We start from the raw sequence: 57,671 nt of genomic DNA, 5'->3' as shown, positions 1-57,671 counted from the left end.
TTTGTAGGCCATTAATCCCAGATCACGAACCTCAACTTGTTTATTAATTCGACTATTCATCACATTCAGGATGGAAAACTTTCCATCACCAGATTAACAATCGTCTCGCTCTGTTTCGTTCGATATGCCCCGATTTGGTAGGCTATCCCGCCTGATTACTATCATTTTCTCCAGCCATCAGGTATCTAAAGCCTGCCTGATTCGTCTAATCAATCCTCAGTAAACTACAGCACAATGGCTCAACACAACGAAACCGGCAGGCAGGGCGAAGCAGAAGCGGCTCGCTATTTACGCGAAAAAGGCTACGAAATCACCGCCCACAATTACCGCTATCAACATGCAGAAATCGATCTGATTGCTCAGAAAGGTAAACTACTGGTCTTCGTGGAAGTAAAAACCCGAACTAATGTAAGCTTCGGAAACCCCGAAGAATTTGTTTCATATACCAAAGCCCGGCTCGTCATGAAAGCTGCCGAGCACTACATTTTCAACACCAACTGGCCTTTCGACGTTCGGTTCGACATTATTGCCGTTACGCTTTCGGGTAATCAATGGCAGGTGAAGCATATTGAAGATGCGTTCAGTTGAAATCTTCAGGAAACTGCGAGGACACAACGAACGCCAGGCAAAAGTTTATGTACGCTGGTGTTCATCAGGTTCTCAAGGTTTCATTTTACCGAATGAAAAATAAGCGCCTAACGAGCTTTCAGTAAATCATTTAGGCATAATTTTCGTTAAATACTAAGAACCTAAACAATGCATCAACACATCTTTATGAATGTATTTCCCATCGGGCGAGCGGCACTTCTTTGGCTGGTTGCTGGCGCGTTTTTGGTGACCTCCTGTAAAAAAAATACAGAGGTGACACCATCGATCATTACATCATCGGCAGCCATTGGCAATGGTGAGGTAAACAGTTGGGTACTGGCAAACATGCAGCATTATTACTTCTGGAATGACAAAATCCCGGCTACGACCGATACCTCGTTAACGCCCGATAAATATTTTCTAACCCTTCTATACGACCGAAACAATACGGCTAATACCGACAGGGATCGGTTCTCCTGGATTCAGCAAAGTGCTGACGATTTGAAAGCCTCGCTGAATGGACAGTCGAAAACGACCGGGATGGAATATAGTCTGTATTATCGGGATGCATCGAACACAGGTGTCATTGCTGTGGTGCTTTACGTACAACCGGGTTCGCCCGCTGCGAAGGCAGGCATCAAACGGGGCGATGTAATTTCAAAAGTGAACGGAGAGTCGCTGACAGGGACCAACTACCAAACGCTGCTTTCCAGTAATGCCGATTCATATGTATTTGGGTTTGCTACGTTTGTAAATGGTAACCTGACCGATAGTGACCAGACCAAACAGATCAATGCCGTTGTGTTTCAGTCAGATCCTTTTCTGCTCGATACTACCTATACCATAGGCAATAAGACGATTGGCTATGTTGTTTACAATCAGTTCGTTAAGGGCATCAACAAAGCTGATGGCACCTCCGACAATACATACGATCTTAAAATGGAGTCGATCTTTGGCAAATTCAAGCAAAAGGGCGTTAACGAACTGGTTCTTGATCTGCGATATAACCGGGGCGGTTATGTTAGTTCATCCACTAATCTGGCGAGCCTGATCGGTAAAAATATCGATGCATCGAAAGTATACTACACCCAGAAATGGAACAGCATCGTTACCGACGAGAACGACAAGACATACGGTAAGGGTTGGAACAATCAAAACTTTTTAACCAAGTCAACTGCTATTGGCGCGAACCTGAGCCGAGTATTCATTCTGACCACCGGAAGTACGGCCTCAGCCAGCGAGTTGGTAATCAATGGGCTGAAACCGTTTATGACAGTCAATACAATTGGGACCACAACGGTGGGTAAAAACGTAGGGTCGATTACCATTTCCGATAAATCAGGCCAGATCAAATGGGGGATTCAGCCCATTACCTTTAAATCGGCCAATGCGCAGGGTTTTACGGATTATGCCGGAGGGTTCACACCAACCGTACGAGTAACGGAGCCCGACCCTCGCAAAAATAACTGGAAAGCGTTGGGCGATCTGACAGAACCCTTGCTGGGCGAAGCTATTTTCCAGATAACGGGTACGCGTATGGCTCGCCGGGCCGCATCGACCGACAGCGAAGTTGCCCCTATTGGCTCGTCCATCGACAGTAAAGCTGGCGGAGGGAATATGTTTGTTACGGACATCCTAAGTCAGCAATAGTACAATTGCAGGATGTTTTTTAGTTATAGTCAGATAGGCTTCTATCGACATAATTTCTTATGAAAAAAGCTGCTGTTGAAAACGGTTAAAATTGGATTATTTTACAGCAAAAGCGGCTTCCAGGGCTGCTTTTGCTGTTTTATCCTGTAACTTTATCATCAGCCAATTCGCTACAATACCATGTACGAGAAGAATATAGGGACCAAACAGAAAGCATTACGAATCAATCTTGATCGTCGCATCTATGGATCGTTTGCCGAAATTGGCGCAGGCCAGGAAACGGCAGCTATGTTTTTTAAGGCCGGTGGATCATCGGGAACCATTGCCAAAACCATGTCGGCTTATGACATGACATTTAGTGACTCCATTTATGGCGTAGAAGAAAGTGGCCGGTATGTAGTGGAGTCGCGACTGGTTAAAATGCTCAACAAAGAGTATAGCTTACTTGAAAAGCGACTGGCCGAAAAACGGGGCCCCGACACTACGTTCTTTGCCTTTGCCAATACCGTTGTTGCGCTTAATTATCAGAAAACGAATGAGGCACACGGCTGGATTGGCTGTCGGTTTCAGCTAAACCCTCAGTCAGGGTATAACGACGTGATCATCCACGTCCGAATGCTCGACAATGAAAATATCTTGCAACAGCAGGCGCTGGGTGTTATTGGCGTAAACCTGATTTATGGGTGCTACTACTACGCCAAATCGCCCGAAACGCTTGTTCTGTCGCTGATGGACGATCTGGCTCCCGAACGAATTCAGATTGACATGATCCGATTTAGCGGCCCCGACTTTATGGAGGTTGATAATCGGTTAATGAGTTTGCATCTGGTCAAAAATGGCTTTACCGATGCCGCTTTGTTCGGGCCGGATGGACAGGTATTGCAGCCTTCGGAAGCGCTTTATAAAAAACACATCCTCGTAATGCGGGGACGCCTGCGCCCTCTGACGAACGTGCAGTTAGACATGATCGAAAATGGGTTAAAGCAGTTTAAGGATGAGCCCGATGTAGACGAAAACCGTGTTGTTTCTTTAGCCGAGCTGACATTGCACAACCTAAAGGCAAACGAACAGGGCATCGACGAGAAAGACTTCCTGGATCGCGTTGACATCCTATGTTCTATGGGTCAGGCGGTTATGATTTCCAATTACCTGGAATATTATAAACTGGTAGCGTATCTGGCCCGCCTGACCCGATTAAAAATTGGTCTGGTTATTGGGATTCCCAACCTGGAGTACATTTTCGAGGAAAGCCACTACGAATTTCTGCCGGGTGGTATTCTGGAGTCTTTTGCCACATTGTTCAGTCGGAAAGTGAAGCTTTTCGTTTATCCAACGCTTAAGGAAGGAGCCATTTACACCTGCAACGAGTTTAAGCTCCCTCCTACGCTGGAACCTTTATTCCAGTATCTGGTCCGCAATGATAAGATCGAGGATATAACCGATTATAAAGAACAGCACCTGCACATCTCCACCGACCATGTGCTGGAAATGATTCAGCAAGGTGAAGATGGTTGGGAGGCTATGGTACCGGAGCGGGTAGCCGAACAAATCAAAGCCAACTGTTTATTCGGCTATCCCTGCGAAATTGAATACGTACCTATCGGCCAGCAGGTTCGCCAACAGCAGGTTGAAGAGCAGGCAGCTTCAAGCTGATTGCCGCTGATACAGTTGGTAGATTTTATCCCGACTTCGTTTCAGGCGCATTTTAACGGCACTGGGCGTCAACTGATAAATTCGGGCAATTTCATCAATGCTCATATCCTGTTCATATTTTAGCTGCAGCAAGGCTTGTTCTGTAGCCGATAGGGTTGCCATTGCCTGCTTTACAAATACAACGGCTTCTTCATGAGACACCGACTCCTGTTCGTCGGCAATGTCATGCCTTAAACTCTCTTCCGCAGAAGAAGCGACAAACCGTTTGCCGACACGTATCTGATCGGCGCAGTGGTTGAAGGCAATGGAATAGAGCCATGTGGAGAAGGTGGATCGTTCCTGAAAGGCATTGAGCTTGGTAAATGCTTTCAGGAAAATATCATGGGTAAAATCTTCGGCCTGCTCAGTACTTTTGGTCATAGACAAGCAACGTCTATATACTTTGTTTACATAACGGCCATAAAGCGTTTCGAAGCACTTCTGAGGGTGGCTACCTAGGTATTGCCGAATCATTTCCTCGTCTGTCAATAACGTATTCATCTAAAAAGAATCTGTGCGCTACATGTGAATTACCTTTCATTGCATTTATGGGTTTTTGTAAATAGTGAGACTATGACGACAAGCGCTTAAGTTGGATACTAAAAATATATTAAGTGGTAAGCCCGTCTGAGCGAAATCAGCTAAACAAGACTAAAAATACCTAGCTAAAGATTTTATAATCAGACACATACTATAAAATACAGTTTTTCCCCGCTCAGCCTCAACTGGGCTCATATAGCCCATTCAGAACGCCCTGTATTTATCCTAAAATCCTGGCTGATCGTACACCGAAATGAACGATTCCTTCAGAGGAGGGCAGCGATCATATTGGTGAAGGGATACTGATCTGGGCTATTCATCAGCTAAAACCATCGATCTTCCGTCGGCAGAACCGTATACCCAAAACCGTGTATAGTATCAGAAAGAGCGTTTCTGTAACAAACTGAATGGACAAATGGTCACTATCGTTATATAAAATAGCCTGTACCCAATGGATGAGGAATCCGCAGTATAGTATAAAGCCCACTAAGAAACTGGCTAGTATACATAGCGCGATCACCAGTCTGTATATTTTTCCAGGTAACATTCCTACAAGCACTTAAGCGATTAATGCGTACCCAAATTGGACCCTTACCCTACAAAATGCCACCCAGAATACATAATGAGTTGTATTCACACGATAACAGGCAGGTTAAATCCGTTAGTATACATAGTCCACTAACCTACTCTGAAGTATTTGTTCTTCATCAACACCCTCACCAAACCCTACCTATAATCATGCACGACAACAGCCGATGTAAGCCTTGATTGAGTCGAGAAAGAGCTTTCATTTATCACTTTCTCCTACATGTTACTTTTTGGGCTTCATCAGTCTTACATGTTCATCGGCTGGGTGGTGGCCTGTTTTTTGATAGGCTTGTTCCAGGCTAAAGAATAGGCAACTAACAATCAGACGTATATCTGTTTGGCGTTGGATTTGCTTGTGCCTTTTCAGGACAAGGGTATAAATGTGCTATGAAAATGAATCAGTCAATTCCTAAAGAAGTAACTCAAATCCTTCATTATCAACAAAAACGACTGGCAGAATTGTATGCACTCGAAAAATGGAGCGAAGCTGATTTTGAGGAGATTATGCGTTGCTCCAGTGAATGGAACCCAGATATGCAAGGCTGGATACTTCCTCAATCAAGCGTTGAAAAACTGGCTTTTGACGCCCGTACGCCCGATAGGCAAGCCCGTAGTCTGCAATTTATCGCAAGACAAATGGGGCAGAACGCGTTGAATTGATTACAAACCACGCTATTAACTTATTAACCAGTTCACAAAACCGTTTAATAAATTATAATCGATATAATATACCGATTCAAAAAAACAAAAACAAAAATTAATATTATTTTGAAATTTATTTCCTAAAATGTAACTACTACTTGTCTATTATCCTATGAAAAACTCTTTATCCGATGAAGAAATGATTCGGGTCCACCTACTCAATCAACCCGACCACTGTTTTGAAACTTTATATAATCGTTATGTTGGCAAAGTGTATCAGCAATGTCTTCAAATGACCAGACATTCTGAGCAAGCCGAAGATTTTACCCATGATATTTTCCTGAAAGCATTTACCAAGCTCAATGCCTTTCAGGAACGATCCACCTTCTCCACTTGGCTCTATTCCATTGCCTTCAACCACTGCGCCGATCAGATACGCCTATCGAAGCGGATGAATGTTACGTCTATTACTGAAGATCATGAACAATCCATGATCGATACAAAAGACAATCATATACAGGAAGAAAAACTCCAATTGGTCAGGCAGGCCCTGGAAACCCTTTCGACGGACGAGCAGTCGATCCTACGGATGAAGTACGAAGAAGGCAGGACCATTGACGACATTGCCCACACCTACAACATAAAACCTAGTGCGGTTAAAATGCGGCTAAAGCGTAGCCGGGAACGCATTTACCGCTTCTGCCAGCAACCGCATCTCTGTTAACCGCCTATTGGCATTCGTAAACTACCAAGCCACACCTTTCCACGATAGACACTAAACCAGCGAAAGATCCAGATACCAAAACTCATTATCCCAGGCCCGGTCAGCAGTAGCGGAAGGTAGGTACGTTCGCCGGACAACTTCGCCTTTTTGAAACGAAATAGGCTCTGAAAAAATAGGGCCGTCGTACACAAACGAATGGTATTCACCGTTTTCTCCGCAGGGGTCAACCTGTTTTGGCAAGTCGTTCAGCAAGTCCATGTCCAACTCCCTACCCAGAAACTCGGCAGGCAGGCAGGTTTCATTGATACAGACCAGAACGGCCCGGAATCCCAGCTCAACAAACTCGCGAACAAGATCAGTTGATTTCCGTTTCCAGAGTGGAAATGCGCCTGTCAGATTTGCCTTTGCCAGTTGGCCTTCCCGGTAGTTGCGCAAATCTTCCAGAAAAATATCGCCGAAGATGGCATGCGTAACCCCCTGCCGATGCAACGGTTGCAAAACGTCATACATCCGGGTGTTGTATTCGTCCATCGAAACGGTTTCTGGCAACTGTAACGTATGCAAGGGCAACCCCAGACGCTCGGCCTGCAACTCCAGGAGCCCGACCCGAACCCCATGCATACTTACCCGACCATATCGTTCATTGACCGATGTAAGCAGTCCTTCTATGGCCCACTCTCCAGAGCGGAGGCTATGATACAGCGCCAGTGCCGAATCTTTACCTCCGCTCCAATTCATGATTGCCCGCTGTCGACTCATCGGAAGTAGAAGCCCGAAGGTGCAATTTCAGCCTTTACGGAATCGACCAGTGCGCCCGATGATTCATAGCGTATCACGTAACCCGCCTGCGTATACAGAAGAGGATTTTGAGTACCGTAAATTCGCTTCGTTTGGGGATCTACCCCTAGTGTACTGAACGACCGGGGAATCAGAACATTTCCTGTAGCATTCGTAGCATTAATCGAAATCTGATAGGTTTTGCCACTCAACGTATAGTAAAAGGCCTGTTTGTCGGTGCTAATCACGACCGAACCCGGTGTGGCCGAAAAGGTTAGCCGCTGCTCCACAAATCGAGTGGCAGGATTTACCCGTACCAGATCTTTACCCGCCTTAATCCACAGCTTGTTGTTGGCGTCAAGCGCGATAGGTTCGGGTGTCGATCCAAAATCAATGCGCTCCTTGACGGCATCAGTAGCCAAATCAATGACCATCAGCGTATTGCTTCCGCTATATGCATTACTTCCAACAAACACTTCTGTTCCAGCAACCACCATATTTTCCACACCTTTGACCGCCGGAATTTTCTTCGTGACAGTGCGGGTGTTCAAATCGACCACGGCGATATACCCCGGATCTTTATAGAATGTCCCCGCACTGAAATCGCCCGATACATCCCAGCAACTTATATAGGCTTTATTGGGACCAACCTGAATAACCTGACGAGGATTTTCAATGTCTGGTGATTTTAACGTAGTCAGCGATTTGAAGGTCGCATAGTCGACAATCTCAACCTTATCCTGCCCTGCCGTATTGTTGTCGACCAGAATCAACCCTTTCCCATTGACTTCGGTGTATCCCTGTACCCCTCCACTCAGTACCAGTGATGGATTGGCTGTCTGAAAAATATTGGTCGCAACAGTCTGACTCGTACGTGATAAGAACGAAACACTCCCGTTATTACTGGAAAAGTTACCTGCGTTGAGAATAAAGACCCCTGATTCATAGGGAGTTGGTTCGGGATCTGATGTCTTACAGTTCCAGACACTCAGGGCTACCAGCCCAACTACCATTGATTTGGTCCATTGCTTTTTCATTGTATATGAGAAGGAAAATTAATAATCAGATTGATGGCTCCATTTCGGCCGGGCAGCGCATTCCGCTTTACGCCCAGCACCAGTGTATCGAACACATTATTCACCTGGCCCTGTATCCGAACAGGCATAAACCGCCAGTTGACCGTATGCTCCAACAGTACATTGGTTAACAGTGTCCCTTTGAAGAACTGGCTATTGTCGAAGGTGGTATACCGACGTGAATTAGCCTGCATTTGCACACTTAGCCGCGTTTGACCCCGCTGTATATAGGCATTCAGTGTACCCGAATGCATGGGCACATATACGAGTTGCTTACCAAGTATATCCTGCGAATACGTATCATATGCCCGCTCCTGCGACGAACGTGTAAAGGCATAACTTATCCGTATGCCCGCTTTCCAGGCTGTTTGCCTATAGGTCAAGCCCGTAGTCACTTCAAGTCCCCGCGCCACAACCAGTTGCAGATTTTCGACGTGGTAATTTACCGCCGGATTCCAGTAGGTCCAGTTGTTTACCCGATTCCGATACGCCGTCAGCTCCGCCATCAGGTTCAGATGCTCCGACAAAGCGCCTGCTGTGGCCAGGCCTGCTTCCAGATTAAGGCCGTCTTCGGGCAGAAGGTCTGGATTACCTAAACCAACCCAGTATCGTTCATTCAAGGTTGGTACGCGGAAACTCCGGCTTATGGCTCCTTTACCCGTAAGCGTAAAGCGCTTGTGCTGTAAAAGCTGATATTCAGCCCCCAATGATGGCGTAAGCGGTGGATTGAACCGTGTCACAAACGCCTGCCGAACATTGGCCGATAGCAGCCATCGCGTCGTCTGGAAACGAAACAGGGCATACAGATCGGCCCGATCTTCCTCGATCAACAGACCCCCATAGCCATCCGTGCGGGTCCAGTAATGCGACCATTCGCCCCCGGCCCGAAGGGTTAACTGGTAATTTTGCGTCGATTTGAAAGCAAACTCCCGTTCAACCCGGCTAATGAATCGGTCGGTTTGCGTGTGGCTAGGATTGTTTATATTGCCTTTCGCATAATCCAGTACATCGCGAATCCAGCCAAGTCGAATAGTGGTTCGATCCGCTTCGTATGTAGCCAGCCATCGGGCCGATTGTGTCTGGGTTCGCTCGCGGGCAAGGGTATCCTGTGGCGACTGAATCAGATCGTTGTCGGTGAGCCAGACATGAACCGACACCTGTCGACCATTCCTGTGCAGGAAATACAAATCCTGACTAAGTCCGCGCTGTGCGGTTGTCGATGGCTCCAGAAAATAGTTCTGTCGTTCGGTATACGGATAGGTGTTGTTGAGCTGTGAGCGATAAATTAACGACTTACCTGACAGTTTCCAGTTGGCACCTAAAGGCGATGCGTACTGCGCTCCAAGCTGCGTCTGATTGTTCCGAAAGCTGGCAATCTGCTGGCCAGCGGTCAGCCGAATCCCTGGTTGCCAACTGGGACTATTTCCCAGCAAAATACTTCCCCCTACCGCATCGGAACCGACCGCACTGGAGGCAGAACCGTACTGGACGGCCAATCGATCAAAACCGGCAACGGGCAGCGTCGAAAAATCAGTTAGCCCCAGATTAGGCTGATTAATATTGATACCATTCCAGAGTACGGCCGTATGATTGGCCGATGTGCCCCGAAACGATACCGTTGCCAGTTGTCCGGGACCGTAGTTTTTAAATGCCAATGGCGTATTCAGTGCCAACACATCCGTGAGCGACGCAAACCGAAATTGAAGCAAGGTTGTGGAATCGATACGCTGAATTTTCTGTCCGGCCAGGAACCGTTCAGGCGCAATAGCCCGCACAGTCACCGCTGAAAGCGATACTGTATTCGTCAATCGATTCGTCGTGTCTGAATCGGCTTGCGCAGCGGCTGGCTGTCTGGCTATACAGCCGACAAACACCCCCAATACCCAGCAGCGAAGGGCCTGTGTTTTCAAAATACCTAAATCAAGTGTGCACAATCAGCACGCGGCCAGGGTGTTTCCTCCGAACACCAGAACAGCGGATGGTCATCGGCAGGTCTCCTGGCTCGTCTCATCGATTCGAACCTTCCCACGCTGATTATCAGCGCAGTGGCCACGTAGTATGAATCGACTTGTATGAGAGACTTACAGTTGCGGGGACAGCGCTGGTATTTCACCAGCTTCCCTTTTAAGCCTTGAAAGTCGCCACGAAACGACATCAGGCACCGAAAACTCAGGGCAAAGGTACAGGAATTTAAACACAGAGGCACGGAGTACACAAAGAAATCTCACTCTGTGTACTCCGTGCCTCTGTAGCTAATGGTGATCAAAACCCGTCGGCCTTGATTTCTTTCTCGGTAATCGCTCCGTACTTTTTCACCTTATCGCGGATAGCATCGGCTTTACCAATCAATACAAACTGAAGGTTATTTTTCGGGAAATATTGATCGATAATCTGGCGGGTTTTGGCTACGGTCAGTCCGTCGACGTTCTTCTGAAAATTGTTGATGAACGACTCATCGAAGCCCAGGCTGAACATATCGGTCAATAGATTGGCTAGTTCAGATGCCGATTCGTACCGGGGTGGAAAGTCGGCTTTGACGTAGTTTTTGGCCGACGAAAGTGTTTTTTCATCAATACCCGTCTTATGTAGGCTGTCCAGAACCATCAACGCCATGTCGATAGCCTGCGTAGTGGTACTAACTTTGGTAAAGGTCGAAATAGCAAAAGTACCGCTGTTCCGAAAAGTTGCGAATCGGCTACCCGCGCCGTAGGTAAGACCCGAATTCACCCGTAGCGCGTCATTCAGCCAGGAAGTAAACCGTCCGCCCAGAATGGTGTTGACCACCGTAACCGGAATAAAATCGGGGTTGTTTTGCGTAATGCCTTTTCCGCCGATCAAAAACGTAGTTTCGCGGGCATCGTCTTTATTCACCAGCAGCACCCGGCTTTTATCAGAGGCAATTGTCGGTTCGCTCAGCTTAGGCGACGTAGCCGCAGCCGTTTTCCAGCTACCAAACAATTCCGTGATGCGCTTTTTCATGGCAGGCGTGTCGAAATCGCCTACTACCGCAATGGCAGCCCGGTCGGTGGTGTAGTTTTTCAGGTAAAATTGCCGGGCATCGGTCGCCGAAATAGCCGAAACCGATGTGGGTGTTCCGGTAATCGGGTTCGCATACGGGTGACCTTCGTACACAAAACGATTGAAATACGAATTGACGACGCCACGCGGACTTTCTTTCTGTTGCGTTAATTGCAGCAGTTGGCGCTGTTTATACTTGTCAAACTCCGCCTGATCGAACGTCGGTTTGGTAATCACATCCTGAAGAATATCGAACAGTAAATCCTGGTCTTTTACCGCAAACGATGCCGACAGTTTGGCCACCTCTTTACCCGCATACGTATCGATGGTAGCGCCTACATACTCAGCTTTTTCTTCCAGTTGGGCTTTTGTGTATTTTGAACTGCCAAACAGGAGTGCTTCGGCCGTCATGTTCGACAGACCATACCGATTACCATCCTGCACAGCGCCTGCCTCGAACACGGCTGATACATTGATCAACGGGACTTCATGTTGTTCCATCAGGTACACAGTCAGTCCATTTTTTAGCTTGAATTTCTGATAAGGGGGCACCTTGAACGTCTGTGCCCACGACGTACCTGCCATCAGAAGGGCAAGCAATACAAAAGATAGTTGTCTCATTGGTGGTTAGTTATTTTTCGACGGATTCGTTTTGGGTTCAGGCAGTAAATAGCCTACCGTTCGATTCCGGGCGGTGAGATAGGTCTTGGCAACGCGCTGCACATCTTCTTTGGTTACTTTTTCGTATAGCGAAGGCGCTTCGTACAGTTTTTTGTAGTCACCAAAATACAATTCATACGTTCCCAGCGAATTGGCCTTTCCGTTGATGCTTTCCATGGTATGATAAAACTCCATCAGCTTCTGATTCTTAAGCTTCTGAAGTTCGATATCGGTAATCCCTTCGCTGATAACTTTATCGATCTGATGCAGTACCGACCGTTCCAGTTGTTCGGCCGAAATCCCATTGGCAGCAATGGCATAGATGGAAAACAGGCTGGGGTCGAACGATTGGTCCATGTTGGAAAATACCCGCGAAGCAATGGTTGAATCGAGCACCAGCGACTTCACCAGACGCGACGAATTGCCCGAACTCAGCACACCACTCAGCAGGTCCAGCGCATAGTAATCGGGATGGCGGGTAGCCGGTGTATGATAGGCCAGCAGAATATTAGGCGTAGCAATGTCTTTGTAGGTTGTGGCCCGGCGTTCACCATTCTGGGGTGGCTCAACGGTCCGAAGGCTATCCGGCAGTTTTTGGGCCGGAATGGGTTCAATGTATTGCTCAGCCAGTTTTTTCACCTGAGCCGCCGTTACATCGCCCACTACGACTGCCACCGCATTATTGGGCGAATAGTACGTTTTAAAATACTTTTCGAGGTCGGCCTGTGTCCACTTTTTAATATCCGATTCAAAGCCAATGACCGGAAACATATACGGGTGCTCGACAAACGCTACCGACTGTACCAATTCATTAATAACCCGGTAATTACTGTTTTCCAGCCCCGTACTCCGCTCCGACAGGACAACGCCCCGCTCACTCTCCACCATTTTGGGATCGATGGCCAGATCACGAATTCGATCCGATTCCAGATCAAAAATGGTTTCGAGGGCGCCACTTTGAAACCAGTCGGTATACACGGTGGTATTTTCGGTGGTATAGGCATTATTAGAGCCCCCGTTGGCTTCCATAACCCGGTCGAACTGCTTGGGGCCGTACTTTTTAGCTCCGTTGAACATCATGTGTTCAAAAAAGTGGGATAGGCCGGTAATACCATGCACTTCATTGCGGGAGCCGACTCGCCAGAAGGTGTAGAAATTGGCATTGGGAATCGAATGATCTTCCAGGACCATAAATTTCATCCCATTTTTGAGCGTGAACGTTTGAACGTCCTCCGGTTTGGGCTTATTCTGGGCCAGCACGACACTCGTCGATAAGATCAGGCCAGCCAATAGCCCGGTTCGTTTGTTCATGAGAAAATTAGCTTGAAAAACGTTAAAAATAACAGCGAAACCGAGGATTGCCAAACAGGCCGGGATGGGCGGTATTCTACCATTTACCTTTCCTATTTCATTCCGGCTGCCACCAAGAAAGTCACCTCATCAATAAATACAAACTCTTACTTGTATATTTAATTTTCTTACATATATTCGTACCTATAATCAAGGCCATTCCCAGCAGTTATATGGAACCCGTCAGTAGTGAATTTCTACGAGGAACATTGAAGACTATCGTACTAAAACTCCTTTCCGAACAGGACAAAATGTACGGTTATCAGATCACACAGGCCGTAAAAGAACGGACCAAAGGCGAACTCACCCTAACCTTTGGGGCGCTCTACCCCGTTTTGCATAAACTGGAGCAGGAGGGTCTGCTGATAACCGAATCGGTAGAAGTAGAAGGACGGCTTCGAAAATATTACTCGCTGACCGACAGTGGTAATGAGGTTGCCCTTCAGAAAATATCTGAGTTTGAACGTTTCGTCGACTATATGCAGCAACTATTTCAAACCCCTCCATCAATAGCCTATGGCCATTGATTTAGCCTGTTACGTTTATGGAAAAGCTTACACCCCAGCAAATTGACCGCCTGTATACCTATCTGCTCCAAAGTGGCCTTACCGGCGAACTGTTTACTGAACTACTCGACCATCTGGTCTGCGAAGTTGAGCACTATATGTGGATTGGCCTTCCGTTCGAAGCGGCTATGCATAAAACACTGATGGAAGCCAATGCCGACTCGGTTCAAAAACTCCGCAAAATCTACCAGCGCGAGTTGACGCTGGCCGATGACCAACTTGCTGAAGCCAGCCTGGATGATATTCTGTTCCAGTTTCGCAACAAGTCTTATGGTGCTTACGCCATGCGGCAGTCCTACAACCGAACGTTGGTCTATGCTCTATTTGGTGCTTTAGGTCTGGGGCTGATGATGATTGCGTTTCTGCACCTGATCAGTCAGAAAACCTGGTCGTACTGGAGCCCGTGGGGAATGATCTGGATCGCTGGGGTAGCCGCCGTCTCGGTAGCCGTCGTCCTGTATTTTCTGAAGCAGGAACGCTGGCAAACCGTACCTGACGGCGAAGAAGAGTTGTAATTTACCCGCTGAAGCTCCAAGTTTGTAATTCCGGGATTCAACTGCTCTGGCAGCTCAATTGAACCCCGGAACTACAAACTTGAAATGATATGAATCAACCTCTTTGGTCGCTTAAAAGCCAGCGTGCGCTTGTAACGGGTGGTACTAAGGGCATCGGCGAAGCGATTGTCCGGCAGTTTTTAGATTTAGGCGCTTCGGTTTTCATCGTAGCCCGCAATTCTGACTTACTTCAGCAGCAATTAACCCGCTATCGCCAGGAAGGTCATACAGTAGATGGAATGGCTGTTGATGTAAGCCAGCCGGGTACTGCTTCACAGGTCATTGAAAAAGCGGAGTCTGTTTGGGGTGGACTGGATATTCTGGTCAACAACGCTGGCACCAACATCCGCAAGCCTACTGCCGAATACAGCCCGTCTGAGTACAATCATATTCTGAATACCAACCTCCGCTCTGCCTACGAGCTTACTCAGGCGGCTTATCCACTCCTGAAAGCGTCGGGTAGTGGGAAAGTTATTTTTATTTCGTCGGTATCCGGCCTGGCGCATACCAGTAGTGGTTCCCTTTACGGAATGACCAAAGCCGCCCTTTTGCAATTGACCCGTAATCTGGCGGTGGAATGGGCACCTGATGGCATTCGGGTCAACGCTGTAGCGCCCTGGTACATCAAAACCCCATTAGCCACGCCGGTGCTGACCAACCCCGAAAAGCTTAGCGGTATTCTGAAACGAACGCCCATGAATCGGATTGGTGAGCCGGAAGAGGTAGCGTCGGTAGTGTCGTTTTTGAGCATGCCTGCCTCCGGCTACGTAACAGGGCAGACCATATCGGTCGATGGTGGATTGATGGCGTGGGCGTATTAATTACACTCCCGCTATCATCGCTTTCATTTTTGACATAGCGGTGTTTGCCACCGTTTGGGCTTCCTGCGCATAGTAGGTCTTGTTGAAGACTTCCAGCGATAATACAATAGGCTTATCGGTACGTTTGATTAGCCGGAGCGTTTCTTTAATCGGCGCTACACCATCGCCCGGGAATACGCGGTCGGCATCGGTAATCTTTTCGCGCGTAAAATCGGCTGTATAGTCGTTTACGTGGAATACTTCGATAGCGGATTTCCCAACTAACGGAAGCATCGCATTTCCTGAACCACCTTTGTAGAGGTGATAAATATCGAGCAGTACTCGAGCTGATGGATGGCCGCTTTCGATGGCAACAAACATGACTTCGCCCAGGCGACTCAGGTTTGGCGAAAAGCCCCACAGTTCGAGTTGCGGAATAACCTTTGTTTTATCACTCAATTCGAGGATAGCCCGATACCGCTCAGCGGCTTTGTACAGGTCAATTTTGGGACTATTGGGTGTTTGCGCACCGATAGCCGGAGTCGCCACACGCATGCAACCAACCTCGGCCAGCATCTCCATTTCGCGCTTCATCTGGTCCAGCCCTTTAGCGCGATCGGCATCGTTATCGACAATCCAGGGGGCAAAGCCAATCGCATTCTCGGCCTTTATGCCGTTATCGCTCAATACTTTACGGGCATCGGCCGTACTAGCCCCACTTTTCAGATAGGTCTGTAAGGTTTCAATCCAGATTTCGACCGAACGAAAGCCCGCTTTAGACGCCACTTCCAGCTCTTTCACAAACCCGAGCTTATGCCCTCGGATGGTGCTCATGTTCAGGCATAGCGTAAACGGCGATTGTGCCGTTGGCGTAGCCAGTACTTCGGATGATTTTGGCGTAAGGGTGGCTCCAACGGTAGCGGTCAGAGCAGCTAAGGTTTGGCGACGGGAAACAGATTGGGTCATGAACAGTAGAGCATTCAGGCGTTTAGCACTGCCTACTAAATGCGAAAACGGCCTAAACCTACTGCTAAGTGAATTGAGTAATGAGGTTATTACACAGAGCTACACGGAGTAAAGAGCGAAAACCTACTCAAGCTATTTTTCATTCATTCACGCTTTCGCTCTTCACTCCGCGTAACTTCAAACAATCTTAATCCCATCGAACTTACGACCCAGAATAGCCACATCGTCGGCACCGAGGTAGTCTTGGAGGAGCGTTGCGTAGATTTGACGAAAATCGACCGAATAGCGCAGGTCGCCTTCGTCCAGCCTGGTCAGGTTAGGAGCTTCGTTCAGAACCCGCTTGGAAGGCAGTCCGCCCCCGATCAGAAATACATTGTTGGCCGTACCGTGGTCGGTGCCGTTGCTGGCATTCTGCCTTACCCGGCGCCCAAACTCCGAGAACGTCATGAGCAATACATCGTTCTGCCGACCAGTCGATTTCAAATCATTTATGAAAGCGGCCACGGCCTCAGCATATTGGCCCAGTAGCCGCTCCTGCTGCCCCGGTTGGTTGATATGTGTATCGAAGCCACTGATCGACACATAGTATACACTCGTTGCCACATCTGACTGAATCAGTTGCGATACAATCTTGAGTCGATTTCCCAACTCGCTGGCCGGATACGATGCCGTAGTGGTATGCACTTTAGCTTTGTCGTACACATATTCTGCCGACGATACCGTTTCGGCCAGGGTTTTGTAGAGATAAGCGACCGATTCGGGCTCCTGACTGGTGGCCTTATGCTCTTTATCCAACCCAGTCACCAGGCCACTACGGGTCTGGTTATAGAGTTTCTTCGGGTCCAGAACCGCTAGTCCGTTCAACTCAGCTCCTTTTAGGGCCAGGCTTAGCGTATCATCTACCTCGATGGTGCGGAACGGCTGCTGCGCTTTTCCAGCACAAGCCGCATCCAGATAGCGACCTACCCAGCCCGTTCGCAGGTATTTATCAGAATCGCTGGCCGTTTGCCAGATGTCCATCGATCGAAAATGGGAGCGGTCCGGGTTTGGGTAGCCGACATTGTTGATCACCGTTACCAAACCTTCGTCATAGAGGGCTTTCAACGGCGTCATGGACGGGTGTAGCCCGATTTCGTCGTTCAGGGTCAGGACTTTTTCGGGACGGATGGCAATAGTTGGCCGCTCACGATAGTAAATATCATTCCGATAGGGTACCACTGTATTCAGGCCATCATTGCCGCCCGAAAGCTGTACCACCACCAGAATTTTACCGTTCGACGCGAGTCGCTGACCCAGCATCTGCGCTTCATAGGCTTTCAGAAAATGCGGGATCAACATCGTTCCCGCCGTCGTAAAAGCCGATTGTTTAAGGAAGTTTCGACGGTTCATAAGTTCAATGATTGAATGATAGAGTGATTGAATGATTGAATAAAATGTCATGCGTGAGCTTATTCAATCATTCAATCACTCTATCATTCAAAATTAAGTTAGCTGATACTCTGGCAGGCTCATGAGCGCTGCGGTGAGGGTATGAATGCGGTCGGTACGCGACTGGCTGGGTTTGATTTGGTGTTCGACTACGGTGCGTTGTTCGGGACGAAGCGGAAAGGGCAACAAAGTACTCGCAATGGCATCGGTTAGGTCGGCGTCGGGGGTTTTGGCAAAGGCCGCTTCAAAAGCGGTCCAGTCGATTTTCGTTTGAAAACGATTTCCTCCTTTTCGGGCCAACTGTTGCGCATTTATATCACCTTCATCTTTGGGCTGTATCGTCACCTCGGCTGATTTCAGCACGAAGCTGGGCAACTGCATCCGAAACAGCAGGCTCGATGAATCAATCCAGTTTTTGCCACCGGGCCAGCCCGCTACGTTGGGCGGGTAAAACAAAATTTGCCCCAGCGTCCGCTGCACAAACACCTGCGACTGCGGTTGCTCAAACTGTACGCCCAGCGTGTGCCGTAGGCCCGCCAGTAACTCTACAGGCGACTTGATATGGGCACCAACATTCTTTTGATCGTAAAACCAGTCGGCGTTGAAGATCGTCTCCATCAGTCCGGCAATGTCGTAACCACTTTTATAGAATTGCTCGGTCAGTTCATCGACTCGCTTGGCATCTTCCGTTTCGTTGACGAAGAATCGATACAGTTTAGTCGTAATGAAACGGGCCGTCTGTTTATTCTCCAGCAGCATCGCAATGACATCTTCCCCTTTGAAATTACCCGATTTTCCGAAAATGGTTTTGTCTCCCTCGTCGTGTACCTGCTGACGGAAAATAAACTGACCATCGGGGGTGAATTGCCAGCCCGTAAACGCCCGGGCGGCTTCTTTGATGTCGTGTTCCGAATAGTTCCCGCGTCCCAGCGTAAACAATTCCATCACCTCACGAGCGAAGTTTTCGTTGGGCGCATTCTTCCGGTTTTGCTGGTTATTCAGAAACTGAAGCATGGCTGGAGATTTCGAAACCGCCATCAGCAAATCGCCAAACCGACCGAGCGCATTCTGACGGAGCACGTTGGCGTACTGTTGCATAAACAGCGGATTGCGACCCTGGGTCCGGCAGGCAAAATGACCGTGCCAGAACAGCGCCATTTTCTCACGCAGAGCGGCTTTACCCGTTGCCATATGATCGAGCCATTGCAGATTCAGGTCACGCACTTTCTCGGCATTTTCCCGAATCCGTTCCTTGAGCATATCCCGGTCGAGTTGCCCATTCTGAAACATGCCTTTCAGTTGCTTTTTAGTCTCATTCTGGTCCGGTTCCACAACCTGAAGGTCCGATACAGTCTCGCTGTCCTTAAACAACTGACGAACCGCCTTGCGCAACGATTTATGCGACGCTTCCGCCAACTCGGCTGGCGTAGCGCCAAACCCCGCCCGGCTATATAGGTATCGTAGCCGGGCCATATCCTGGCCGCTTTTTGTGAATAATTCCATCTGTATGCGAAACAGTTGAGCCTATAGGATTACTCAGAAAACCAAAGGTTTAACATCAAGTTATTAAAATGATGTTAATCTTAATCTTTTGATAGAGACTCCAGTTTCCAATCGTTCACAAACAAGTCAGCCACACCTTATCGATGTGGCTGATTTGTTAGAAAGTCAAACTATCAGTTCTTCATCAATGAATCCCTTCGCCTAAGTAAATCCTTATTCCGAGCCTCAAACGATTCATACATTTGCTCAATCTCCTTATCCGTTTTATAAAGAATGAAATTGACAGACGTAAACGGGTATGTTTTAATATCAGGTCTAGCCCCCGGTATCGTTGAAGGAAAATTCATTAAATTAACAGCCATGCATTCACTGATGCGCAACGAATAAACAAACAAAGTTCGCCCCTTCAATAATGGTCGCCAGGGTGAAGAAGGGCTTGAATAAGAAGCGGCAGGGAACGCACGAAATGTTTTTCCAGCCTCTTTTTCAATCATTGTTCGAAGACTATCGAATGAGTAAACATTCTCCCCAACAGTAAACCGATATTCTAAAATAGGTTGCTCATAACTCTCTTTGGGATCTTCATTGGGGCTACTATCGAATTTCCGTTGCATACCTGCATGATGCAAATATAAGTGTATAGGAGGCCCGAAATTTTTTTGAAAAAGCATAGTATCTTTTTGAAAGCTACCCGCTCCTACAAACTTCATGTGATAGGCTTTGGCAATCTGGCCTACTGTCGCTGGATAAGGTATTGTCAAGTCTCCAAATCGGAACTCACCCGCAATACAAAAAGGGAGAGGACTAACAGGAGGCTGGATTTTGATACCACCATTGAGGATCACTAATAAGCCTAATAGGATTCTTGAAAGGTTCATGTGGATTTAGCCGTTCGGCCAATTAGACAAACTGTCATAGCTTTCGGTCACTAGATAATTTCTATCAACACGCCTTTGGCTTTATAGATTAACACAAATTAATCTGACAGCTCGAAAGCCATCCGCAACATTAGTCACTTATTTCTCGTATCTATACATGTATTTCATCCGTGGTCTGCCGATGACCTTTTGCTCATGATTCATTCTATACGGTCTTTCCCATACAGGCTACTTTCAGTCTTTTTTCTGGCAGGTATTCAGTCTATTGCATCGGCTCAGTCTATCCCGTATTCGTCAGCGCAACGGCAGCAGATCACCCAGCTTCGGCAACAGATTCAGCAGGCCCACGATGCCAGTTATAACCGGGCCGTATCGCTGGCCAAGCAACTGGGAAGACCCCTTCGGGAAGTACGCTCCAATGGGCGGATCGTTGAACTGGTCGGCGTCGATGATTTTGGAAATTTACTCTATCAGGGTACGACCATCGTAGGCAATACACAGGCTGCCAACAGCACCAAAACGTCGTCACTGTATTCGGGAGGGAGCCTGGGACTGAACCTGTCGGGAAGCAGTGCTTCGGTACAAAACAAGTTGGGAATCTGGGATGGAGGTGCGGTACTGGGCAGCCACGTTGAATTGAAAGGCCGTATTACGCAAAATGATAAGGCCAGTACAACGGTAGACGACGAAGAACATCCGACCCACGTAGCTACGACAATGATCGGTGCCGGGGTAAATCCACTGGCGCGGGGTATGGCATACGGGGCTAAATTACAGGCCTGGGACTATTCGAGTGATGTATCGGAAATGACAACTGCTTCGGCAAACCTGCTGGTTTCCAATCACTCCTACGGCTCACTGGCCGGGTATCAATACAACCCCGATCTGACAGGTTCAACCCAATGGCAGTGGTATGGCGATACGAGTGTCAGTCAGGTTTTCGATTATAAATTCGGCCTGTATGATTCCCGCGCCCGAAGCTGGGATCAGATTGCCAATGCTGCGCCTTATTACCTGATTGTAAAATCGGCAGGAAACGACCACGGAGCCGATGGGTATCCGGGCGGTGGCCAATCCTACTACCTGGTCAATCACGGAAACAAACTCAGCACCGTAACCCGCGATCGGCAAATCGGTTATGACCAGATTTCGACCAATGGTGTAGCGAAAAACATCCTGACAGTGGGAGCGGTAAATGACCTCACATACGGCTATAATCAGGCAACGGACGTAAAACTCGCAAATTTTAGTAGCTGGGGGCCTACCGACGATGGCCGAATCAAGCCCGATATTGTCGGAATTGGTGTTAACCTGTTATCGGCCAATTCCAGCAGTGATAGCGCCTATGTAACCTTAAGTGGGACCTCGATGGCAACGCCGAACGTGTCGGGGTCTGTACTGCTGCTTCAGGAATATTACAACCAGCTCAACGCGGGTAAATTCATGCGGTCGTCTACGCTTCGGGGGCTGGTGCTGCATACGGCCAGCGAAGCGGGGACATCGCCTGGCCCCGATTACCAGTACGGCTGGGGACTTTTGAACATGGAGAAAGCGGCTCAGGTCATAGGCAACACCAATCAGAACCACTTACTTAGTGAACGCACGCTCAATCAGGGCCAGCGCGATACCATCCAGGTAACGGCATCGGGCCGGGGCCAGTTGGTTGCTACCATCTGCTGGAACGACCCGGCCGCTACAACGACGGCCTCGTTGAACAATCGAACCCCCAAACTGGTCAATGACCTCGATATTCGGGTCAGTGATGGGTCCACAACCTGGCAACCCTGGGTGTTGGACCCCGAAAACCCGGCCAATGCTGCTACGCGTGGCGATAACATTCGCGACAATATCGAGCAGGTAGTATTGACCAATGCCATACCCGGAAAAACGTACACGCTGGTTATTTCGCACAAAGGGACATTAAACGGAAGCAAGCAGGATTACGCCCTGCTGGTTAGTGGCATTGGGGGTAAGGTGTATTGTGAATCGAAACCGTCCTCAACCGCCGACACCAAAATCAGCCGGGTCCAGTTCGGAACTATTAATCAGGCCGGAGCCGATGGCTGTACATCATATACCGATTTTTCGCAGGTCAGTACTAGTGTTCAGGCCAATCAGCCCATACCCCTGATTATATCGCTGGGTACGTGCGGAAGCATCAAAAACGTCGTGGTGAAAGCCTTTGCCGACTGGAATCAGAATGGCAGCTTCGATGATGCGGGCGAAACCATCGCGACGTCGGGTGTTTTACCCAATTCAGAGCCGTTTTCTTCTACAGTAATCATTCCAGGCAGCGTTCAGAACGGCCAGACGATTCGGTTGCGGATTGTGGCAACCGAAACCGATAACCCTGCCAGTGTGGTGGCTTGTGGCACGTATGGCAATGGCGAAACGCAGGACTATACGCTAAACATCATCCAAACCCTTAACGACGTTGGTGCCACCGCGCTGGTGTCGCCCGATGGCAATTTCTGTGGTCTGACTACTTCCGATCTGGCAATCACCGTCCGTTTGCACAATTACGGTTCTGTCGATCAAACCAACGTACCCGTTACGGTAAAAATTACAGACGCCAATAATACCGACGTAACTACGCTGACCGGAACGCTCACCAAACTATCCGCTTTTCGGGATGGTATTTTGACCCTCACCAAACCCGCCAGTGCCTCACTGCTGGCCGGACAAGCGTACCGATTTACCATCAGCACGAGTTTGAGCACCGATCAGAATACGACCAACAATAGCATCGTTGAAACCCGAACCACGGGCAATGCGCCTACCAATGGGATTTTTTCGGCCACCCGATGTGGCTCCGATACACTCATTTCGCTTCGAAACTCAGGCGAGGGAACCGCTTTCTGGTACGATACGCCCATAGGTGGCAATCTACTGGCAGCCGGCAATCAGACCTTTTCCCAGAAAGCCCCGTCGGGCGGGCAATTTTATGCGGCTCTAAACGATTTTTCGGCAACCATCGGCCCTGCCAATAAATCGGTATTTGGGGGAGGGACGTATTACGGAGCCTATACACCCGCCCCACTTATTTCGACCGCCGTACCTCTACTTATCGAAAGTGCCCGGCTCTACATTGGCGATGCGGGCCAGATTACGTTTACCGTCAGTAAGTACGACAATACGACCATTTCCAGTGTCACCCTGGACGTAACTCCCACCCGCGACCAAAGTCTGACCGCAACAACCAGCAATGGAAACCTACTCGACGATCCCAACGATCCAGGAGCCATTTACCCCCTAAACCTACGCATTCCGGCAGCAGGCGATTACAAGATCACGATTTCGTATTCGGGTGGAGCCTCTATCTTTCGGAGCAATAGCGCGGTTACGGGTCTTCCTTACCAACTCAAAGCACAGAATGGTCAGCCCATCGTTACGCTTAAAGGGGCTTTATTCAATAGCGGTACCTCAACGGATACCCTGACTACCTCCTGGTATTATTTTTATAACCTGAAAGTCCGTTCGCTCGACTGCCCCAACCCGCAACGGACGCCCGTCGGCATTTCGACAGGTACGTATCCAACGGCCTCCATCAGTCCATCGGGTTCGGCCAGCATTTGCCAGGGTTCCAGCCTGACTCTCCAGACAACGAATGCTACCGGACTAACCTACCAGTGGTATCGCAATGGCCAACTCATTTCTGGCGCCACGGGCAATACGCTTCAGGCAGCTACGGCCGGAAATTATACGGTACGGGTAGCCAACACCTGTTTGCCCATAAGTTCGTCGGTCACCACTGTTGCGGTCAATACCCCCCAAGCCCCAATTGTAACGGCAAACGGCATCACGCTTACCTCCAATGCGGTTTCCACTATACAATGGCTGCTGGATGGCGTTCCGATCAGTGGGGCTACCTCCGCCAGTTATACGGCAGTAAAGTCAGGACGCTATTCGGTGCAGGGCAATGTGAACGGCTGCGGTGTAGCTACCTCCAGCGAAGTGGTGATCACTATTCTGGCTACCGAGCCGACCAGCGCTGAAGAAAATCTGAGTGTGTATCCGAACCCGGCCAGTAAAGAACTGACTATTTCCTGGACAGTCGCTACGCTGCCTCAACTTCCCAGTTTTCAACTCACCGATTTGCAGGGGCGCACTGTACGAAGGGCTACGTTACAAAAAGAGGGAAAAAGTTATTCAGCGGTAGTCGATGTAAGCGACCTTCCCGACGGTACGTTTTTTGTGGTTGTTGAAGACGACCGAACGCAAAGCGTTCAGGTAAAACGGATTCGCAAACACTAATTGCAACGGCATCTGGAACGGCTCTACAGGCACACGTCAATTGCGTATTATAAGGCAAAGCGTATCAATCTCAGGGGTTTGGGCCTGCTGCGGTGTCTACTTATGGCGTTTTTTACAGGCGCAGCCTGTAGCGCTGTCTGGGCACAGACTTCTCAGCCGCACGACGTACCGAATTGGCAAACCGATTTACTTAAACGATACGAAAAGAACCGCGAACAAACACGTCAATTTGCACGTCGCTATCACTGGCCTATCCGCAAAAATTATTCCAATCAACGCGTTCTTACCCTTCAGGAAATTGATCCGCTGGGGCAACCCGTTTATTATTCGCTGCATAATGTAGAAGCGGCTCAAGGCACCCGGACGCAGGCTTTACAGGGTGGTGGTTCATTAGGAATTGCCTTGTCGGGCAGTTCGGCACTACTGGCGGGCCGGCTGGGATTATGGGATGGTGGTCGAGTGCTTAACACCCATCAGGAATTTGCAGGTACTACTTATGGAAGTGCCAAAATCAATCAGAAAGACAACGTAACCTCGGTAAACGATCACACGACCCATCTGGCGGGTACGCTGGTAGCCCAGGGCGTCAATGCCAACGCCAAAGGAATGGCCTTCGGTGCACAATTATCCGTATGGGATTACACCGACGATATTAGCGAACTGACTATTGCCGCTCCTAATCTGCTCATCTCTAATCATGCCTATGGTCCCGTAGCAGGCTGGGTATACAACGACTCAAGACCGGGCATAAACCCTGATCTGAAGTGGGAATGGTGGGGCACGCCATCCATCAGCGCGACTGAAGATTATCTGTTCGGCTTCTATTCGACCAAGACCCAGGACCTGGATAAACTGGCTTACAATAATCCATTTTTCCTGATGGTTCGTTCGGCCGATAACAAGCGAGCCGAAACCGGCCCTCCTGATGGTACAGCCTATTTTCTAAAAAATACGGATGTGCAGAGTACAGCCGCCCGGAGCCGAAATGATACCTATGATGTGATTCCGGCCGACGCAACCGCTAAAAATGTCCTGACAATTGGTGCTGCCAATGTTACGTATTCTGGCCCAAGTGAGCCTGTACTTGTCGGATCAGCCTCGTATAGTGGCTGGGGCCCTACCGACGATGGCCGGATCAAACCCGACTTACTGGGCATTGGGACGGGTGTATTCTCATCATTAGGTAGCAGCTCGAACGCTTATGGAACCTACAGTGGCACATCGATGGCTTCTGCCAATGTATCAGGTTCGTTGTTCTTGCTTCAGGAATTGTATACACGCCAGCGGGCTGCCGGAGCTGTATCGGGCGGGCAATTTCTGCGGGCCTCCACGCTGAAAGGGCTGGTACTCCATACAGCCAGTCGACCCAGCCCCGAAGCCGGACCCGATTACCGCCAGGGTTGGGGACTACTAAATACAGAAGCGGCCGCCCGTGTCTTATTAAACAACGACCGGGCCCATCTTTTTATGGAGCAAAGTTTGATGCCCAACAGTACCTTCACCAAGTCGATTGTAGCCCAGGGCAACGAGCCGCTCATAGTCACTCTATCCTGGACGGATCCTGAAGGTACCGCAACCAGTATTACGCCGGCTCTGGTCAACAGCCGAACCCCAAAGCTTGTGAATGACCTCGACCTGCGTGTGAGCGACGGCCAACAGGTAGCCATGCCGTTTGTTCTGAATCCGGCACAACCTGCTCAGGCGGCTACGCGTGGCGATAACATCCGCGACAATGTAGAGCAGGTATACATTGCGAACCCAGTACCCGGAAAAACGTATACCATCACCGTTTCGCACAAGGGTAAAATGACCTACTCAAGCCAGCCGTACTCGGTTATTGTCAGTGGTCTTTACCGAATAAACTGCCAACTATCGGCCCGGATTGTCCCGACGCAGGATACAACTCTTTGTCCGGGCGCTACGCTGCTTTTACAGTCCGACACGACATCGGCAGCTACGCAATACAAGTGGTTTCGGAACGATACGCTCCTGACTGGCGCAACTAAATCGAGCTATCAGGCTGCTCAGGCTGGTTCATACAGACTTCGTATCACGGCCGAGAACGGCTGTTCAGCCACCTCTGATCCCGTAACGATCTCGCTTCGAAATGCCGAAATCGGCCTAACACCCGCTGGCAGCCAGTTACTCTGTAGTACTAATAGCCAGGTGCCATTGGCCGTCGGCCCCATGAAGGGAGGTACACTCACCGGAGCCACTTTCGACTGGCTACGCGACGGCGCAATTCTCGACAACGTCCATTCCAGCACGCTTAGTGCAAACCAGCCCGGCCGGTACCAGGTTCGCGTCTCGCAAAACGGCTGTCAGGTTCTTTCCAATGAAACCATCATTCTCTCTTCGTCTGTCAATAGCCTTACGTTATTACCCGAAGAAACGGACTTATACCTACCCCAGGGAGCGACCGTTACCTTAAAAGCCCCTATCGACACCTCGTATCAATATCAGTGGTATCGAAACGATCAGGCCATTGCCAATGCCCGTGAGTATCGTCTTTCCGTTTCTCAGGCTGGTAATTATAAAGTTCAGGTTACTCAACACACCTGCATAGGCTGGTCAACCCTGCGCTCGGTTCGCACAGCCGCCCTCCTTACAGCTACTAACCCCGACCCAACTAACCTAATTATGTTTTACCCAAACCCGGCTGAAACGACGCTATCGATTCGTTACGTGAATCCAGCGTCCAAACAGGTTCAAATTGGCATATTTGACCTGCACGGTGTTTTCCAGCACCACCAAGTATCTCTAACCGCCCCTAACGGTCAGTTTGAAGGCGCCATTTCGGTTGGAGACTTACCCCCAGGATTATACATTCTTCAATTGACGGATGGACTCACCTCGCAAACCAGTCGATTTATCAAAAAATGATTTTTTAGATTCCAATCCAGTTATCGAGGTCAATACGCCTTAACTAAGCGCTCCGTTAAACTTTTCCTAATCGGGCCGTAACGAGTGCCTTATGTCAGCCCTCCTGCATCGGGATGGCAACCCCCTAGTCATAAAAAAAACAATAGCCTGATATACAGGCTATTGTTTTTTTTATGACTAGGCAATTTGTTCGATTATTTACCTTTACCCGACGCGGCTTCCTGAGCCAGAGCCAGTTTTACAGCCTCATACAAATTCACAATACCACCCGTTTTCGACAAGGTATTGAACGCTACTAAATCATTCGATTCAGGCCGGGTTACTTTAGTCGTGTATGGCGTTGCCGATTGCAGAATAATACGTTTAATATCGGCATAGGTCAGCTTGGGGAAATAGGCTTTCAAAACAGCCGCCACCCCCGCTACTACAGGCGATGCCATACTGGTTCCGCTATTGTTTTCGTATTTGCTACCCGGTACAGTCGAGTAAATATCTTTCCCAGGAGCAAACACATCGACGTTCTGCTTGCCATAATTAGAGAAGCTGGCGATCAGCTCAGCGTTGTTGGGCTCGGCACTGGCACCTACTGTAATCACATTTGGAATAGCCGTTCCATCCATAAAGCGCGGAGCGGGGTAATTAGCCGCCGTATCGATGTCTTTTCCATCGTTTCCGGCCGCATGGACCATGAGTACCCCTTTTGATAGCGCGTACCGCTCCGCATCTTCAACCGCTTTGCGTTGGGGTGAATAATCTTTCCCAAAACTCATGTTGATGATCTGAGCCCCATTATCGACCGCGTATCGGATGGCATTGGCCACATCCTTATCGCGCTCGTCACCATCCGGTACGGCCCGAACCCCCATGATTCTTACCGCATCCGCGACGCCCATAATTCCCAGATTGTTTGTGCGATCACCAGCAATGATCCCCGCAACGTGGGTACCGTGGTCGGGACGAGGACCGGCAATATCCGCATTTCCGTAATCGCGCTGATTCAGGTCATTTGGATTATCGCCAACGATGGAGCGGGCGTCAAAATCTGGATTGTAGTTGTATTCGGCACGCGACTTTAGCTGCTCGTTGTATTTCTCAAGCTCACCGAGTACTACGTCAGCATCAGGAGCCCCCTGCTGACGCAACAACCGAAGTACCCCCAACACAGGCCGCTTCATGGCCGCGTCGCTGAGGGTATCGGCGGCTTTACGAAGGGTCAGCGTGTCGAGCTTCGTGACGTGCAAAGCTTTTTTAAGGTTCTCAACCGCCGACGAATACTGACTATAAAACTGACCGATTCCCTGATATTCAGCCTTATATTTCGACTGATTTTTTTCAACTTCCTCTTTCGCCTTCACATACTGATCGTACTCTTTCTGCTCATCAGGCTTCAGGCTTTTCCGGTCTTTCCCTTCGTACTTCGGTTTTAGCTGTACATACAACCGGGTTACTTCAGCCGTTTCGTAGCTAACATTGCGCCCGTCCTTTCCACCTATGAAATTCCAGCCATGTATATCATCGACATAGCCATTTTTATCGTCGTCTTTGCCATTCCCGGCAATTTCTTTCGGATTGACCCACAGAATTCGGCGCAGGTCTTCGTGGGTTGTATCGATACCGCCATCGATGACGGCCACAACGACAGGCGTAGGTTTACGATCTTTCAGGAGTTCACGATACGTACGCTCCACGCTAATTCCGGCCGTGTTATCGGTTTTATCTTGCAGATACCACTGCGTTTGCTGCGCCATGGCTGCTATTGAAAACAGACAGACCGACGCGCTAATAAGGAGTTTCTTCATGAATTGATAACAAATAATCTTCACAAATTACGAAGAAGTACCCTATAAAAAGGCTTAAAAGTTGTTAAATGATTATTAGGTCGACTGGATAAACAATGGCCTTCGCAAAAACACTACATTCCGAAGGCCATTGTTTATCCAGTTTAAGCAGCCGCCTACTTATGACTGGTGTTCTGATAATGCTCGCCCAGTACATCTTCGCCCCAATCGTTGGTCAGGTCCCGAACTACCGTATGGATATGATTAGCGTTCGTTTGAGTGTTATCATATTCGATCAGAATGGTTGGGCCATGAATGCGATAGTACCAGCCTTTGCCAGCACCCAGTTCTGGCGTCAGATCACCAGCCCAGGCAAATCGCAGGTTATCCAAACCAGCTTTTTCCAGCTTATCCATCTGTTGCTTGGCCAGGGTGATCCGGTAAGCGGCCAGATAAGCCTGAAGCAATTCCTTAAAAAGTTTTTTCTGTTGGGAATTCATATCGGCAAACTTCAGCCCATCCATTTTTTCCAGTGATGCTTTCCGCTTGTTGCTGGTTACAATTTCGGGATAGGCTACCGGATCGAGGACAGCCTGCTTCCGCTGGTCATCAGAGAGGGTTTTCAGCAAAGCAAAAGCCCGTTCTGTTTCCTGCTTCAGAATTTCCCGGCCTTTCTGTGGAAGGTCTTTCACGCGTGGGTCCGACATGCGCTTGTCGGCCATTTGGGTATCATACCGCAAAACGCCGGGGTTACTGCCAAAAAAGGTAGGGGTATAGGCCAATGCTTTACCATCGGCACTCGAAAAGTTCAGCGATAGATGATGGCCTTCTATCCGCCAACCCCAGGGATCTTTGCTGGATGGATCACCAAAAACCGTGAACGAGTAATTTTCCGGGTCACGATAGGTATCATTCGGTGGCCGATTATCGATAACCCGAAGCACATTTTCCATATCGATAATGGCGTTTACTTTGTCGTACCCCTGCGTACTCAGGCCTGTTTTGAGTAAATTCATAGCCGCTGTTCGCTGTTCGGCTGTCATCTCTTTCAATGGCAACCCTTTCCGGGTCCGAGGCACAAAATGCCAGTTGAATCGCTCTTCATCGCCAAAAGTAAACGTTGCTTTCTGCTTCTGCTCGGGCGTAAGTGTCGCCAGGAATGTTCTGGCGGCATTGGTCATCTCGTCTTTTGTGCGCTGCGGAACAGGCATTGCGCTGGGCGAAGGGGCAACCTGGCCCAATACGTGTAGCTGACCCACCAACAGGCAGCCAACGAGAAAATGTATGTGTTTCATAGGAGAAGGGCATTTATCCACTAGGTGGTAAAGAGGCTTTGGGAGCGCATTTACCTATGTACCAAAGCAGGAAGATTAACCGCTCTGTCAAAGTCGATTAATTATATACCATTGTTTTCCAACAACCTGGGTATTTTCCTTGTTAAACGCATAACTCACTGTCACAAACTACGATCATGTCTACCCGGCCTCCGAACAACAGCACGGGTCCACTCGACCACCTGTCCTTACGCTACTTGCGGCAGGCACTTGATATACCGCACCCCAGCGACGAGCCGTTTGTATTCAATACGGTTGAACAGCGGGTCGTTCGACGTGCCAAGCTTATAACCTTCACTATGGCCGCTCTGCTGGGATTGTTTGGTGGCTTACTACTCTATCTGCCCCAGTATACCTGGCCTGATTTATTCAGCAAAACGACGGTGTGGCTGTTTGGCAATGCCTATGAACTGCCCCTGATTACAGCGCTCTACAGCCTGCTATTGGTGTATCTGGAAATCAATCTGTTGCTGGCTATAAATGGCTGGGGGGCAAAAACCATCATGGAAGTCTGCCAGTTTCCCCGGGCTCATGATGCTCAGTACGAACGTCATTTACAGGCGCTGGCAACAGCCGCTTTCGAAAAGTCGCAGCCAGGTTTTCTTCGATTTGGTATCGACCCCTACCTGACCATGCCTCGTTGGGGGCTTACCCTTTTCTTTCTACTAAATGTTGTAAAAGCCTCTCTGACGGCGCTGGTTGTGCGATTCATCACCCAACCTTTTCTTGGCCAACCCGCTTCAGATTTTATCGGGTTACCCATTTATGCGGTATGGAATCTTTGGGCTTCCAGGCAGGTGTTGCACGAAGCTCAGGTACGCGTAATGGCACCGATTACAATCCGTGAATTTGTCCACGAACTGTATGAAGAATGGGGCAAAAATGATCAGTTCCGCCCATTGATCCTGCAAGCCCTTCAATACATTTCCGTTCTGGATCGCCCCTACAACTATGCCCACTTTCTGCTTACCGAAACCCTAAAAGACCGATTTGAGCTTCGGGGCGAAACCACTGTTGCCGATACGTTTACCGAACAGGTATCGAATACCCCCGTTACGGTACGCCGTAGCCTGGAGCGGCTCATTGTCTTTGGCGCTTTAATTGATGGCAGCCTGTCGGGGCTTGAGAAAAGGCGTCTTCATCAACTTCGGAAGATTGGCTTCATGACTTACTCGGCCAAAGAAGTCCGGCAGATGAGCCTCGATTATAATCAGGGACGTGGTTTGTGGGTCTAACCGAAACCAGCTTAATAAATAACCGTTTTTTTTAACTATTCCTGGGCAACTGCCTTGTTTTTTCGAACACGTACTTCATTGATCCGTTTGTCATCAGCCGATAGCACCTGAAAAACAAATCCGTCGTATTGGGTTTCATCCCCTGCTTTCGGTAGACGATGAAACAGTTCGAGTAGTAGCCCTCCCAGCGATTCGCTATCCCCCTGCACGTCCTCAAACGTAGTTGCATCCACATTAAGGATTCGACATACATCGGTCAGTGGCATTTTGCCTTCGAACACAACCGTTTGCGGATCTTCGCGTCGATAGCCTACGGGAGTTTCTTCATCGAATTCGTCATTAATGTCGCCAAAAATTTCTTCGATAATGTCTTCAAGGGTCACAAGACCACGGGTTCCCCCATATTCATCAACGACGATAGCAATGTGAACCCGACGCTTCTGAAAGTCCTGAAGTAAGTCGTCTACTTTCTTATTTTCCGGAATAAAATAAGCCGGACGCAGCAGCGATTGCCACCGAAATTCGTCCGACTCATGGATGTGCGGAAGCAAATCCTTGATATACAGAATTCCCTCTATTTCGTCCAGCGACTCACCATAAACTGGCACTCTGGAATAGCCCGATGCATTGATCTGAGCCAGCAGTTCACCAAATGGTAATTGATCTCTGACAGCCGAAATATCGAGCCGGGTCCGCATCACCTGCCTGGCCGTCAGATTACTGAAATTAACAATGCCCTTAAGAATTTCTTTTTCCTCAACCGTGGCATTTACCCCCGTCAGTTCAACCGCCTGGCTCAGTTCTTCTACCGATAGCTTATACCCCCGTCGCTGGATCCGCTTATCCACCTGATTACTCAGATTAACCAGCATCATAGCAAACGGACGGAAAACCATCAGGCCAATCTGGGCCAAGGCAGCCGTCTTGCGAGCGACGGCCAGGTTATTTTGGCTGGCATATACCTTGGGAACGATTTCCCCGAATAAAACAATAGCTATCGTTGTAACTAAAGCGATCCCGGCCAATAACCAGTTAGCATTGGCTATCGTTTGGGAGAACTCCCACGTCAGATAGGTAACAATAACGACAATAGCGACATTGAGCAGATTATTAAAAATCACCAGCGAAGCCAGCAAGCGCTTTGGTCGTTCCAAAAGCTGGGCAATTCGTTGGTCAGGCCCTGTAGCACTCTCCCGGCAGTAGGCACGATCGTCGGGTGAAAGCGAGAAGAAAGCTGCCTCCGAAGCCGATACCAGACCAGCCAGCGTAAGGAGCAGTAAAATCAAAGCCGTATAGGGGGCGTATAAATCAAAATAGGTGCTCCAGCCATCTACGGCTGGGAGCACCTGTCGAGGAAGTGGGTCACCAGGATCCATGTATATCAGTTCTCGTTCAACAATAGAGCATTCAGGCGGTGATTAGAAAGGAAGATCATCATCGCCACTGTTGCTCTCAAAAGGCACAGGTTCCGGCTCACGACGGGCGGGTTGCTGACGGGGCGCTGGTGCAGCCTGTGGGCGAGGAGCACTCGCGGGCTGAGCAGGTGCAGCCTGTTGGCGGGGCGCTTCATAGGGTACTTCGTCGCCCCGATCGCTATTGGGACTACCCAGCAACTGCATGGTATTGGCCCGAACACGCAACGATGTCCGCTCTTTCCCTTCTTTATCCGTCCAGATTTCGGTCCGTAGCCGACCTTCTACATAAACCGAATTCCCTTTCTTTAAATATTTTTCAGCCACTTTGGCCTGTTCATTCCATAATTCAATCCGAAACCATTCTGTCTGCTCCACTTTCTCCCCATTTCGGTTGGTGAATTTCTCGGTAGTGGCAACGTTGAAGGTAGCTACCACAGCTCCGCCATCCAGGTAGCGTACTTCAGGATCAGCACCCAGATTACCGATTATTATCATCTTATTAAGACTTGCCATACTGTTTGTATTGTTGGTGTTACGAATTAGCTTATGTGGCGTTTAAGAAGATTAAAGATACCAAATTATACCGACTTATCCAAGCAGATTCTTCAAATAGTTTGTAATCAATACCGGCTTAGGTAGTTGACTTACGCCCTCTTCATCGAACCAGTGTAAATCACTGGGCAAAAGGAAAATAGCCTCTTCCGGCAAATCGATCAGATAGAATAGGGCACGTATTCGCTGATGCGAGAGTAATTGCGTGGCTTCAACGGATGGAGCCACTAAAGTACCCTGCGACACAGCCTTAAGGACTGGTTCAGGTAACGACAATTTCTGCCAGAAAGACTCCAGCTCACCCGCTAAAATAGACGGAGAAGGCAGTCCGCTGGTTTCCATCAGATAAAAGTCATAGAGATTCTGCCAAATATCACGAGCCGATCGTTCTCGCATAGCAAACTTGCCCTTATGCCGGAAAACCAGATACTCAAAAAAGCGTTCCCGTACAGGCCCTTTCTTTGCTTTCACGGGCAACAAATGCTGACGACCCGTCTGGTACGCCACGCAGGCTTGCTGGAGCGGACAAAGCAGACAATCAGGCGCTACAGGTGTACAATGAATAGCCCCAAACTCCATGATGGCCTGGTTGTACGTAGCCGGATCGTCGGCCGTCTGAATCAGTCGACTGGCCAAACCGGCAAATGTCTTCCTGGCTGCCGTTGTCGTAATATCGTCTGTTATGCCAAATACACGAGCCAGTACCCGGTATACATTACCATCGACCACCGGAACCCGCTCACCAAAAGCAAATGAAGCTATAGCAGCAGCCGTATAAGCCCCTATACCCTTCATTTTCAATAACTCATGATAGGAAGAAGGGAACTTGCCTTCCAATTGAAGAGTTACATAGCGAGCAGTCTGATGTAAGTTGCGGGCTCGGGAGTAATACCCCAGCCCCTGCCACAACCGAAGCAGTTCACGTTCGTCGGCACGGGCCATATCAGCTACGGTCGGATAAGCCTCCACAAAGCGTTCGTAATAGGGTTTTCCCTGTACTACGCGGGTTTGCTGAAGGATTATTTCCGATAGCCAGATACGATACGGATCGCGGGTATGCCGCCACGGCAGGTCGCGTTTATGAACTTCATACCACCTCTCCAATACGGGCGCGAAGGTGACTTCAGTTTTGTTAAGGTCTGATTGCCAATCCAAAATAAAACAGAAAAATAGAACGTTAGCAGGAAAAATGGAAGGTCAGACTTTTTAAATTTATAGGAAAGCCCTACCTTTGTGCTCCCATTTTTGAGACCCGAATTTTCAACAACACAGAAAACGTTAAAGTTTAAGAAGTCGTGACGAAAGCAGATGTAATTGCCGAGATTGCCGATAAGACTGGCATTGATAAGGCAGAAGTAACAAACACATTGGAAACCTTCTTTTCAGTAGTTAAGGACTCATTGGCCGAGGGAGAGAACATTTATGTGAGAGGGTTCGGTAGCTTTATCAATAAAAAGCGCGCGAAGAAGGTAGCCCGGAACATCTCGAAAAATACCGCTATGGTAATTGACGAGCACTTTATTCCGAGCTTCAAACCTGCCAAGGTTTTTGTTGAACAAGTAAAAACCAGCGAAAAAGCCAAAGTAGCTGCTGAGTAATCAACGTAGCTCCAACGGTGTAAGGGCTGAAAAATCCAGTCCAGGCATTTGCCCGTGACGACCATCCATGATGAATAAATCCGTGCTGCTTGTTATCGTATTGGCTTCGGCCCTCACGGTAGGATTGTACTCCTTACCAAAGGTAGTCGTACGAAATGATAACAAGCAGCTTGGTGGTCGTGGTATGCAGGCCCCTGCCACCAGTTCGTCGAAGGCTGAGACGCCTACGGCCTCGAACAATGGTTCTTCTGTACACGAAAAACCATTATCGGCCGAGCAGCAAAAACAGCTCACCCTGCTGGAAACAGAGTTTGCAAAAACCAACTCTACCCAGAAAGAAGCTATTGGCGAAAAACTGATTGCCCTTCTGCACGAAATTACGCGCTATGATAGTGCGGCCTACTATGCAGAAGAACTAGTGAAATCGGTTCCCAGCGAGCGTAATCTGCTGCGGGCCGGCGACGCTTTTTTTGAAGCCTACAGCTTTGCCGTTGATGAAAAGAAAACAGCAATGCTCGGCCAGAAAACTCGTGATTATTACGGGCAGGCATTAGCCAAAAACCCAAACCTGCTGTCGGCAAAAGCCAATATGGCAATGACCTATGTCAATACCGACACGCCAATGCAGGGAATTATGCTGCTTCGGGAAGTTATTAAACAGGACCCAACCAATGAACTGGCTCTGTTTAATTTAGGTTTACTGGCCATGCGGTCGAATCAGTATGAGCGGGCTATCGAACGATTCCGGCAAATTCTGGTTACAAACCCTGCCAGCCGGAAAGCGCAGTTTTATTTAGGGGTAAGTTTAGCCGAAGCGGGTCAGAAGGCTGAAGCCAGACAAGTGCTGGCGAAAGTGAAGAAGCAGGAGAAAGACCCGCAGATTCTGGCGGCTGTTCAGGAATATGAAGAACGGCTAAAATAACGAATGTACAATGAACAATGTACATCAGAGAAAGGCTCTGGCTCCCTCCTAATACATTGTTCATTTTTCATTATACATTGATTTTAGGGCTTAACCGGGTGGTTTGGCCGACACAATTTTTCAACCATTAAAAATATTTATCGATTATGCCTTGCGGTAAGAAACGGAAACGGCACAAGATTGCTACTCACAAACGGAAGAAACGGCTTAGAAAAAATCGGCATAAGAAAAAATAGGATTACAGTTTACGGCTTACGGTTTATGATTGGTTGATACACGTATCTTTGGATACATTAACCAGCCATAAACCGTAAGCTGTAAACTGTAAACTTGTTTTAGTGGAAGCCTCGGCCGGTCTGTAAAGCCCGAACGTGGCTTCTATTTTTTTACTCAGCCATTTTTTAACCGCGTATTCATCTTGTGAGTAATGAATTAGTTATCAGTTCTACTCAGAAAGGTGATCGGATTGCGCTCTTGCAAAACAAGAGACTGCTGGAGTATCACGAAGAAGAGTTAGACAGCAGCTTCACCGTTGGCGATCTTTACTTAGGAACAGTCAAGAAATTATCCTCTGGCCTCAACGCTGCCTTTGTTGACGTTGGTCACGAAAAAGATGGTTTCCTGCACTATCAGGATCTGGGGCCGAATGTTAATTCGCTCAACAAACTGGTCAAAGATGTAATCGCCAAGCGCGTCACAACCGGGCGGCTCAGTGGTATGAAGCTTGAGCCACCTATCGAAAAAATTGGGAAAATCGATAAGGTACTGACGAAAAACGCTCCCATCCTGGTTCAGGTAGTTAAAGAACCTATCTCAACCAAAGGTCCACGCCTTTCCTGCGATATATCAATTGCCGGCCGCTATTTAGTGCTGGTGCCATTCTCAGATGGCGTAAACCTTTCCAAAAAAATTACCGACCGTGCCGAACGGTCGCGGCTGATGCGGCTCATGTCGTCATTGAAACCGCAGAATTTCGGTGTTATTGTTCGAACGGTTGCTCAGGACAAAGACGTCGAAGAACTCGACCGCGACCTGCAGAACTCATTAGCCAAGTGGGATCAGGCCATTAAATCATTGAGCGAAGCCAAACCGCGTGACCGGGTTTTGGGCGAAATGAACCGGGCTTCGTCGATCCTGCGTGATATGCTCAACGAGTCGTTCGAGAGCATTACTGTCGATACGCGTGAATCGTACGACGAAATCAGGGACTATATTCATACCATAGCTCCCGAAAAAGAAAAAATCGTAAAGCTCTATACGGGCAAAACGAAAATTTTTGAGGCATTAGGGTTAGAGAAACAGCTTAAATCGCTGTTTGGCCGGTCGGTAAGTTTGCCAGGTGGTGGTTATCTGATCATCGAGCATACCGAAGCTCTCCACGTTATTGATGTTAACAGCGGTAATAAATCCAACTCCGAAGAAGATCAGGAGGCAACCGCTATTAGTGTGAATCGGGAAGCGGCCAAAGAAATTGCCCGGCAGCTTCGGCTACGCGACATGGGTGGCATTATTGTCATCGACTTCATCGACATGAAGAAAGCAGAGAATAAAAAACTTCTGCAAGACATCATGCGTGATGAAATGAAACCAGAGCGCTCGAAGTTTACGATTCTGCCGCTGACCAAGTTTGGGCTCATGCAGATTACGCGTCAGCGTGTTCGGCCCGAAATGAATATCGTGACGCGGGAGGTGTGCCCAACCTGTGGCGGTACGGGTACCATTCAGGCCAGCGTATTAGTCACGGATGTAATCGAAAACAACCTCGATTATATCCTGACCAAGCAAAATGAACGGGGTATATCGATTTCTATGAACCCGCTTTTATATGCCTATTACACTAAGGGTATTTACTCTAAACAAGTGCAATGGTATATGAAATACAAAACCTGGGTTAAAGTAATTAAGGACAGTTCGTTAGGAATTGTTAACTTTAAGTTCTTTAACAAACAGGGAGAAGAAATCGAACTCAGTAATAATGCTTAAAACGTAGTAAAATTTTACTACGTTTTACCAGAGTAACGCCGAGGGATTACCACATCGTCTGGTAATCCCTCGGCGTTTATAGTTGATGGCATATGTAGCTCAGTAGAGCACTTCCATGTCCATTAATTCACTGAACATTTCCTGACCTAAGAGTTCCTCAACGGACTCTACCTCAGAAAGATTTAGGAGCAGGTCCCGCAAATCTTCCGTAATCTCATAGGTCTGGTATAATCGACGGTCGAACAGAATAGGGGCATCTTCCAGATCACATAACGTATACCGATTTTCATTGAAAGCAACCTGCTTCCGGTAACCCATATACGTTTTTTTGGCTTTCTCTGGTTCTAAAAACAGATGTACATAATTCCAGCCTTCCCACTGCCCCGGATACTGTTTCAGAAACGGCCAGAATGCATCATACAATTGTTGCATCGCTTCCTGGCAGTATAACTCCCGATCACTTTGTGGAATCGGTTTGATCGATTTCAGGCAATGCAGCACATTAGCCATGTCAGGTCGTCGATAGCTAACGACGGGTACGATGGGTACGCCCGCAGCGTGCGAAAGGTAGCCAACTCCTTTCCGGGTGAGCATCCGACGATGCCCAAAGCGAACAGAAAGAAATTGGGATTCTTCGCCGGGTTTAGGGCCTGTTTCGGGGCTCCCATCGACGTACACGATCAGCGACCGACCTGCTTTCAATTCCCGGAGCACCGTAAGCCCCGCCGTTGGACTTCCGGCCTCAACCACCCGAAACACATTCGTAAGGCCATGTTTTTGCCGCAAACCTTCAATGTGTTCGGCCATTCCATCCCCCTGGCTCCGATTCATGTTACTACCAACCAGCAGTACACAATCGACTCCTTTACGAAACAGTACACTGGTCAGCATTCGGTACGAACCGAGGTGATAGGTGCAGTAAATTCGGGGGCTATACTCTTTTTCGAGCAGATGATCCGCTCCACGTAACTTTACCAGATCACCAGCCGTAAGGCACTGTTGATCGAATGAGGTGAACATCTGCTGCAACAATAGCTCGCGGAACAACGTATCATGTTCCTGACGGGGAATGGCAGGCAGCAGGTTCTCGACATTGGCCGAAAAGGTGGTGTATTTCATCAAATACCCCCGTTCTTTTTCCAGGTCGATCTGCTCGAAGTGGGCGCGACAACGCTCCAACTCCTGCTTGTAAAGTTGACGTGTGGTACGCATTGTAATAAGAAATTAAAGCGAGAAGACAGGCTTGGAAAGGCGGTGGAAATCGAATGTTACGTTTTCGCAGCATCCACCAGCAGCAAGGATTCTATTTGATAGGTTGTTTGACTCAGGCTGACTAGCAGATTTAACAACAGTTTTAAGGATCTGGACAGGCTTAATTGCGAATTGTTTTTTCATGGCGATTTGTATCTTTTAAAATTGATAAGCAGTTGCTTGTTTTTGATGATACAAAGCTACCAGCTCAATCAAAGGGCATCCATCGCGAAAAAGTCACAATTACGAGTTGCAATTAGTTAAATATTACCACTATATTAGTACGAGTTTTGATTAAGGCGACAGCATGAAGGAAATTCGACTAACCCGGAACTTCCTGAGTAAACCGGTAAATAGCCTATTCATAATGCTTAGCATTGTGATAGTTTATGAGGCTGTTTCTTGGTCGATTGGCTATAGGATAAAGATTCAGCATGTTGCTAATGAAGGAGGCATATTGCCTTACATCAGCAAGTTTTTCCGGAGTATAATCATACCGGAATCCATCACTGTATATATTACTTTCTCCCTGATAAACTTCTACCATCGCTTAAGACACATATCCACAATTGACAATTCATGGCGTGCGATTGGACGGTATGAATTAAAATTCCTTCCTGTTTTCTTAATAGCTTTTTTATTTTTTAATCCGGTTACACAAACTGTTCGTTTCTTTCTAGAACAGTATCAGGGTTACACAATTAATGAATATGTAAACGGATATATACTATATACTTTTACATGGTTGATGTATTTCAAATATCTTTTTCCAGTACTACTTATTGGTTATAGTGCCCTAAATATTTCACTGTTAAAAGATTACCTGAAACAGCGAAAAGAAGCTCAGGAAAAAGCGGAAGCAGATGCAGCCGAAGCTTCTCAGAAATATCTCGAACTATCTGAAACGTTCTCCCCCAAGCCAACTGTCCCATCAAAATACCTGAGTTATCTCAAGGGTAAGGGTAATCAGGGCGAGTTCGACTTCCCTGTCAATGAAGCCTACTACTTCACGGTGGAAGAACGCGCTTATTATGCCGAAACGATCAAAGAACGGTATATGGTCAATAAGACCATCAATGAACTGGAAGCGGAACTGGACCCAACCCAGTTTTTCCGCATTAAACGCGATTATATTGTGAACCGACAAGCCGTTTTGCACTACTCTTACTGGGAAAACGGCAAATACATTGTTACGCTGAATAATCCAGGCCACCACGAAATCATCGTACCGCGTGTACGCATGCAGGAGTTCCGCGAGTGGCTGCAAGGCCGGGACTCAGCTGGTAAGCCTGAACCAGCAAACGCCTTATAAGGGCGTTTCTCTTTCCAATTACTTCTACAACTTAGCCTTTAGCCTTCGTCATGCTAACGCAGGAAGCCTCTTAATGCCTCTTAACTGATAGCAAGAAACTACATAAGCTTCGCTCCTCAAGCCTGACACAAGTCACATCCACCTATTCTTGTATCTCCTGTTTCGATTAGCCTGAACAAAGATTAGTAGTCCGTTTAATAAACAAAATATCGACCGCATGAAATCACTCATTTCATGTGCGAAATCACCTATATACCAGATATAGGCTAACTTATTGGAAATAGGCCCTGATTTAACGGTTAAATGCTAGCTTGTAATCCTTTCCCAACCAAGCCAAGACGTATTTGCCTTTATATATCCTTGCAGCTTGTCTATTTTATTGGTTCCTGGTATATGTTTGGGTAAAGAAGGCTACTCTGCAGTGATTTCATCCGGTAAAATGGTGATTTCACACAGTTCAAGTTACTTTTTCCGATGAAATTTCCCTGCTTTCAGGCTTCTAAGGCAGGATTCTTGTAAATGCTCTGAACTATATTCCTATATATCACGCCACAAGCTTTGAATTATCGTATATATCACTATTCGATTTTTGTCACTTACTTTACCAGTAATGATCCGTAAGTATTATGAAAAAAGGATTAATAGTCATTGGAGTAATTGGTATCTTATACTTTTCGTATAAAGCTGGAATAGTGGGCAATATCACCGCAATTGATCGAATCATATCAATAATAATTGGCTTAATAGGACTGTATTTTATGCTGGACTACAGACTAGGGCCAAAAGAGCGAATACGTAAGACAAGAAGGAATTAGTGCTATTAAAAGGCTTGTATAAGCCTTCTTCTAAAGCCTGACACGATTCTACTAGCTAGTTTGTGCTCTCTCAAAAATAGTTACTAGCCGTACTCCCACTTTTCAATGCTGTATGATCTAGGACGATCTCTATTTTCTTGCAAATGATTCGTATGATTTAACCATCCAAGGCTGATTACTTTAGGCTGAACTGAGCCCTAACCAGTTTTCCGAGACTAATTAGAAGTAAATTATTAAATCGGCAGGCTATATTGAGCTATGCCCATTGGGAAAATGGGAAGTATATAGTCCGGCTTAATACCCCGATAAGTCAGGACATAGTGATTCCAAGCACGAGGATGCAGGAGCTTCGTGAGTGGTTACAGAGAGAAAATAAAGAATTACTTGAAGTAAATTAGCCTATCTAACTCATAGATAGTTTTTTACGGTAATACCGTAACGAGGTAGCTCCCGGCAGCTTTTCAGGTTCAGCTTCCGAGCGATATGCGCTTTGTGATTCACCGCCGTTCGATAGCTAATGTTCAATCGCTCGGCAATATCGGCGCAGGTATCACCACTCGCAATCATACGCAATACTTCGCGTTCGCGGTCGGTTAGCCGATTCAGTTCTTCGCGCGTGTCGTCGGAGATAACATTAACGCCGAAATTCCGTAGCAAGTCCATAAACCCGTTGCTGTAGTAGCAACCCCCATTGCTGACCGTCTGGAAACACCGATAAAGCTCGTCCAGACCATCTGAAGCGTATAAAAAACCGAAAAAGCCCTTTTGCATGGCATACGCAATAGTACGCAGATCGGGCTTACGGGTGTATAAAATAAATCGAGTCTGCTGGTTGGCACTACGGGTTTGCTCCACAATATCCAGACTTCCCTGTCCTGATATTTCCGATTCAACGATGACGCACTTGGGGCGTTTAACGCGAATCTGCTGCAAGGTATCTTCCATTTCGACCGCCCGGCCGACGACGTTATATCCTTGTTCCCGTAAAAGCTGACTTAATACCTCGCAGTTGAATAACTCCGATTGGGCGACGAGAATCGAGAAGTCTCGCCTACGAATAGCAAAGTTTTTAGTGCCCTCCTGGACACCAGTTGATTGGTTCATGATCGATTACATATATGGGTGCATGAAGGTAACACCAATTCTTCAATAATGGTAACACCATATAAATGAAATAGGCAATTTTCTGCCTGAAGTATCTAATAAGGCTTAATTATTAACAGTGATTTCATACATAAGCTACTGTGATTTCAGGCAGCTTTAGGCGTCATTTCACGCGAAAATCAGGGTGATTTCGCACTTTATGGGTGATTTCAGACTCAAAATGGGTGATTTCACGCATGACCATTTGCTTACAGCAAGGGTGTAGACATACTTTTGATTCAGTCAATCGCACAAACAGAAATTCTCAAGCAAGGGTGATGAATCAGGAGGAAGCAACAAAATTTTTCGGCTACGAAGCGTCGGCTGAAGAAATTCAAAAACTGGTTATGGAATGGGCAAGCGCAACAGACGCTTTTCATCGTCGGTATGCGAAGTTGAACCAGGTCATTCATTCATTACAGGCTTCGTCCTCTCGTCAGTCGACGGTGAGCCGAACCCGCTTGCGGAAGCTGATCGACCTGCGGGAACAAATGAGCGACGTACTCATGACTTTGCTGTTCGATATGGCACCCATGTCAAAATCTGGTCGCTCGGCACTTCCTTCGAAGCCCGGTCAACTGCATACCCATGCAAACCTTTTGCGTGAATTAAATCGTAAAATCGACGCTGAACTGATCGGCGTAATTGGCGCCATCACGGTCGCCCAGGCATAGCGTTCACCCTCTCCTAATGATAAAGGTAAGCCCTGGTTATAACTTTATAGCCGGGGCTTTTTACGCCCTACTGCTGTTTAGCCTGAAATTACTGTACCCAGAAGTCCAGAAATCTGCATATCTATGCGCTTATAGTGCATAAACTCAAGTAAGATTTGGTCGGCCTCCTCAGCGGTTTTATTTCCTAATTCCCGCATTAACTGCTGGAGCTCTGCCATCCGTTTCTCGGCCATCATTTTCTTGATCCGAAGGATATTCCGGTAGGCGGCATCAGCCAAGATGCCAATTTCCTCCTCCGAAGGCACAAAGATTTCGTGTTTTAACCAGCCTTCACTGATTTCGTACCGAGGAGTGGTCAAATGTATAGCCCGGTCTTGCAAGTCGACTTCGTCAGTTAACTGGCGATTCAGGAAATCAGAAGCGGTCAATATTTCTCCCCGGCTGTAGGCCTCCCGAAAGAGCGTCAGCATAAGGTTGTAAGGAGCCGTCTGAAACTCTATTTCATGTAGCTCATCCAGTACGTACTGGCAGAGTGAAATGCCCGGTTCTAACTCGCGCGTCCCATAATTCATCAACAAGCGAATGCATTCCTCTTCCTGATACGATATAGGCGTTCTAACCGCTTTCGAAGCGGGAGTTGATGAAACTGATACCGATGGTACTGTTGAACCGTAATCGGGCATTTCTGGCGCTTCTTCGCTAAATCCATCCAGTAAGGCGTTGATGTCTTCGAGCGACGGCTCGCCCGTAATTAAAGTATTACTTGAGTTAGAAGCTGATTTGTTGGCGGAACCCCGTTGTTGCTGCCGCTCGTAATCTTTCTTATGCTGGTCCTGCTGCTTACGCAGCAATCGATTAATTTCTGAAATGACCGACTGCTCGCTTACATGAAAGACCTGTGCTACTCGCTGCGAAAGGGTCTGCCGTTTAAGCGGATCAGGAATTCTTGTAATACTGGCACATACATCCGAAATACCTTCGGCCCGTTTTAGGGGGTTATCGCCCGCTTCCGTTAGCCACCGACTCGCCTTAAAATCGATGAAATCCTGTGAGTGAGTCTGGATGTATGACTTGAAGGCTTCTGCCCCAACTTTGTGTACATAGCTATCCGGGTCTTCGCCGTCGGGCAGTAGCAGAAGCCTAAGATTGAGCCCTTCCTCCAGCACCATATCAAGCCCGCGCAGGGCAGCTTTGATACCTGCCGCATCGCCATCGTACAGAATCGTGACATTTTGGGTAAAGCGAGCGATTAACCGAATCTGCTCTGTAGTAAGCGACGTACCTGACGAAGCCACAACATTTTTAATCCCAGCCTGATGAAGCGATATTACGTCGGTATAGCCTTCTGTCAGGTAGCAGACATCCTCCTGCCGAATCGTTTGTTTGGCCTGATAGATACCGTACAATACCTGACTTTTATGGTAAACAGCCGTTTCGGGCGAGTTGAGGTATTTTGGCTGGTTCTTATCAGTTTTCAGAATTCGGGCCCCAAATGCAATAACCCGCCCCGATACATTATGAATCGGAAACATGACCCGTCCCCGAAATCGGTCGAATATTTTCCGGTCTTTTCCAGCTGTGCCTTCTTTACTCAGAACAAGCCCGGCTTTTTCCAGTAAATCCAGGCTATAGCCTCGTCGTTGGCCTTCCTGTAAGAGCACGTCCCACTGGTCGAGTGTATATCCTAATTCGAACGCTTCGATAGTCGGGTTGGAAAAGCCGCGCTCACGAAAATAACTCAGCCCTATGCTCTTTCCTTCGTCGGAATTCAGGAGGGTTTCCTGAAAAAATGTCTTCGCAAAGTTGAGAACGATCAGCAGACTTTCGCGTTCATTCTGGCGCAGTAAATCTTCGGGCGTTTGCTCCTGCTCTTCAATTTCGATCCCATACTTTTTGGCCAGGTAGCGAAGGGCTTCGCCATAACCAATATTTTCAATGTCCATCACAAACCGAACCGCATCCCCTGCTTTTCCGCAACCAAAGCATTTATAAATCTGTCGGACGGGGTTTACATTGAACGATGGGGTCTTCTCATTATGAAAAGGGCAGCAGGCAATGTAATTGCTCCCCCGCTTCTTCAGGGAAACGAAGTCATTAATAACCTCCAGAATATCGACAGACTGACGAATTCGGTCTACTGTTTCTTCAGGAATACGCATTGAGTAAGCTTGGTTTATTCAGCTTATCAAAGGTACAACGAAAGTAGGGTTCATCCACTTTTGATTGGGACAACGAAAATAGCGTTCATCCACTTTCGATTGGTCAATACCAGCCCCACGCCCGATGGGGAAGTTTGGCAATATTTTTGTATACACTACGACTGATAATCAGACAACTATTTGATACAAGGCCCACTTTTACTCCGTCAATTGTATGCATACAGGTTTCCGTTCGACACGTTACAAGGCTTCGGCCCAATTACCCAGACCTGGCAGGGCTTTTCTAACGATGCTTCTGCTACTAGCTTTATTTCAGGCTTGCCGGAAACAACCTACTGACGACGTACAGCCAACATTGGGCGCTGGTAAGCCTGCCACTGAGTATACCAATGATGTAGCTACTACATGGGCAGCTTTACAACTGAAATTAACTAAGTCGACTGCTGGCTTTACGCCACCCGTTGCGTCACGCGCGTATGGATACGCTGGGGTAACCATGTATGAAGCGGTGGTACCGGGTATTGCCAATCGCAAATCGTTAGCTGGCCAGCTTCAGGGCTTAGCCACGTTGCCCCAGGTCGAATCAGGCAAAACATATAACTGGGCTTTGAGTGCCAATGCCGCTGAAGCCTCTATTCTACGCAGTTTATACCCTACCACCAGTGCTGCGAACAAAGCGTTGATCGATTCGCTGGAAACCATCAACCTCAATGCGAATAAAGAGACGGATGATGCCGTCAATCAGCGATCAATTGCGTTTGGGAAGAAAATTGCCGACGCTATCTTCGAGTGGTCAAAAACCGACGGTGGTCATGAAGGCTACACCCGCAATTTTCCGGCAAGCTATGTCGTACCAACTGGCCCAGGTATGTGGCAACCCACCGAAAACGGCCAGAAGATTCCGATGCAGCCGTATTGGGGTCAGGTTCGGACGTTTGTGAAAGCGAATAATGACTTGCCCATGCCGAAGCCCCTACCCTATTCGACGGATGTTAAATCAGCTATATTCGGACAGTATTTCGATGTTTACACCAAATCACAAAATTTGACCCAGACGGAAAAAGAAATAGCCGTATGGTGGGCCGATAATCCAGCCGAAACATTTACTCCTCCCGGACATTCGTATAGCATTGCCCGCATTGCCGTAAGCACTGCCAAAGCAGACCTGGCAAAGGCGGCTGAAACGTTTGCCCGAACCGGGATTTCGGTAGCCGATGCCTTTATACTGTGCTGGCGCTGCAAATACACGTATAATAACCTACGACCTTATACCTACGTCCGCCTTACCATTGATCCTAAATGGGTACCTTTCTGGCCTGCTCCGCCTTTTCCCGGCTACCCATCGGGCCATGCCACTCAATCGTCGGCATCGGCTACGGTACTGACAGCACTTTTTGGAGAGAACTTTGCCTTTACAGACAATTCACACGTGGGAAGGGCGAAAGATGCCCAGCGTAATGTTGAATTTAAAGCCCGTTCGTTTACCTCATTTGTACAGGCCGCTCAAGAATCAGCCGATTCTCGTTTCTACGGCAATATTCATACGCGTCAGGATAACGAAACCGGGCTGACAGAAGGCAAAAAGATTGGCGCCAATGTGAATGCCCTGGCGTGGTCGAAGTCAAATAACTAATAAAAAAGGAGAGGGGAAAAAAAGGATAGCGCTGTGTTATCCTCTCCTTCCCCTCTCCTTTTTATTCCTTTGTTAGTAAGCTCTTACCAATTTACCTTCCATAAAATTAACGAAGGCCTTATTGACAACGTTATTGCCACCAGGAGTTGGGTAGTTACCCGTGAAATACCAATCGCCCGAATGGTTGGGGCAGGCTTTATGTAGATTTTCGACAGTTTGATACACCACCGCTACTTCGGCCTGCAAGTCATTAGGCGTAACGATCTCTGCCACTTTCTTGGAAATCTCCTCATGGGTAAATGGGTCGAAAATAGCCTTCACATAGTTTTGCTGACTGGCATTGCCCGATTCAATAGCGGCTACACACTGGGCGTACACTTCATCCAACAGGTAATCCTGGCCGCGATCCCGCAGGAGTTCAAGAGCAGCCCGGAAGGCAATAAATTCCCTGAACTTCGACATATCAATGCCGTAACAGTCGGGAAAACGTATCTGTGGGGCCGACGAAACAATAATGATCTTTTTAGGGCCAAGCCGATCCAGCATGCGCAGGATACTTTTTTCAAGCGTAGTTCCGCGAACAATCGAATCATCGACAACTACGACGTTGTCTTTCCCCTTCTTAATCACTTCAAAGGTTGTATCGTACACATGCGCCACCATATCGTCGCGCTGCGAATCGTCGGTAATAAAGGTACGAAGCTTAACATCCTTCGCCACTAGCTTCTCAATGCGTGGACGGAACGATAAGACACGATCTAATTCTTCTTCGAAAAGGATGCCCTCCATAATGGCTTTTTTACGTTGCTTATAGAGGTACTCTTCCAGCCCTTCCACCATGCCAAAGAATGCCGTTTCGGCCGTGTTTGGAATGTAGGAGAAGACGGTATTTTCGAGATCGTAATCGACTTCCTTCAGAATCTGCGGAATCAGGAGTTTACCAAGTGATTTCCGCTCATTGTAAATATCGGGATCGGTAGCGCGTGAAAAATAAATACGCTCGAAACTACAGGATTTCTTCTCGACAGGCTCTACAAACTGCTGCTCGGCATACTCACCATATTTATCAATGATAAGCGCATGCCCAGGTTGTACTTCCTTAATGGCACTATATTCAGCATTGAAGGCGGCTTTGATGGCTGGTTTTTCCGAAGCCACAACCACTATTTCGTCGTCGGCATAATAGTAAGCCGGACGAATACCAGCAGGGTCACGCGCCACAAAAGCAGCCCCGTACCCAGTCATACCCACCATAGCATAACCGCCATCAAAATCACGGCACGAGCGGTGGAGTACGCGCTGGAGGTCCATGTTGTCCTCAATGATATCAGAAAGGTCTGGGTTTTCGTAAATTCCCTTAAACCGATCAAACACGCGCTGATTTTCCTCATCCAGGAAGTGGCCGATTTTTTCCATTACCGTAACGGTATCGACCTTATCCTTCGGATGCTGGCCCAACGAAACGAGCTTATCGAACAGCTCATCTACGTTCGTCATATTGAAATTGCCCGCCACAACCAGATTTCGGCTCCGCCAGTTGTTTTGGCGAAGCATAGGATGGCAATTTTCAATTTCATTGGCCCCGTGGGTTCCGTAGCGCAGGTGGCCCATCCAGACCTCACCCGTAAAGGCAATGTTTTCCTGAAGCCATTTGGCATCTTTGGCTTTATGCTTGTTGCCTTTCAGTGCCTTTCTGAACTTCTTATTGACCTTCTCAAAGATGTCCGTTACAGGGCGCTGATCGACAGAGCGGTATCGGCTGATATACCGGTGACCGGCTGGTACATCGAGCTTGATGTTCGCAATTCCGGCTCCATCCTGGCCTCGGTTTACCTGCTTTTCCATCAGCAGATAAAGCTTGTTGGCTGCGTACAGAGGGGTTCCGTACTTATCGATGTAATATTGATAGGGTTTGCGGAGCCGAATCAGGGCTATTCCGCACTCATGTTTGATGGCGTCGCTCATGAGAGAGAGTGTCGAAGCACGTTGGTTCTCGTCAGTAATGAAGTACTTATGCAGTAACGACTCCACGTCGACAATGGTTCGGCGGAGTCTTAAACAAAGGTAGATAAAAGCGCTGCTAGTTGCTCTTAAATTTTGGTTCTTTCATTACCCATCGGCGCATAAATAAATAAATTATTACCGAAGAAACCGTTCCAATAACCGAACCCGCATATACATCTTCAACAAAATGCTGAAACAGATACACGCGTGAAAAGCCCGTCAGAACGGCCAGAAACAGGAAAATCCAGCCCATGTCTTTGCGGGGATACAGAAAAGCCATCAGGCTAAACATCGCGAAGGCCGAGATGGTGTGACCCGACGGAAAGCTATTATAACTGTGAATATCGAGCCCTTTAATGATGTGGTACTGAAAGGTAGAATGCTCAAAATATTTTAGTGGGCGGGGCGATCCATTGAAGACAACTTTCTTCAGAAATTCTGACGTAAGCGAAGACAACACAAAGCTGGCGAACTCCATCAACCCGATACGCCAGTTGAAAATCGCCAGCAGAAGACATACAATTACATAAGTGGCTCCATCGCCCAGGTAGGTGACGTATGGAAACACTTGGTCGGCGAGCGGACTATTGCGGGTGTTGACCCATTGCATAAGTAGCTCCTGCGAGTACATCAGTTGCAGTACCCCTACAATCGCCAATATGATCGCGTAGGGCAGAAAAAAGAGCCAGTTTTTCCGGATTAAATGAAGTAGCATTCGGTCGTGTTTTGTCAACTCATAGTAGAATGAAGCAACGTTCTGGGTAAAGTGCAGGCCAGATCAACACTTAGTGAGATGACGGAGGAATGGCTTTTTCAACGGTAATACCCACACTCAAAATATTTAGCAAAGGGTCCTGACGCATATACTGCCGAATCTGCATGGTATATTTTCCGGGCTTTGGAAAACGATAATTGCGCTTCATTAGAAATTTATGATCGAACAGGTCGCCCAGTCCATCGCCGTTGGGCTTGCCTGTTTTGGGGTCCATTAAAATCAGTTCGTCCAATCTCGATTCAATTTCCTTTCCACTGGCATCGCGCAGGTAGCGGGTCAGATACAAATTGTAGTATCCATACGACAAGCTGTTACGCAGGTTGTAATAAATATTGTACGGTATAGTGGCATCGGTAATCTCGAAGGTAAACGATGGTGCATTCTTGATATACCATTTCCCCTCATCGATATCGGTATATTCTTTATAAACGGCATTTGTATCGCAGCCGATGGTCAATAAGACCATGAGCAGCCCCAAACTTAATTGCTTCATATTTCCAGAAATAATACACAAAACTACGACGGGCTGGCTGGCTTTTCAAATAGCAAAAAACTATTGAACTAGTTTGCAAACGATAAAAATAGTTTTAGCTTTGCTTTATGGAAAAGCTAACAGCCAAAGAAGAAGAAGTGATGCAGGTGCTCTGGAAAATGGAGCAAGCGTATGTAAAAGATATGGTTCCGCAGTTTACGGACCCTCCGCTTCATTACAACACGGTATCGACCATTGTCCGTAATTTGGAAGAAAAAGGCTATGTAGGCCATCGAGCCTATGGAAATACGCACGAATACTATCCGATTATTAGCAAGGAAGCGTATCAAAATCGGTTCGTTTTGAAAAAAGTAGTTGACGAATATTTTGATAATTCATACAAGAATCTGGTCAGCTACTTTGCCAAGAATGAAAAAATTTCGGCCGACGAGCTTCGCGAAATCCTGGCAATGATCGAAAAAAAATAGCCAGGGGTTGTTGGGAACTAGTCAGGCGTGGCAGCACTACCCCTTCTGACCATTCTTGGCACCCCTTAACCAACTTGACTGCCCTTGACTCGTAATAAGATGGAAACTCTTCGCTACGTCGTACTGGCCAATGGCCTTTTGGCTGTCGTGAGCCTTGCTTACTTCGTTTTGCTCCGCCGTGAAACGTTTTTCAAGGCAAATCGGCTGGCGCTATGGACGGGTCTGGCAGGGGCTCTGATTCTTCCCATACTCGAATTACCCGACTGGCGCCCTCAGCGTGTACGGACGGTTATGCACAAAACAGCCCAGATTATTGTGCCGAAGGTTCTGCCAAATTCATCAGCTACCGAACCCGACGTAACCATTACCTTTCCAAACCAAAAAACGTATCAGGCTTTTCAACACTTACCCCGGCCCTTTGTCTGGTCCTGGCAATTGGGTTTAATGCTACTTTACACACTGGGCGTCCTGATATTAGCCCTCCGATTTGGTCTGCAAGTGCTGTCGCTCCGAAAACTGATCAACCAGTCGAGCCACGAGCCTTATGATCAGTTTACATTGGTTACGAATGAGCAGGTAACCTCACCCTTCTCATTTTTCAACTGGGTCGTTCTGAATCCGGCTCAGCATACCGACAACGAACTGGATCAAATTTTACGCCATGAGCGGGTACACGTTCGGGAACGTCATAGCTTCGACATGATCGGCGCTGAACTGGTTTGCATTGCTTTCTGGTTCAATCCGGCAGCTTATTTATTTCGGCACCTCATTCATCAAACGCTGGAATTTAGCGCCGACCGCACAGTACTGGCCGAAGGCGTCGATGCCAAAGCGTATCAATATAATCTGTTGAAAGTTAGCCTCGCTTCCGGGCAATAGAAATTCAGCAGACTTTGCCATGCAACTCGTCTAATTTACACCATTAAAGATTTACAAACCCATGTATTCATTTACGAACCGATTTAGTGGTCCATCACTTCGTGAACGGGTGCTTATGATGAATAGCCATCGCTCAGGCTCTTCTGTCTGGTGGCGGTATGGGATTTGGGTGTTACTGATGGGGGCTATGGCGTTTGCCTGTCGGCATAAACAAAGCCGGTCTGAGCAGGTACTTAACCCAACTACATTACCCGCTACGAATCCGACACGGGGCTTAGTGGTCGATCTGGAAGATAAACAGACGTGGTACCGCCATATGGCCTTGTTCAATAACAAATTTGGTACCGAAGTCGTAGTAGGCAAACCCGTCATTCTACAGCTTAAAGAGAATAGGTTTGTCTTGCCCGAGGATTATAAATACTCGTCGGCAGTGTATATTAATGGGAAAGAGGCTCCGGTCGATGCTCTTCAAAAACTATCGCCCGATTATGTAAGCGAATTATTTGTGATTCATCAATGGGAGAATTTTGCGGAGGCTGATCAGGAAGCCAAACCTTATCAGATTATGATTCAAACCAGCTCACAACGCATTCCAAACAACGACCGACGGGAACAATTTTTTAGTTTGTTGCGGGCGGCCGCTATTTCGCAAAATCCGCTGGGTGAGACGCGTTCCTTCAACATGAATCAATTATTGGAAGCCACTTTCTTCCACAATAAAAATGCGCTGGTTGAACGCACCAAAAATGAGCACTTAAGTCTCTACGACGAATATGCCAAGTCGGTCGACGTATTCATCAACAACTTACCCGCTACACCAGCGGATGTAAAAACCATTCATGTTCGCGAAGTAGCTCGCTTGTATGCGAAAGAACGGCCCTACCTAGAGTGGCTGCGCCCCGACAATCCTCTTTCCCGATTTGTTCTAAATATTCATACATCGCCCAAACGAGCCAAACGTGACAGTACTTATTACGTTTTTAGTCCGTTTTACACCGGAGACTTCTAGAGACTGTCTTATCCTAAAATGAAAAAACCAGCCCTACAAGCTGGTTTTTTCATTTTAGGATGCTTTGCCGTTTGGCGTTGGCTTTTGATTATCAGTGCCTTTCGACTTTTTCTTTTTCTTTTTGCCAGATCGGGCCGTGTATTTGGCATCCAGTTTTTGCAAATCACTATTAAGAGCAGCCGCCGTAACGGGTTCTTTCTCCGTAATAGGCGTCAGCACCTCGAACGACTCGGGAATAATCCCATTTTTGTTCAGTTCAACAATATCGAGTACACGGTCGATAGGAAGGGCATGCCAGGTACTTTCGGCACTATAGCCAAACCACATCAGCTTACGGAAAATATCCGTTTTCTGCAAGAATGCTCTCCCTTTTTGCGTTTCCAGCGGCTTTTCAATCGTTGGAATATCGCGTAGGGCATCCATGTACGTATCCAGTTCGTAGTTCAGACAGCACTTCAACCGCCCACACTGACCCGATAGCTTAGCAGGGTTCAATGACAGGTTTTGATACCGGGCCGCCGACGTCGCAATGTTTTTGAAATCCGTGAGCCAGGTCGAGCAGCACAGTTCGCGACCGCAGGAACCAATTCCCCCAAGCCGACCGGCTTCCTGACGGAGGCTGATCTGGCGCATTTCGATACGTACTTTGAACTCGCTGGCGAGCATTTTAATCAACTCCCGGAAATCGACCCGCTCTTCCGATGAATAATAGAACGTCGCCTTCGTATTGTCGGACTGAAACTCAACATCCGACAACTTCATGTTCAGCTTCAGCTCCCGAATAATTTCACGAGACCGATACAAAGCGGGCAGATCACGCAGAATGGCCTGTTCATGACGTTCCATATCCTTCGGCGTGGCAATCCGATGAATAACCTTGGTGTCGTCGGTAATTTTTATGGCCCGTTTTTTAACCTGCAATCGCACCAGCTCACCCTGTAAGGACACCGCACCGATATGAAAACCCGATTGCATTTCGGCCACTACGTAATCGCCCGTGGTCAGATCGAGCTGATGAACATTCCGGTAATATTCTTTCCGCCCGCCTTTAAACTTCACTTCCACAACATCGTATCGACTTTTTCCGGGCATGGCGACGTCGCTCAGCCAGTCGAACGAATTTAATTTATTGCAGCCCGCAGTGCCACACCCTCCGCTGCTGCATCCTTTGGTGGCCGTTTTCTCACCGTCGGATGCACCACGCTGGGTTCCACACCCGCCGGTTGCACAGGACTTACAAGACATAATTTTTCAGTTTACGGTTTTCGGCTTTCAATCGTACACGGTCGGGCTGCTCATTTGGGTTGGCAGCAAACCTATACACTGAAAGCTGAAAACTCAGTCCGCGTACCGAAGCAGGTCGAGCCCAATATCTCTCCGGTACTGTTTTCCGTCAAATTGCACCATCCGGGCCGCTTCCTGCGACTTCCTGACGGCATTTTCGAGCGAGTTTGCCTGGGCTGTAATAGCCAGTACGCGCCCGCCGTTGGTCAGTACCTGCCCGTTCTTTGCCAGTGTTCCGGCATGAAAGGCAGTTACATCCTCTAAACGCTCCAATTCAGTAATGGCTTTACCGGTCTGATAATCGCCGGGATACCCCCCTGATACCAACACCGTAGTAACGGCCGTTTGTGGCGATACCTGCACCGATACTTTATCCAGTTCGCCATCAGCCGTCGCTGTCATTAGCTGAACAAAATCACTTTGAATCCTTGGTAAAACTACCTCGGTTTCAGGATCACCCATGCGTGCATTGTACTCAATCACAAATGGCTCGCCGTTCACTTTCATGAGCCCCACGAAGATAAACCCCTGATAGCGGATATTTTCCTGTTGCAGACCCAGCAGCGTCGGCTTAACCACCTTATCCTCAACTTTTTTAAGGAAGGTCTGGTTCGCAAACACAACGGGCGAAACGGCACCCATGCCACCTGTATTAGGGCCAGTATCCTCTTCTCCAATACGCTTGTAGTCTTTGGCTTCGGGCAGAATTTTGTAGTTTTCGCCATCGGTCAGCACAAACACCGACAGTTCGATACCCCGCAAAAACTGCTCAACTACCACCTTACTACCCGCAGCGCCAAACTTCTGCCCATCGAGCATATCGGTCAACGTCGCCTGAGCGTCAGCTACTGATTCTGCAATAATCACGCCTTTTCCGGCAGCGAGACCATCCGCTTTTAGTACAATCGGCAGGCTATGGCTTTCCAGATACGCCAGACCCTCCTGTAGTGAATCGGCCGTAAACGATTTCGATGCGGCCGTAGGAATTCCATGGCGTACCATAAACTGCTTGGAAAAATCCTTACTACCTTCCAGTTGTGCCCCTGCGGCATCAGGTCCTACAATGCGTAAATCAGCCAAATCAGGTTGCTGGCGCAGAAAATCAACGATTCCTTTTACCAGTGGCTCTTCTGGCCCAACAATCAGCAGATCGATTTTTCTATCACGAACCGTATTGGCAACGGCCGGGAAGTCATTATAGCTGATGGGGATATTTGTAGCCATTTGCGTGGTTCCGGCGTTTCCGGGCGCTACAAACAGATTATCACATAAGGGACTTTGCGCTAACTTCCAGGCAAAAGCATGTTCGCGCCCTCCCGACCCTAGTATAAGTATATTCATTCTTGGTTGAGTAGTCAGGAACGAGGATTGAGGTTGCTGGCGCAGGCTAAAGCCTGCCGGATGGATTCTCTCTCCTCGTTACTCGCTCCTAACTCCTTTTTTAATTGGCTACTTCCGACAGGAATTTAATACGCATCAGGCGTAAGTCTTGTTCCGTGAAATCATCGCCACCAAACTCCCGCATAGCAATGGCGATATTATCGCTTTCAGCGTTCATAAAGTAGTCGTAGATTTCGTCCTGCCGGTCTTCGTCCATGACTTGATTGATATAGTAATCGAGATTAAGCCGAGTACCTGAATAACAGATATGCTCAATTTCTTCCATCAGATCCTCCATACTTATTGATTTGGATTCGGCAATCTCATCCAGGTCAACTTTACGGTCAATCTGCTGAATAATAAAGATTTTAACTTTCGATTTATTGACCGTCGACTTAACGACGACATCCTTGGCAGTCTCTATCTCATTCTCTTCAACGTATTTGGCAATCAGATCGATAAAAGGCCGACCAAATTTCTGCACCTTGCCCATTCCAACCCCGTTGATTTGCGCCATTTCTTCGCGCGTGGTGGGGTAAGTCGTTGCCATTTCTTCCATCGATGTTTCCTGGAAGATCACGTATGGAGGCAAGTTCTTTTCTTTGGCGATTTTTTTCCGAAGTGCTTTTAGCAGACCCAGCAGTTCTTCATCATAGGCCGCTCCTCCACCGGCTGGGGTCGAATCCCGGTCTTCATCGTCTTTTGTTTCGGTCGATAACTGCTCATAATCGTGATCCTTGGCCAAAGTGATTGGGTAAGGATCTTCGATGTAGTTCAGCCCTTTCTGTGTCAGTTTCAGTACGCCATAGTTATCGACATCTTTCTCCAGATACCCATAAATAGTAATCTGTTTGATGAGCGAACACCAGAAATTGCAGTCGTCACTGAAATCGCGCCCTTTGCCGTATACAGCCAGCTTATCGTGTTCATAACTGGTCACGTACTGGTTGCTGGTAGCCGTCAGCACATCGGCCAGGTGAGTTACATCGAATCGCTGGTCAGTTTGAAGTACCGTTTGCAAAGCCAGTACCACTTCGTGCTGGGCTTTAAATTTCTCGGTGGGCTTCATGCAGTTATCGCAAAAACCGCAATCCTTGTCCAGAAACTCACCGAAATACCCCAGCAACTGACGCCGACGGCATACACCCAGATTGGCATAGGAGACCATCTCGGTGAGCAGATGTTTGGCATTATCCCGTTCCGTAACGGGTTTGTCTTTATTGAACTTCTCCAGCTTCACAATATCGTCGTAGCTGTAGAACATCAGACAGTTACCTTCCAGCCCATCTCGCCCGGCCCGGCCTGTTTCCTGATAATACCCTTCGAGCGATTTAGGCGCATCGTAGTGAATAACAAATCGCACATCGGGCTTGTCGATGCCCATCCCGAAGGCAATCGTAGCACAGACAACATCCACGTCCTCGTTCAGGAAAGCATCCTGATTATTCATCCGGGTCTGCGGATCAAGACCGGCATGATAAGGAAGCGCCTTTATATCGTTGACGTTCAACAATTCAGCAATCTCTTCAACTGTCTTACGACTCAGGCAATAGACAATACCCGACTTGCCTTTGTTTTGCTTGATGTACTTGATGAGTTGCTTTTTAGCGTCGACTTTTGGGCGGATTTCGTAGTAGAGGTTTTTCCGATTAAAAGACGTTTTATAGAGATTAGCATCCTCCATCTGGAGGTTCTTCTGGATATCCTGCTGTACTTTAGGTGTAGCGGTAGCGGTCAGAGCAATGACGGGCAAGTTGCCTATGTTATCGACAATACCCCGAATTTTCCGGTACTCGGGCCGGAAATCATGGCCCCATTCTGAAATACAGTGTGCTTCGTCGATAGCCACGAAGGAAATGTTGGCCTTCTTCAAAAAGTCCAAATTCTCTTCTTTCGTTAACGACTCAGGCGCTATGTACAGCAACTTGAGTGAGCCGTTCAGTGTATCCTTTTTAACCTTATTCATCTCCGCTTTTGACAGCGTCGAATTCAGAAATTGCGCGTTGATTCCAAAGGCATTTAGCTGGTCGACCTGGTTCTTCATCAGGGCTATGAGCGGAGAAATCACCACCGCAGTACCATTGCTCACAATAGCGGGAAGCTGATAACACAGTGATTTACCGGCCCCTGTAGGCATAATAACGAATGTATTACGTCCTGACAGGATGCTATAAATAATGACTTCTTGTTCTCCCCGAAATTGACTATACCCAAATATTTCTTTTAGCCGTTCTCTTAGCGTCGTATGAATCGACTCATCAACCTGCATCATTCTACAAATCGTACAAAAGTTACTTTACTCTCTTTGCTTGCTGTATCTTTGTTTTATAAAGTTAGCGAATATACGCAGCAAACATTTCCTGATTGCTAAATCTGACATTGAAAGTAATAAAAAATCCTAACTCAATCGCTCGCTCGGTATTACTGGCCGAAGCCGAA

General features: G+C 47.9%; 46 protein-coding genes, 1 pseudogene and 1 riboswitch (2 of these 48 cut by a window edge). Of the genes and pseudogenes, 22 read left to right on the top strand and 25 right to left on the bottom strand.

Translation table 11 applies throughout. The annotated features are described in order from the left end of the window. Positions 1 to 60, bottom strand: the beginning of a protein-coding gene (gene lipB, locus B153_RS0114635; RefSeq protein ID WP_026262166.1) for a lipoyl(octanoyl) transferase LipB. The gene continues 693 nt to the left of window position 1, outside the view; 60 of the gene's 753 nt are visible here — the first part of the coding sequence; its start codon is at positions 58 to 60; the stop codon falls past the left edge of the window. Positions 61 to 234: 174 nt separating this feature from the next. On the opposite strand from lipB, the gene B153_RS0114630 reads away from it, so the two are divergent. From B153_RS0114630 to B153_RS0114620, 3 genes are all read left to right on the top strand, one after another. Beyond that, a complete protein-coding gene (locus tag B153_RS0114630) occupies positions 235 to 588 on the top strand; it encodes a YraN family protein (protein ID WP_020597478.1) in 354 nt (117 codons plus the stop codon). 186 nt (positions 589 to 774) lie between these two features. Continuing rightward, complete coding sequence (locus B153_RS0114625; protein ID WP_020597477.1) at positions 775 to 2,238, top strand: S41 family peptidase; 1,464 nt, start codon at positions 775 to 777, stop codon at positions 2,236 to 2,238. A 180-nt stretch (positions 2,239 to 2,418) separates the two neighbouring features. Then, positions 2,419 to 3,891 (top strand): BCNT domain-containing protein, encoded by a 1,473-nt coding sequence (locus tag B153_RS0114620; RefSeq protein ID WP_020597476.1) that lies wholly within the window; start codon positions 2,419 to 2,421, stop codon positions 3,889 to 3,891. Here the strand turns inward: B153_RS0114620 and B153_RS35225 are convergent. Continuing rightward, the gene (locus tag B153_RS35225) at positions 3,883 to 4,311 is read right to left on the bottom strand and encodes an RNA polymerase sigma factor (RefSeq protein WP_020597475.1); all 429 of its coding nucleotides are present in this window, start codon (positions 4,309 to 4,311) and stop codon (positions 3,883 to 3,885) included. The two genes, B153_RS0114620 and B153_RS35225, sit on opposite strands and share 9 nt — an antisense overlap. Positions 4,312 to 5,451: 1,140 nt before the next feature. On the opposite strand from B153_RS35225, the gene B153_RS0114610 reads away from it, so the two are divergent. Continuing rightward, positions 5,452 to 5,718 carry a hypothetical protein gene (locus B153_RS0114610; protein ID WP_157634698.1) on the top strand — a complete coding sequence of 89 codons (267 nt, stop codon included), beginning with the start codon at positions 5,452 to 5,454 and terminating at the stop codon, positions 5,716 to 5,718. 154 nt (positions 5,719 to 5,872) lie between these two features. Further along, on the top strand, positions 5,873 to 6,424 hold the full coding sequence (locus tag B153_RS0114605; RefSeq protein ID WP_020597473.1) for an RNA polymerase sigma factor: 552 nt from the start codon (positions 5,873 to 5,875) through the stop codon (positions 6,422 to 6,424). Between the two features lie 51 nt (positions 6,425 to 6,475). On the opposite strand, the gene B153_RS0114600 is transcribed toward B153_RS0114605, so the two are convergent. The 5 genes from B153_RS0114600 to B153_RS0114580 form a co-directional block, all read right to left on the bottom strand. Then, positions 6,476 to 7,183, bottom strand: a complete 708-nt coding sequence (locus tag B153_RS0114600) for a Dph6-related ATP pyrophosphatase (protein ID WP_020597472.1) — start codon at positions 7,181 to 7,183, stop codon at positions 6,476 to 6,478. Further along, the gene (locus tag B153_RS0114595; RefSeq protein WP_020597471.1) at positions 7,180 to 8,238 is read right to left on the bottom strand and encodes a YncE family protein; all 1,059 of its coding nucleotides are present in this window, start codon (positions 8,236 to 8,238) and stop codon (positions 7,180 to 7,182) included. Before B153_RS0114595 ends, B153_RS0114600 begins: the two co-directional genes overlap by 4 nt. Further along, entirely contained in the window at positions 8,235 to 10,187 is a 1,953-nt protein-coding gene (locus tag B153_RS0114590; RefSeq protein ID WP_245564890.1) for a TonB-dependent receptor plug domain-containing protein, read from the bottom strand. Before B153_RS0114590 ends, B153_RS0114595 begins: the two co-directional genes overlap by 4 nt. 60 nt (positions 10,188 to 10,247) lie before the next feature. Then, positions 10,248 to 10,458: riboswitch (cobalamin riboswitch) on the bottom strand. A gap of 81 nt (positions 10,459 to 10,539) precedes the next feature. Then, complete coding sequence (locus B153_RS0114585; RefSeq protein ID WP_020597469.1) at positions 10,540 to 11,916, bottom strand: M16 family metallopeptidase; 1,377 nt, start codon at positions 11,914 to 11,916, stop codon at positions 10,540 to 10,542. A gap of 6 nt (positions 11,917 to 11,922) precedes the next feature. After that, entirely contained in the window at positions 11,923 to 13,266 is a 1,344-nt protein-coding gene (locus tag B153_RS0114580; RefSeq protein ID WP_040761489.1) for a M16 family metallopeptidase, read from the bottom strand. Positions 13,267 to 13,478: 212 nt separating this feature from the next. Here B153_RS0114580 and B153_RS0114575 point away from each other — a divergent pair, with 212 nt between their 5' ends. The 3 genes from B153_RS0114575 to B153_RS0114565 all read left to right on the top strand — a co-directional run bounded on the left by B153_RS0114575 (position 13,479) and on the right by B153_RS0114565 (position 15,246). Then, positions 13,479 to 13,832 (top strand): PadR family transcriptional regulator, encoded by a 354-nt coding sequence (locus tag B153_RS0114575; protein ID WP_020597467.1) that lies wholly within the window; start codon positions 13,479 to 13,481, stop codon positions 13,830 to 13,832. Positions 13,833 to 13,849: 17 nt separating this feature from the next. Then, a complete protein-coding gene (locus B153_RS0114570) occupies positions 13,850 to 14,386 on the top strand; it encodes a hypothetical protein (RefSeq protein WP_020597466.1) in 537 nt (178 codons plus the stop codon). Between the two features lie 89 nt (positions 14,387 to 14,475). After that, the gene (locus tag B153_RS0114565; protein ID WP_020597465.1) at positions 14,476 to 15,246 is read left to right on the top strand and encodes an SDR family oxidoreductase; all 771 of its coding nucleotides are present in this window, start codon (positions 14,476 to 14,478) and stop codon (positions 15,244 to 15,246) included. Here B153_RS0114565 and B153_RS0114560 read toward each other — a convergent pair whose 3' ends face one another. The 4 genes from B153_RS0114560 to B153_RS0114545 all read right to left on the bottom strand — a co-directional run bounded on the left by B153_RS0114560 (position 15,247) and on the right by B153_RS0114545 (position 20,000). Beyond that, positions 15,247 to 16,191, bottom strand: coding sequence for a sugar phosphate isomerase/epimerase family protein (locus tag B153_RS0114560; RefSeq protein ID WP_020597464.1), 945 nt, complete (start codon positions 16,189 to 16,191; stop codon positions 15,247 to 15,249). A gap of 177 nt (positions 16,192 to 16,368) precedes the next feature. After that, complete coding sequence (locus B153_RS0114555) at positions 16,369 to 17,580, bottom strand: DUF1501 domain-containing protein (RefSeq protein WP_020597463.1); 1,212 nt, start codon at positions 17,578 to 17,580, stop codon at positions 16,369 to 16,371. Positions 17,581 to 17,673: 93 nt separating this feature from the next. After that, on the bottom strand, positions 17,674 to 19,122 hold the full coding sequence (locus tag B153_RS0114550) for a DUF1800 domain-containing protein (RefSeq protein WP_020597462.1): 1,449 nt from the start codon (positions 19,120 to 19,122) through the stop codon (positions 17,674 to 17,676). A gap of 173 nt (positions 19,123 to 19,295) precedes the next feature. After that, positions 19,296 to 20,000, bottom strand: a complete 705-nt coding sequence (locus B153_RS0114545) for a hypothetical protein (protein WP_020597461.1) — start codon at positions 19,998 to 20,000, stop codon at positions 19,296 to 19,298. 195 nt (positions 20,001 to 20,195) lie between these two features. Here B153_RS0114545 and B153_RS0114540 point away from each other — a divergent pair, with 195 nt between their 5' ends. Then, a complete protein-coding gene (locus B153_RS0114540) occupies positions 20,196 to 24,254 on the top strand; it encodes a S8 family serine peptidase (RefSeq protein WP_020597460.1) in 4,059 nt (1,352 codons plus the stop codon). Positions 24,255 to 24,356: 102 nt separating this feature from the next. Beyond that, the gene (locus B153_RS0114535) at positions 24,357 to 27,137 is read left to right on the top strand and encodes a S8/S53 family peptidase (protein WP_020597459.1); all 2,781 of its coding nucleotides are present in this window, start codon (positions 24,357 to 24,359) and stop codon (positions 27,135 to 27,137) included. A gap of 194 nt (positions 27,138 to 27,331) precedes the next feature. Here the strand turns inward: B153_RS0114535 and B153_RS0114530 are convergent, their stop codons facing one another. Then, entirely contained in the window at positions 27,332 to 28,936 is a 1,605-nt protein-coding gene (locus B153_RS0114530; protein WP_026262163.1) for a S8 family peptidase, read from the bottom strand. A 155-nt stretch (positions 28,937 to 29,091) separates the two neighbouring features. Further along, on the bottom strand, positions 29,092 to 30,210 hold the full coding sequence (locus tag B153_RS0114525) for a DUF3500 domain-containing protein (protein ID WP_020597457.1): 1,119 nt from the start codon (positions 30,208 to 30,210) through the stop codon (positions 29,092 to 29,094). Between the two features lie 176 nt (positions 30,211 to 30,386). Between B153_RS0114525 and B153_RS0114520 the strand changes: the two genes are divergently transcribed. Further along, positions 30,387 to 31,484: an LBF_2804 family protein gene (locus B153_RS0114520; protein ID WP_020597456.1), complete on the top strand. Its 1,098-nt coding sequence runs from the start codon at positions 30,387 to 30,389 to the stop codon at positions 31,482 to 31,484. A gap of 35 nt (positions 31,485 to 31,519) precedes the next feature. Here the strand turns inward: B153_RS0114520 and gldE are convergent, their stop codons facing one another. The 3 genes from gldE to mutY form a co-directional block, all read right to left on the bottom strand. Beyond that, positions 31,520 to 32,860: a gliding motility-associated protein GldE gene (gene gldE, locus B153_RS0114515; RefSeq protein WP_020597455.1), complete on the bottom strand. Its 1,341-nt coding sequence runs from the start codon at positions 32,858 to 32,860 to the stop codon at positions 31,520 to 31,522. A 42-nt stretch (positions 32,861 to 32,902) separates the two neighbouring features. Then, positions 32,903 to 33,412 carry a single-stranded DNA-binding protein gene (locus B153_RS0114510; RefSeq protein ID WP_020597454.1) on the bottom strand — a complete coding sequence of 170 codons (510 nt, stop codon included), beginning with the start codon at positions 33,410 to 33,412 and terminating at the stop codon, positions 32,903 to 32,905. Positions 33,413 to 33,487: 75 nt separating this feature from the next. Continuing rightward, positions 33,488 to 34,606, bottom strand: coding sequence for an A/G-specific adenine glycosylase (gene mutY / locus B153_RS0114505; RefSeq protein WP_026262162.1), 1,119 nt, complete (start codon positions 34,604 to 34,606; stop codon positions 33,488 to 33,490). 140 nt (positions 34,607 to 34,746) lie between these two features. Here mutY and B153_RS0114500 point away from each other — a divergent pair, with 140 nt between their 5' ends. The 3 genes from B153_RS0114500 to B153_RS0114490 all read left to right on the top strand — a co-directional run bounded on the left by B153_RS0114500 (position 34,747) and on the right by B153_RS0114490 (position 37,954). Continuing rightward, positions 34,747 to 35,049 (top strand): HU family DNA-binding protein, encoded by a 303-nt coding sequence (locus tag B153_RS0114500; protein WP_020597452.1) that lies wholly within the window; start codon positions 34,747 to 34,749, stop codon positions 35,047 to 35,049. A gap of 70 nt (positions 35,050 to 35,119) precedes the next feature. After that, a complete protein-coding gene (locus B153_RS0114495) occupies positions 35,120 to 35,971 on the top strand; it encodes a tetratricopeptide repeat protein (RefSeq protein ID WP_026262161.1) in 852 nt (283 codons plus the stop codon). Positions 35,972 to 36,391: 420 nt separating this feature from the next. Then, positions 36,392 to 37,954, top strand: a complete 1,563-nt coding sequence (locus B153_RS0114490; protein ID WP_020597450.1) for an Rne/Rng family ribonuclease — start codon at positions 36,392 to 36,394, stop codon at positions 37,952 to 37,954. Positions 37,955 to 38,053: 99 nt separating this feature from the next. Here B153_RS0114490 and B153_RS0114485 read toward each other — a convergent pair whose 3' ends face one another. After that, entirely contained in the window at positions 38,054 to 39,166 is a 1,113-nt protein-coding gene (locus B153_RS0114485; protein ID WP_020597449.1) for a lysophospholipid acyltransferase family protein, read from the bottom strand. A gap of 406 nt (positions 39,167 to 39,572) precedes the next feature. Here B153_RS0114485 and B153_RS0114480 point away from each other — a divergent pair, with 406 nt between their 5' ends. Together B153_RS0114480 and B153_RS37660 are read left to right on the top strand one after the other, a co-directional pair. Beyond that, positions 39,573 to 40,517 carry a LytTR family DNA-binding domain-containing protein gene (locus B153_RS0114480; RefSeq protein ID WP_245564889.1) on the top strand — a complete coding sequence of 315 codons (945 nt, stop codon included), beginning with the start codon at positions 39,573 to 39,575 and terminating at the stop codon, positions 40,515 to 40,517. A 1,027-nt stretch (positions 40,518 to 41,544) separates the two neighbouring features. Continuing rightward, positions 41,545 to 41,730 (top strand): annotated as a pseudogene (locus B153_RS37660) (LytTR family DNA-binding domain-containing protein); the annotation flags it as partial. A 10-nt stretch (positions 41,731 to 41,740) separates the two neighbouring features. Here the strand turns inward: B153_RS37660 and B153_RS0114475 are convergent. Further along, positions 41,741 to 42,436 carry a LuxR family transcriptional regulator gene (locus B153_RS0114475; protein ID WP_020597447.1) on the bottom strand — a complete coding sequence of 232 codons (696 nt, stop codon included), beginning with the start codon at positions 42,434 to 42,436 and terminating at the stop codon, positions 41,741 to 41,743. Between the two features lie 317 nt (positions 42,437 to 42,753). Here B153_RS0114475 and B153_RS0114470 point away from each other — a divergent pair, with 317 nt between their 5' ends. Next, entirely contained in the window at positions 42,754 to 43,149 is a 396-nt protein-coding gene (locus B153_RS0114470) for a hypothetical protein (RefSeq protein ID WP_020597446.1), read from the top strand. A gap of 77 nt (positions 43,150 to 43,226) precedes the next feature. On the opposite strand, the gene dnaG is transcribed toward B153_RS0114470, so the two are convergent. After that, a complete protein-coding gene (gene dnaG, locus B153_RS0114465; protein ID WP_020597445.1) occupies positions 43,227 to 45,308 on the bottom strand; it encodes a DNA primase in 2,082 nt (693 codons plus the stop codon). Positions 45,309 to 45,597: 289 nt separating this feature from the next. Here dnaG and B153_RS0114460 point away from each other — a divergent pair, with 289 nt between their 5' ends. Continuing rightward, positions 45,598 to 46,941: a vanadium-dependent haloperoxidase gene (locus B153_RS0114460; RefSeq protein WP_020597444.1), complete on the top strand. Its 1,344-nt coding sequence runs from the start codon at positions 45,598 to 45,600 to the stop codon at positions 46,939 to 46,941. 72 nt (positions 46,942 to 47,013) lie between these two features. Here the strand turns inward: B153_RS0114460 and B153_RS0114455 are convergent, their stop codons facing one another. The 3 genes from B153_RS0114455 to B153_RS0114445 all read right to left on the bottom strand — a co-directional run bounded on the left by B153_RS0114455 (position 47,014) and on the right by B153_RS0114445 (position 50,213). Then, complete coding sequence (locus tag B153_RS0114455) at positions 47,014 to 48,906, bottom strand: amidophosphoribosyltransferase (protein ID WP_020597443.1); 1,893 nt, start codon at positions 48,904 to 48,906, stop codon at positions 47,014 to 47,016. A gap of 115 nt (positions 48,907 to 49,021) precedes the next feature. Further along, positions 49,022 to 49,660 (bottom strand): phosphatase PAP2 family protein, encoded by a 639-nt coding sequence (locus B153_RS0114450; RefSeq protein WP_020597442.1) that lies wholly within the window; start codon positions 49,658 to 49,660, stop codon positions 49,022 to 49,024. Positions 49,661 to 49,730: 70 nt separating this feature from the next. Next, positions 49,731 to 50,213: a gliding motility lipoprotein GldH gene (locus B153_RS0114445; RefSeq protein WP_020597441.1), complete on the bottom strand. Its 483-nt coding sequence runs from the start codon at positions 50,211 to 50,213 to the stop codon at positions 49,731 to 49,733. Positions 50,214 to 50,320: 107 nt separating this feature from the next. On the opposite strand from B153_RS0114445, the gene B153_RS0114440 reads away from it, so the two are divergent. The 3 genes from B153_RS0114440 (at position 50,321) to B153_RS0114430 (ending at position 52,568) form a co-directional block, all read left to right on the top strand. Next, positions 50,321 to 50,680: a BlaI/MecI/CopY family transcriptional regulator gene (locus B153_RS0114440; RefSeq protein ID WP_020597440.1), complete on the top strand. Its 360-nt coding sequence runs from the start codon at positions 50,321 to 50,323 to the stop codon at positions 50,678 to 50,680. A 99-nt stretch (positions 50,681 to 50,779) separates the two neighbouring features. Further along, complete coding sequence (locus tag B153_RS0114435; protein ID WP_020597439.1) at positions 50,780 to 51,559, top strand: M56 family metallopeptidase; 780 nt, start codon at positions 50,780 to 50,782, stop codon at positions 51,557 to 51,559. Positions 51,560 to 51,620: 61 nt separating this feature from the next. Further along, entirely contained in the window at positions 51,621 to 52,568 is a 948-nt protein-coding gene (locus B153_RS0114430; protein WP_020597438.1) for a hypothetical protein, read from the top strand. Between the two features lie 54 nt (positions 52,569 to 52,622). Here B153_RS0114430 and B153_RS0114425 read toward each other — a convergent pair whose 3' ends face one another. The 3 genes from B153_RS0114425 to recQ form a co-directional block, all read right to left on the bottom strand. After that, on the bottom strand, positions 52,623 to 53,813 hold the full coding sequence (locus B153_RS0114425; RefSeq protein ID WP_026262159.1) for a PSP1 domain-containing protein: 1,191 nt from the start codon (positions 53,811 to 53,813) through the stop codon (positions 52,623 to 52,625). A 93-nt stretch (positions 53,814 to 53,906) separates the two neighbouring features. Continuing rightward, positions 53,907 to 55,193: a phosphoribosylamine--glycine ligase gene (gene purD, locus B153_RS0114420; RefSeq protein ID WP_020597435.1), complete on the bottom strand. Its 1,287-nt coding sequence runs from the start codon at positions 55,191 to 55,193 to the stop codon at positions 53,907 to 53,909. A 100-nt stretch (positions 55,194 to 55,293) separates the two neighbouring features. Beyond that, the gene (recQ, locus tag B153_RS0114415) at positions 55,294 to 57,504 is read right to left on the bottom strand and encodes a DNA helicase RecQ (RefSeq protein WP_026262158.1); all 2,211 of its coding nucleotides are present in this window, start codon (positions 57,502 to 57,504) and stop codon (positions 55,294 to 55,296) included. A 107-nt stretch (positions 57,505 to 57,611) separates the two neighbouring features. Here recQ and B153_RS0114410 point away from each other — a divergent pair, with 107 nt between their 5' ends. After that, positions 57,612 to 57,671, top strand: partial view of a KpsF/GutQ family sugar-phosphate isomerase gene (locus B153_RS0114410; RefSeq protein WP_026262157.1) — the 5' end (the start) only. The gene runs 909 nt beyond the window's last position; 60 of the gene's 969 nt are visible here — the first part of the coding sequence; it begins with the start codon at positions 57,612 to 57,614; its stop codon lies beyond the right edge, outside the window.

The organism is Spirosoma panaciterrae DSM 21099 (assembly GCF_000374025.1).
GTDB lineage: Bacteria > Bacteroidota > Bacteroidia > Cytophagales > Spirosomataceae > Spirosoma > Spirosoma panaciterrae.
This window is presented reverse-complemented; position numbering and strand designations above follow the sequence as displayed.

Coding starts and splice junctions, on each gene's coding strand:
- B153_RS0114565 (WP_020597465.1), top strand. CDS start 14,476: ATGAATCAACCTCTTTGGTCGCTTAAAAGCCAGCGTGCGCTTGTAACG.
- B153_RS0114430 (WP_020597438.1), top strand. CDS start 51,621: ATGTATTCATTTACGAACCGATTTAGTGGTCCATCACTTCGTGAACGG.
- B153_RS0114445 (WP_020597441.1), bottom strand. CDS start 50,213: ATGAAGCAATTAAGTTTGGGGCTGCTCATGGTCTTATTGACCATCGGC.
- B153_RS0114525 (WP_020597457.1), bottom strand. CDS start 30,210: ATGAAACACATACATTTTCTCGTTGGCTGCCTGTTGGTGGGTCAGCTA.
- B153_RS0114455 (WP_020597443.1), bottom strand. CDS start 48,906: ATGAGCGACGCCATCAAACATGAGTGCGGAATAGCCCTGATTCGGCTC.
- B153_RS0114540 (WP_020597460.1), top strand. CDS start 20,196: ATGATTCATTCTATACGGTCTTTCCCATACAGGCTACTTTCAGTCTTT.
- B153_RS35225 (WP_020597475.1), bottom strand. CDS start 4,311: ATGACCAAAAGTACTGAGCAGGCCGAAGATTTTACCCATGATATTTTC.
- B153_RS0114520 (WP_020597456.1), top strand. CDS start 30,387: ATGTCTACCCGGCCTCCGAACAACAGCACGGGTCCACTCGACCACCTG.
- B153_RS0114560 (WP_020597464.1), bottom strand. CDS start 16,191: ATGACCCAATCTGTTTCCCGTCGCCAAACCTTAGCTGCTCTGACCGCT.
- B153_RS0114450 (WP_020597442.1), bottom strand. CDS start 49,660: ATGCTACTTCATTTAATCCGGAAAAACTGGCTCTTTTTTCTGCCCTAC.
- B153_RS0114595 (WP_020597471.1), bottom strand. CDS start 8,238: ATGAAAAAGCAATGGACCAAATCAATGGTAGTTGGGCTGGTAGCCCTG.
- B153_RS0114570 (WP_020597466.1), top strand. CDS start 13,850: ATGGAAAAGCTTACACCCCAGCAAATTGACCGCCTGTATACCTATCTG.
- B153_RS0114470 (WP_020597446.1), top strand. CDS start 42,754: ATGAATCAGGAGGAAGCAACAAAATTTTTCGGCTACGAAGCGTCGGCT.
- B153_RS0114610 (WP_157634698.1), top strand. CDS start 5,452: ATGAATCAGTCAATTCCTAAAGAAGTAACTCAAATCCTTCATTATCAA.
- purD (WP_020597435.1), bottom strand. CDS start 55,193: ATGAATATACTTATACTAGGGTCGGGAGGGCGCGAACATGCTTTTGCC.
- B153_RS0114605 (WP_020597473.1), top strand. CDS start 5,873: ATGAAAAACTCTTTATCCGATGAAGAAATGATTCGGGTCCACCTACTC.
- dnaG (WP_020597445.1), bottom strand. CDS start 45,308: ATGCGTATTCCTGAAGAAACAGTAGACCGAATTCGTCAGTCTGTCGAT.
- B153_RS0114425 (WP_026262159.1), bottom strand. CDS start 53,813: ATGTCTTGTAAGTCCTGTGCAACCGGCGGGTGTGGAACCCAGCGTGGT.
- B153_RS0114580 (WP_040761489.1), bottom strand. CDS start 13,266: ATGAACAAACGAACCGGGCTATTGGCTGGCCTGATCTTATCGACGAGT.
- B153_RS0114625 (WP_020597477.1), top strand. CDS start 775: ATGAATGTATTTCCCATCGGGCGAGCGGCACTTCTTTGGCTGGTTGCT.
- B153_RS0114435 (WP_020597439.1), top strand. CDS start 50,780: ATGGAAACTCTTCGCTACGTCGTACTGGCCAATGGCCTTTTGGCTGTC.
- B153_RS0114600 (WP_020597472.1), bottom strand. CDS start 7,183: ATGAGTCGACAGCGGGCAATCATGAATTGGAGCGGAGGTAAAGATTCG.
- B153_RS0114545 (WP_020597461.1), bottom strand. CDS start 20,000: ATGAACCTTTCAAGAATCCTATTAGGCTTATTAGTGATCCTCAATGGT.
- B153_RS0114440 (WP_020597440.1), top strand. CDS start 50,321: ATGGAAAAGCTAACAGCCAAAGAAGAAGAAGTGATGCAGGTGCTCTGG.
- B153_RS0114495 (WP_026262161.1), top strand. CDS start 35,120: ATGAATAAATCCGTGCTGCTTGTTATCGTATTGGCTTCGGCCCTCACG.
- gldE (WP_020597455.1), bottom strand. CDS start 32,860: ATGGATCCTGGTGACCCACTTCCTCGACAGGTGCTCCCAGCCGTAGAT.
- B153_RS0114535 (WP_020597459.1), top strand. CDS start 24,357: ATGGCGTTTTTTACAGGCGCAGCCTGTAGCGCTGTCTGGGCACAGACT.
- B153_RS0114510 (WP_020597454.1), bottom strand. CDS start 33,412: ATGGCAAGTCTTAATAAGATGATAATAATCGGTAATCTGGGTGCTGAT.
- B153_RS0114575 (WP_020597467.1), top strand. CDS start 13,479: ATGGAACCCGTCAGTAGTGAATTTCTACGAGGAACATTGAAGACTATC.
- B153_RS0114530 (WP_026262163.1), bottom strand. CDS start 28,936: ATGAAGAAACTCCTTATTAGCGCGTCGGTCTGTCTGTTTTCAATAGCA.
- B153_RS0114630 (WP_020597478.1), top strand. CDS start 235: ATGGCTCAACACAACGAAACCGGCAGGCAGGGCGAAGCAGAAGCGGCT.
- B153_RS0114480 (WP_245564889.1), top strand. CDS start 39,573: ATGCTTAGCATTGTGATAGTTTATGAGGCTGTTTCTTGGTCGATTGGC.
- B153_RS0114620 (WP_020597476.1), top strand. CDS start 2,419: ATGTACGAGAAGAATATAGGGACCAAACAGAAAGCATTACGAATCAAT.
- recQ (WP_026262158.1), bottom strand. CDS start 57,504: ATGATGCAGGTTGATGAGTCGATTCATACGACGCTAAGAGAACGGCTA.
- B153_RS0114585 (WP_020597469.1), bottom strand. CDS start 11,916: ATGAGACAACTATCTTTTGTATTGCTTGCCCTTCTGATGGCAGGTACG.
- B153_RS0114550 (WP_020597462.1), bottom strand. CDS start 19,122: ATGGAATTATTCACAAAAAGCGGCCAGGATATGGCCCGGCTACGATAC.
- B153_RS0114460 (WP_020597444.1), top strand. CDS start 45,598: ATGCTTCTGCTACTAGCTTTATTTCAGGCTTGCCGGAAACAACCTACT.
- B153_RS0114475 (WP_020597447.1), bottom strand. CDS start 42,436: ATGAACCAATCAACTGGTGTCCAGGAGGGCACTAAAAACTTTGCTATT.
- B153_RS0114485 (WP_020597449.1), bottom strand. CDS start 39,166: ATGCGTACCACACGTCAACTTTACAAGCAGGAGTTGGAGCGTTGTCGC.
- B153_RS0114555 (WP_020597463.1), bottom strand. CDS start 17,580: ATGAACCGTCGAAACTTCCTTAAACAATCGGCTTTTACGACGGCGGGA.